Below are 57671 nucleotides of genomic sequence, written 5' to 3'. Positions count from 1 at the left end.
GAGCACGATTTCGGCGCCGTGCTGCGCCAACCCCTCGGCCAGCGCCAGGCCGATCCCCTGTCCCGAGCCGGTGACCAGCGCCCGCATGCCGGTCAAATCGAACAATGAACTGCCCAAATGCTCCTCCTGAGCAATGTTTCCTGAGCGGCCACGATTTGCAGCGCAGCGCCACCAGTCCCTATTGACATGGATGTTATCGATAACATAGTCAATGGAAAAATAAATCCGCACAGGAGATGATGCCGTGACCGACATTTTGATGACAGGTCCCTATCCGGATTGGGACATGGCAGATCTTGAGGCGAAATATCGCGTCCACAAACTTTGGCAGTCCGAGGACAAGGACGCGTTGCTCTCAAGCCACGCCGGCGCGATCCGCGCCATAGCTACGCGCGGCGAGCTTGGCGCAAGTGCTGCGCTGATGGGAAAGCTGCCGCAGCTCGAAATCGTTTCCTGCTACGGCGTGGGCACCGACGCCATCGACCTTGCCTATGCCAGGGCGAACGGCATTCGTGTCACCAATACACCTGATGTTCTAACCGAGGACGTAGCCGATATCGGCATCGGGCTGCTGCTCGCCGTGGCGCGAAAAATCCCGCAGGCCGACGCCTATGTACGCGATGGAAGCTGGCGCAAGGGCAATATGGGGCTGGTCACGCGTGTCTGTGGAAAAAGGCTGGGCATTGTCGGCATGGGCCGCGTCGGTGCGGCGGTGGCGAAGCGCGCCGCTGCATTCGACTGTACGATTTCCTATTTCGACAACCGCAAGCGCGACGATCTTCCTTATACTTTTGTCGGCGATCTGGTCGAACTGGCGCGCGACAGCGAATTTCTGATCGTAACGCTCGCCGGCGGCGAAAGCACAAAACACATGATTAATGCGTCGATCCTGGCAGCGCTCGGAGCAGACGGTATCGTCATAAATATTTCGCGCGGCAGCACGATCGACGAGACCGCGTTGCTCGCGGCCCTGGAATCCAGTGCCATCAAGGGTGCCGGGCTCGACGTGTTCTGGAACGAGCCAACCATCGACGAGCGCTTCCTGAAGCTTACCAACATCGTGCTGCAACCGCACCACGCCAGCGGCACGGTGGAGACCCGCAAGGCCATGGGTCAGCTCGTTCGCGATAATCTCGCGGCCCATTTCGGCGGACAGACCTTGCTGACACCGGTCGTCTGAGAAGGGATCACATCATGAAGTCGATCGTCATCCACGCGGCAAAAGACCTGCGGATCGAGGAGACCGATCCGGGCTCCCCTGGCGCCGGACAGGTCGAGATCGCGGTCGAGGCTGGCGGCATCTGCGGCTCGGACCTGCATTATTACAACCATGGCGGCTTCGGCGCGATCCGCCTTCGTGAACCCATGATTCTTGGCCACGAGGTTGCGGGCACGGTGCGGGCCCTCGGCGACGGCATCTCCACACTTGCGGTCGGCGATCGCGTGGCGATCTCGCCCAGCCGGCCCTGCAATGCCTGTCGCTACTGCCTGCAAGGCATGCAGAACCAGTGCCTCAACATGCGCTTCTATGGCAGCGCCATGCCGATGCCGCACATACAGGGGGCGTTCCGCCAGCGCCTGGTCGCCGAGGCGTGGCAGTGCCACAGAATAGCCGACCACATCTCCATCAACGAAGCCGCGTTTGCGGAGCCCTTCGCGGTGACGCTGCATGCCATGAACCGCGCCGGCTCGCTGCTCGGCAAGCGGGTTCTGGTCACCGGCTGCGGGCCGATCGGCGCGCTTTGCATCCTCGCCGCACGAGCCCACGGTGCGCGCGAAATCGTCGCCACCGATGTCATGGAGGGCGTGCTGGCGAAGGCCCTGGAGATCGGTGCCGACCGTACGATCAATGTCGCGATAAATAGCGAAAAGCTCGCCGCCTATAATGTCGACAAGGGTAGTTTCGACATAATGTTCGAGGCCTCTGGCAATGAGCGCGCGGTACGTGCAGGGCTCGATGTCCTGAAGCCGCGCGGAGTGCTCGTGCAGCTCGGTCTCGGCGGCGATCTGTCAATCCCGCAGAACCTCATCGTCGCGAAAGAGATCGAGATGCGGGGCACTTTCCGTTTCCACGAGGAGTTTGCGCTCGCCGTCGACCTGATCAATCGCCGCCGGGTGGATGTCAAACCGCTACTGACGGGCATCTATGCTCTCGACGAGGCGGTCGCGGCTTTCGACATCGCCGGTGACCGAAACAAATCCATGAAGGTTCAGATCGCGTTCTGAAGATCCTTCGGTTGCGCTGGAGGCGCATCGGCATATCGCATTAAATCACGTCGGCGCCAACCGCCGCCAAGGCGGCGTGTGCCACATCGAAATCCTGCTCGCCGGTTCCCGAACCGACGCCGATGCCGCCCGCAAGGCGTCCGCCGAAGCGGATCGGCAACCCCCCAGGCAAATTGGTCACGCCGCCCTGCGAAGCGATACCGGCTGAGTGCGCCGCTTCGAACGCCATGCCGCCAGTAGCGGCATTTATTGACGCTGCGGTGCGCGCCTTCGCCTGCGCCGTACGCATGCTGAGGAACCGCGCGCCATCCATGCGCAGGCTGGCGAGGACTTCGCCGCTCGCATCGACGACCATGAGACATTGCGGCACGCCCATCGTGACGGCGCGCTGCTCCGGCTGCAACGGCTTTCAAAGCACCGTCATGCGTGAGGGTGATGGTCTTGCGAAACATCGCTATTGGGCTGCATTCGCTGCGTTTGAATCGATGCAGGAACTCAGGTGCTTTCGCGCTCGACGACGCGATAGCCGGTGAGCACGATTTCTTCGCCGTGTCGTTTCTCGTCGCCTCGGATCACCTGGATCAATCTGCGGGCGGCCTGTTGCCCGATGCCGTAGCAGTCGACATTCACGGTGGTGATGCCGGGATGGCAAAAGGCGGCTACCTCGTAGTCGCCGAAGCCGGCAATGGCGATGTCCTGCGGGATCCGCATGCCCCGGCGCTTGCATTCCATCAGTGCGCCGAAGGCCGAAAGGTCCGAAACGCAGAGTACGGCTTGCGTGTCCGGCCAGCGCTCCAGCATGCTGACGACGGCCTGGCCTCCCTGCTCGATGGATATCGGCGGCACGCCAAAGGAAACGAGGCGCCCGGTTGGCAGGCCGAGCTCCTCAATGGCTCTGACAAAGCCTTCGCGCCGTTGGCTGCCGCGCGTGTCGCGCGAGGTCGTGCCACCGATGTAACCGAATTTATTGTAGCCTTTTCTGGCCAGCGTCTTGACGAGAAGCCCCATCGCCTCTTCGTTGGAGAATCCGACCACCTGATCGATGGGTTTCGCCGGCAACTCCCAGGTTTCGACTACAGGGATGCCCGCGTTTTTAAGAAGCCGGCGGGCGCGCTCCGTATGGGCGCCGCCGGTCAGAATGATGCCTTCGGGCCGCCGACGGAGCATCGCTTCGATCAGCTTTTCCTCCTTCTCGACCGTATAGTCGGTGTAGCCGAGCAGAAGCTGGAGTCCCGTGCTCTCCAGTTCATCCGTTATGCCGCGCGCCGTATCGGCGAAGTTGGAATTGTTGAGTGATGGAACCATCGCGGCAACAAATCCAGTCTTGCGCGAGGACAGGCTGCCGGCCGATTGGTCGAGCACGTAGCCGAGGTCGTTGACCGCGACCATGATCTTTTCCCGCGTCGCCTTGGAAACGAGGCTGCCCTCTTTCAGGGCGCGTGAAACCGTCATGGTGGACACACCTGCCCGCCGCGCCACGTCGACCATCGTCGGGGCGTGGCTCTCGCCCGGTCTCGATGAGGCTGCCTTGGCCATCAGCGCTCTCTACCGGCCGGCCGCGCCGGTCTGATCAAGGCGGAGCGCCAGACACTTGGGCACGAGGTTTATCTGGCGTCCGGCCGCGTTCATGCACCACCTCTTAGAATCGGATCGACTTCGATAATGTTATCGATATCACCGAGAGCTGGCAACAACCAGGTCGTCATGTCCGCCTTGGGTTCTGGCGCTACAGCCATCTTCGCCAAGCGATACGGATACGAGCTGCATCTTCACACCAACCCCACCCTGAAATCCTCCAGGACCTGAGCCAGCCCTCGCGCGCCGAGAAGGGTCACAACACGCTTCGCCTGAAGCTTCGGTACCGCGCGATCGTAAATGGCAAGATTGGTCGCCTCATTGAGGCGCGAGGGATAAATGATCCCGTCGGACTGAGATGGGTGCTCGTGAAACGCCAGTGACCACCGGCGTGCCAGGTTCTGGCGCTGTGCCCGAACGACATCGGTCGGAACACCCATCCTGACGGCATTGTCGGCTCTGAGATCGACCAGGCGTAGGTCTGTCGTGGTCGCGATCTCCGCATATCGCCGTCGGGTCAACTCCACCTCCTCTATTGGAAGATCGTCAAGGATTCCTTCGCGGCGGTCGCGGAGCACGGTCTCGAGGAAGCACACCTTCAGGGAGTCGCCGAGGTAAAGAACGCCAAACCGGTTGGCGTCAACACGGCGTCGAGGATCGCTGAACCGGCTCGGCGACTTCCCGTATCCCAACGGATCGGGATAGGGACTCCAGTAGATCCGGCCGAACGTCCGACCCCGCGGTACGGTCTCGATTTCGAGCTTTGCGCGCCCGAAATCGGGTGGAGGTGGAACGCCGGGCATTCAGTCGAAATCGCCCCTGGCCATGCCTTCCGCCGCGGCCAAAACCGAGGCGTCATCGCCTTGCTGAAGGGCTCGAAGGCCGGTCCGGCCATCGAGGGCGCCATGGCGCGACACCAGAAATCGATAGACGGCCCAGGCACTGTTGCCCAACATGGCATGCAGCGCCGGCAATGCGCCGAAGGGACGACCGTCCTTGTCGAGTTGCCAGACAGGAAAGCGGAAACCGCGTTTGGCGCCATCGATGCCGAGCACCTGCCCACTCTGCCGCCTGGCGTTGACGGTCACGCGCGACGTGCCGAGCAGTCTGGCAAAGGCTTCCGCGCTCAGCATCTCCTCGCCGGCGACAATTTCGGCGACACGCTTGTGGCCACGCGCGCGCGCTTCGGCAAGAGCCGCCTCGAGTTCGGCATCGGGCTTGCCTGTATCCTCGACGGGAAACACATCCGAAGCGATCGGTTGCTCTTCGACCGGCGTGATCGTCTGCGCATCGGCGGCCGGATCGACCTCTACCCGGAACGATACGCGATGGCCGATCTTGCGGCTGCGTGCGATCGCTTCCTGATAGCGTTCGAGCAATACCTTCTTGAAGTCTGCCTGTGCCGGCAGCTTTGTGGTGAAGCTCAGGGCGGCAACTCCCGCATGCGATGCGGTCCCGCTATGATTACTGCGTTTTGGAGCGGCCATGATGAGAACCTCCTGCTGTCATCAATATGGTTGCAGAGCGCAAGTTCGTCAAGTTCGATAATTTCGTAAATCATGGAAGCGGACTAAACAATCCCCCAGGCGCGAAACCTTCCCCTGCCCGTCATCTCGCGCAGGCCGAGCTCGCCGACAAGATTGAGCGCCCCCTGTTTTGTCACGTTCAGGCTGTCCTGGATAAGGCCTGTCGAGACAAGTGGCCGCGACAGCACCAGTTCGATCAAGTCGGGCAGTTTCGAGCTGGCGCGGCGGTCGCGGAGTTTTCGCTCCATCTGGCTTTTGGCCAGCACCAGCCGATCATGTTCCTTCAGGCCGAGCAGGGCGGCGTCGTGGATGGCATCGACAGAGGCCAGCAACCGGTCGGACCGATTGCGCGCCGGCGCCGCTCGCGTGGAATGTTTTTGGCGCCGAGAGGCAGGCCAAAGCGTACAACGCCACACGAGGACGGAAAAATGACCATCACAGTGAAGGTCGCCGAGGCCAAGACCCATCTCTCCGAACTGCTGGCGAAAGTCGAGGCCGGCGAGGAATTGATTATTTCGCGCGGCAACGATCCGATCGCAAAACTCTCCCGAATCCACAAGGGTAACCGGCTGGACGTCTTGATCGACGAGGTTCGCGCCGCGCGCGCCAAGGCGAAGCCAGTGACCACCGAAGAGATCCTGGCCTGGCGTCACGAAGGGCATCGCTACTGACGATCCTGGCCCTCGACGCCTCCTTGCCGCTGCCTGGCTTTTGCGCGAGCAGCACAGTGAGGCGGCCGAAACAACAATCGCGGGACTGAGAGGCCAATCTCCAGTCCCTTCCCTGTTCTTGGCCGGCGCCGGAATCCCTGCTCCTCAAATTCGTCGCTCACCACGTTTGGGATTTTTCGAAACGCGAGGCCGACCCGGCAGGGCATGCCGGCTGACGTAGCGACGTCGCTGGTAGCCCAAGGCCTGTTAAGGGTGACAAAAAAACCGCACGCGTCGTCCACCGTGCACCGGCGGCTGTCGAGCTGGTCAATCTTGACAAATGGCGAAACCTGTCGGGAATTCAATGCGCCGGGGCTGCAGAGCGCAATCAAACTGGCGGTGCGCGCCAAGCCCATCCGCGGCCGCAAGAGCAGGAAGGCTGTGACCGCCGATATTCTGGCCGCCCTCCTGAAGACATGCGCCGGCGACCGTCTCGTTGACGTCAGGGATCGCGCGATTCTCATCACCGCCTTCGCCTCCGGCGGCCGGCGTCGCAGCGAAATTTCTGCTCTTCGCGTCGAACAGCTGGTCGACGAAGACCCGGTTCCGGCCGATCCCAACGCTCCCGGCGGCGATAAATTGCCGTGCCTGTCGATACGGCTCGGCCGCACAGAGAAGACGCAAGCCGACAGCGACGCTTTCGTGCTGCTGGTCGGCCGGCCTGTGCTGGTCTTGAATGACTGGCTGGCGTGCGCCGGGATCAGGGACGGCGCCGTGTTTGGCGGCATCGACCACGGGGCAATCTCGAAGCGCGCGTCCTGACGCCGCAGGCCGTCAATCTGATCCTGAAGCGGCGCACCGCCGAGGCCGGGCTCCATCCGCAAGCCTTCTCCGCCCACAGCTTGCGCTCCGGCTATCTCACCGAAACCGCACGCCGCGGCATTCCGCTGCCCGAAGCCTTGCAGCAGTCGCAGCATCGCTCCGTGCAGCAGGCCTCAAACTATTACAATGACGCGGAACGCACGCTCGCGCGGGCGGCGCGGATAATCGCCTGAGTCGCAATTCGATCCGACCCTTGCGGCGTTAGCTCCAGGACAATTGCTTCCGAGGCAGCCGGCCTCCCGGATCGATCACCTTGACCTGGTGCGGGAGCACCTCGCCCCAGCTCCATAGCACGAGGTTCTGATCACATGTGCCGGCACCTGGCGCGAAGCTGGGCACGACAATGCCGAACTTGCCTTCAGCAACGAGGCGGTCATGGATGCTCCATGAGGGCGGCCGTTTGCCATGGGCGAGAAAATCCATCCAGGCACAAGCCATATCTTCGAACCGGATCCCGGCGTCGGCCTGGCCTTGCGCCGTCCTCAGATCGACAATGTCATCGCAATCGATCTCGTATGAGCAAAGCACGCAGGGATCAATGCGATGTGCAAAACCCTGATTGGCCTCCTTCACGGCCGTCATGATGTCGAGCGCCAGATAAAGCGTAGGCACACCTTTCGGGTTGAACCTGGCACCCCGAATAGCCGCTCCGTCGCCTGAGATAGGCTGGAAAGACCACCGCGGATCATGGGCGCGGTAGCAAATTCCGACAAACCTCAAGCAAAGCCACCAACGGCGACATGATCCAGGTAGTCGCGAACCGCGCTGGCCTTGCCTTCCTTAACCAGAGCTTCCGCCGTCCGCCCGCCGAATGCCGGTATCGGCTGGGCCCGGTACCAGGCCATCGCCTGCTCCTTGCCTCCAGCCCAGTCGATCACCCTGCTGATGATCTCAAGCATTTCACGAAGGCGACCTTGCGTCTTTGCAGCACGGCTACGCTCAACCCTATAGAGGGTTTCCCGCGCAAGACCCGCCGTTTCGGCAAGCTGACCTTTGGACATACCGAATCCATCCGCAACCTGGGCGACAGCGATCTTCCCAGCCCGATCCATATAGGACAGCACCAACGGTTCGTTCTGAACTGGAACTTTCAATGCTTGGGCCATTCCTGTCTCCATTGCCATATTCAGAAACACATTTCTTGTGCATAAGATATGGCACTGCGCGGCGGACTACAAGTCTCGATTGGCGGATGAGACGTCGTTGAGGCCTCACCAGACGCATTCACACGTTCGTGTTCTGGCACATTCCTTGTGTGCACAAAAACCCCAAAAAACGGCCCCGAAACCGGCCAAATGCGCGCATAACGTCCAGTTCTCCCGATCGGCCGCCCATTGGCGATCCCCGTGTCTCGACCGAGGATCGGGCGACCGACGCCCAAGTCGACGAGGTCAAGGCGGCTGGCCGCCGCCTCGTCCACCAGGAGCACCGGCGCCTCGCCCTGCCGGCCGGTGCTGGCGAAGCTGATGCGCGAGATAGCCGCATGTCGCACACACCGCTATGGCGATATAGCGCCCAGAATCTCCAGGGTCGCCGCCGGCGATAGCCTGCCAAGACGGTCACCCACGCTTGCCCTGGGCACCCGTAATGGAAACGATGGCGGGCGCTACCGTGACGAACAGGATATAATGCAAACCAGCAGCAAGCTGGTTGAGGAAAGCCCCACCGTCATGAAGCCAATGAACGAAGAGCACCTCGCGGTCCTACGCAGGCACATGGTCGAGATGATTGCAATCCATACCGACCTTGCAAGCGAAGAACTGGGCAAGGCGGCGCTCGATGAGCGGGTGATGGCAGCGATGCGGCGAGTGCCGCGGCATCTCTTCGTGCCAGCCTCGGTTGCACCTTATGCCTACCAGGACATGCCGCTGCCGATCGGCTTCGATAAAACCGTCTCGCAGCCATTCATCGTCGCTCTCATGACCGATCTCCTTGCTCCCCAACCGCACGAGGCGGTGCTCGAGATCGGCACTGGCCTGGGCTATCAAACCGCAATCCTCGCGCAACTCGCCGGGCAGGTTTGGAGCGTAGAAATCATCGAGGAATTCGTAAGCCGTGCGGAGGCACTCCTGCAAGAGCTAGGCTTATCCAATGTCGGCATTCGTGTCGGAGACGGGTCTCGCGGCTGGCCCGAGCACGCCCCATTCGACAAGATCCTGGTCACGGCGGCGGCTGAGCAGACACCGCCGGCTTTTCTGAAGCAACTCAAGCCGGGGGGACGGCTGGTTTTGCCTTTGGGATCTAAAGAAGCACAGTTTCTGACTGTCATCGCCAAGGATGCGGCAGGGCAGCTCGAGACCCGGAAACTCATCCCGGTTCGGTTCAGCCGGCTCGAAACCGTCTAGTGAGGTGCGACAACTGGCGCGACCGCGCTTTTCCGACCGTCAATCTACCTCATTCAAACAGACGAGGACAGTAGGCCATCCTGCCTCTACCGTAGGTGGTCGTTCTGTCGAACTCATACGGGAGCAATTATTGTAGGTTGTGCGGAAATTGAAGCAACATGCAAACACTGTTGCAGTTCATACACTCGCATCCCGTAGGGGGGACATTCTCGAAGGACGATTGGGGTAACAACGATTTTCTCGGTGTTACCGCAAGAATTTACAAACCCCATTCGGTGATATGCCGCCAGGATGATAACAACGATGGGATATTCATCGTAAAATCGGGTTGGGCCCTCCTTTACCGCGGACTACTGGACGGAGAACGGCAGATCATCGACACTCCTCTGCGGGGGGACATTGTCGGTTTCCGTTCCGTGGACGGACCTCGTTTAGCGTCCCTGGCGTCCATAACCGAACTAGCTGTTTATGAAATTTCCAGCAAGAAACTGGTAGAGGCCATCTTGTCGGAAGGCCGGCTCGGCAAGACTATCGCCTGCTCCCTGGCCCGCCTGAACGCCATCCTTGCCGAACATCTCATGAATGCCGGGCGGCGGAACGCGATGAGCCGCACCGCCCATTTCCTTCTCGAGTTGGAGGAGAGGCTCTCGATCGTTGGCCTGTCGGCCCATGGACGATATGAGTGTCCCCTTACCCAACACGAATTGGCCGACATCCTCGGAATGACCACCGTTCACCTCAATCGGACGTTGAGGGAACTCCGCAAGGCCGATCTTGTCGCTTTCAAGGCCGGCTATGTAGAGGTGATCAACCGCAAGAAGCTGGTCAAAACAGCCGGATTCGACAGCGAGTACCTCAGGTAAAGGTTATTCCCTCTAGCTCGGGTTCAACCGTCTCTAGCGGGGCTTTCGCGTCGCCCCCTGCGGCGCGGTGCTGGGCGCCAGCGCATAGGCCATCAGCAAAATTTCTGCTGGAAGACGACAGTGCGCCGTCGCTGGAGCAGTTCCAGACGATGTTTTCCGGGCTGATAGTGGGCTTACCTGGCCGCAGTCTATCTTGACGAGGGCAGCCGCAAAGGCCCGATTATCATGACCGACGGCACATGGCCTATCGCATGAGGAGAACGTGCTGCCGAAATGCGCGTAAGCTGCCCATAAACGGCGGCAACTACAGCCGGGTGTTCTCGGACCTAAAGCGCTTGGCTACGGATGCCACGAACTGCACCCTGGTCATGCCAATATCCACCTTCAGGAATTCTCGTCCAAAATCGCGAGGAACTACCGATCCTCCCTCGAATGGCTGCTGGACTTGGGGTTTGGCTGAGCGGTCCCATCCTGATAATGGCATCATCGCCTACCCGGTTAGTCAACCTCGCAGAGCTATCCCACTCCTTGGCATTCCTTGAGCGGTCGGGAACCATTTCAACGGTTGGCACATGGCCAAAGGGATTGAATCTGACCGGACCTGCGCGTCACGATCGAACTCGCGGGAGCTTCAAGGCGGAGTGACGCGGTCTCAACACATGCCCTCAGGCGACCGTCGACGCGAAATTTTCTAAAAATTAACTTATGTTAGAGAACGCTTATAAATAGACGATAGGCTGCACAAGCTGTTCTCGGCTAGGGGCGAAGAACTGCTGAAACTGCTGGGTGAGCCTCACGCTTTCACAAGGGCTGGGTGTTCAATCACAAGTGCATTCAAACACAGGGCAGCGTATTCAAGCTTTCAGATTGCAAAGAATGAGGGGTGTTTTGGCAGCCGCAACGCGGCTTGTGCGAAAAGATTGGGGATTGACGTGGATTCCACAGCAGGACGGCATAAACACACGGCCAATCGGTCAGGAGTCCTGTCCAGAGAAACGAAAAGCGTCCACGGCCATGCAGGCAAAGGAAGCCTCCTCGTCCTGGACGGAAGGGCCCTAGACCGCGAGTGTCTCGCTCTTGCCCTCGCGGACCACGAACTCGGCATGGAAATCGCGGCCATGGGTTCGATCGATGAATGGCGCGTGAAGAAGGGCTCGGTCCCTCCCCTTGCAGCCATACTCTTGAACCTTGGCGGCCGGAAGGTCACCGATCATGGGATCGCAGACGAGATTAGGCATATTTCGTCCGAATTCAAATCAGTCCCTGTAGTTATCCTGGCCGACACCGAAGATCTTGCACACATATTGAGCGCTCTCGAATGCGGCGCACGCGGCTACATTCCGACCTCGGTCGGAATCGATGTCTGTGTCGAGGCTATAAACCTTGCGGCAGCGGGAGGTATCTTCGTCACTGCGAGCAGTGTCCTTTGCATGCGCCACCTGATAGGTTCGGACAGCCGCGACACGCAGCCTTTGAAGGGCATGTTCACGCTTAGGCAGGCCGAGGTCGCCCAGGCGCTCCGGCGCGGAAAAGCGAACAAGATCATCGCCTACGAACTCAACCTGCGAGAAAGCACCGTGAAGGTCCACATCCGAAACATCATGAAGAAGCTGAAGGCGACCAACCGCACGGAAGTCGCCTACAAGGTCAACGATCTCATCGCGAGAAGGAACTCTTCCTGAAGCGTTCCCAAGCAATAAGACGGCCCGCCTCGGGTGAATCCCGCGGGCCGTCTTATTGACAGTCGCGGGATCTCCGTTGCAGTGAATGGCATCCGGGAAGCGCCCGAGATACAGCCGAGGTACAGGGGCCAGCCGCGGGTTGCCCCTAGCTTCCTGATACCATGCTGTAGGAGGATTTTGGCGGGGTGCTCCGAAGCCCCGGCTTCGTCGCGATGATCTTGTTCTCCAGTCCTTTGGAAAGCTGTTCCAAGGCCGCGGTGTCGTCGGCAGTGTGTCCGCCTCGGGCCTCCACCATAGGTGCCAACCGAGACCCAATAGGGAAGGCGTAAATCCTCAGCCGAGCATGTAGACCTTACAGCCGGAATGGAGGATCCGCATGGCCCCGGGTCCGGGGAGCATGCGGCCGCCGAAGCTCTCTGCGCTCGATCCCAACCGGCAGGGCGGCGTAGACATACCGTCCCCTGTTCCTGCAGGATGTTCAGGCGTGGAGTGCTCACGCCGCTCTCGTCGTCAGCTACACTGCGCCGAGACGGCTGGCATGAGGACGATAAGGGCCGCCGACGGTGCACTGCCGGTGATGAGCACGACCTCACTTCAGTTGCGGACCAATAATGCTGGCCAATAAGGTGACGGCGGGGCTAAGTCCCGCCCGGCGAGGGTAGGTATGGGACATGGGCCGAAAGACTTCGCTGGGACCTGCATGGGCACGCAAGCCAAGAAGCTTCCAGGCGACAGGAAACTTGCCTCGCGGACGATCGATTGAGAAGGGAATGCGCGACTTCCGCCAGGCGGGAAGCTGACCGCAAATCGGGTTAACTTTCTGCCGCTGAATCGGCCGATCCATCTGCACTGTCAGGGAAAGTGTGTCTGGCCACCCATCTTATGGCTTCTTCGATCGTATCGAAATTCTTGTGCTGCCCGCTCAGCAGCCCGAAGCCTGTCTCGAGGAACCATTTGCCCTTCGTGGAGTAGGCTTCCTCGTCGATCTGAGTAAGGACCGCAACCAGTTGATCCCGTTTCCACACCAAAACCCCGGACTCTCCGCCCTCGACCGTTCCGATCCGCGCTTTTTTGAACGAAAATCCAGGAGCTATTTTTCCCTTGCCCACTTTGATGCACCCTCAACTTCAAAATGGATAGTAGAAACGATCGGCTTGCACATGGCTAGTTCTGTACTATCTTTGCTTGTAGATGTCTTTTTTGCCGGACCACTGTAGAACAACTAGTTAAGCAGATCACACTGTGAGTTCAAGGCCCACTCCATTTTCGACGGTCGCCCCGTAAGTCTTTTGCGAGAGAATGTTCGCAAACTGCTAAGTATTTTTCCCTTCCGGAGCGTGAAAGCCTCGGCGAAATGCTCGGGTGCCCGGCATTCCATCCAGCGCAACCTCGCAAGCCCAGCGAGTGTCTGACGGTCGAACCAGTCCTTGGTGCGCCGCGTTCCGAAGTGCTTGTCGAGGAGCTCGATCTTGCGTTCCAGCACGTCGGCCGTGAGCGGCACGTAGGCATTGGGGTGGCACCAGATGATCGCGGAAGACGTTCCAGGTCAGTTGGTTGAACCTCCCGGGGGTCCTGATGGGCGTCGAACTTGGCCTGGGTTAACACCACGTCGCTATGAACCCGGCATCTGTCTGCGAAATCCGCGACTGCAATCACTAAAGGCCGGGTTGTGGTCCCGTTGGAGGGTCCACCTCAGCGCCCCATTGCGATCCGTCGCTGTCAAGACCCGGAGGCGGTCACACAGGATGAGTGTTCTTGAGAAGGTGGTACTCCTTTTGTCCTTCAAGTAGCTCTTGCGGATGGTGAGAAGGCTGAGTAGCCGTGTTTTCGGTCCCTGACGGACCTTTGCCAGGAGCGGAAGTGAGCATACCATGGTTCATCGCCCAAACTGCAGCCTGGGTACGGTTGCCGACCCGAATCTTTCGAAGGATGGCCTTCACGTGTACCTTCACCGTCGCTTCGGCGATGTTAATCTTGCGCGCGATTGTCTTGTTAGACTCCCCTCCGATCAGGCAACGTATAATACAATCTTCCCGAGCTGACAGCATTGATGGTTTTCGATCAGCGTTCTCCATTGTAACAGCCACATTTGTAAACTCATGTACTGCTATTTCATCATATTTCAAACCATGTCTTATGTCCTGAATAAACGTCGAAGTTTCCGCAGGTAGAACCGTCTGCCCTAGCATAACCAATTCGAGAGCTTTGATGAAGGTGTCGTGAGCGGCAACTTTTGTCAAATACGCGTCAGCTCCCGCACGAAGGGCTGAAACTATGTCGTTCGGTCGACAGTGATCGGCTAGCGCAACGACATGGCTGGTCGGATAAATCCCTTTAAATTCTGAAATTTGTGCGAATCCAGCATCTGCATCAATACCGTCGACATCCATGATGAGCAAGATGGACCGGTGCTTGGGCAGCGGCTTCTGCAGGAGGTCGTGAACACAAGCCGCAGAGAAAAGAATACGAAACTTTGCTGCATCCAGAATTAGAACAAGGCCCTCTCGGAGTAACTCGCTTTGGCTGACAAGCACTGTCATAAAAGACTTTGTGATCATCAAGGATTTCATTGTCATCGTAGCCTCCCCTGACGCGATTGAGGTACGCGCGTCTCGCAAGGCGCTCCTCGCATAGTTTCTTTTTTGACCGTGTTACCTTACGCCAGGAAAACCCTAGACAAGAACACCCTCTTTAGGCGTAGGGTAACTTCGTCGAGGGGTACCCCGGATTTTCAAGCCCGAGGCCTTAGTGAGGAGTGCGAGCCCTGGGTTTCAGCCGCTCCGGGCGGCAACCAGCACCATCGTGGCGCCGCATGCGCGGACCGCGAGAGTTGCCGGACTTGGTCTCCCGTGGGGCGTGGGTGGTGCCGCCGCTCTGGCGCGGGGGGCGCGGCGTGTCAGGCGGGAGAACCGCTGGCCCAGGCGACCCGCGCCGCGACCAGCCGCCATTTTGGGATGACGGCGCAGGCCGAGGAGAAGGCGATCTTGGCGCGGCGCGCGCTGATCCTGACCAGCGCCCGAGCTTCACCAGCTTGAGGAGCAATGTGCCACAGCTGGCGTGGCGACTGGGTGTGGGCCAGCGCGATGAGCCGCAGCGCGCACAACAGCTCGGATACCTTCCGGGCATCGAAATGGGCGATGGTCTGCCTTCGTTGCGTTGCACCTGCGGTGAGCAACAGAGGAGTTGCCTGGCGCGCCCCCTGGGGCGGCCCATATCGGGGCAGCGCTGCCGGGGAAGTCCTTTGGGTGAGATCCGGCGAGAGAAATGAGTGAGGCGGGCCAGTTCTGCTATTGCTACCGCGGTAGAATTGCCAAGATTGGCGGCTTCGTCGAGGTTCGCCTCTTCAAATCAGGCGGGTCAGCCGTCGATCAGGGGATCGACGTAGCAGAATGATCGGAGCCGGAGATCGTGATCGGCTCGTTTTCCAGAGCCAGGACGACGAAGTTGGAGACGGCCAGCCATTCTGCGAATGCATGTTGGGGCCGCAGGGGGTTCGAGACGCTGCGTCGGACCACTATTTCCGGCTCTTCGTTGCGTTCGATCGCCTTTGTCCCGTTTGCCATCAAAGGGGTTCTCCTTCAGCGCAGCAACAATCTGCTCATTGGACGAGTTCGCCGGAGGGGGCGTTTATCCGGAAGGAGTGCCAACAAAGGGGTAGTTGTGCCGCTAGCGGTGAAGGGTCACGATAAGGTAGAGCCTTCCCCGTCGACCGAATGCTCGCGACTTCGGGATGGGCTGGCTACCATTGAAATTGAAAGCCACGCGCCATGGCCATGGATGCAAAACACAATTCCGAGCCCGTCACTCCCTTGTCACAGGCGGCCCGCCGCAGCGGAATGAAGGCCGTCCTGCTTGTCTTGGGGATCTCCGGGGTCGCCGTCCTGGGAGCGGGAGCGGTCAGAAACTGGGAGCCCATCGAAGTTGTTTCCAGAGCCGTAATGGAGAAGGTCGAGGATGCCTCCGCAGCCGTGTTGCAGAAGGTCGAGGATACCTCCGGAGCCCTAATGGAGAAGGTCGAAGATGCCTCCGCAGCCGTGGTGCAGAAGGTGAAGGACGCCTCCGCAGCCGCGATGCAGAAGGTCAGGGACGCCTCCGGCGCCGCGATGCAGAAGGTCGAGGATGTCTCCGGAACCGTGGTGCCGAGGATCCAGGATGTCTCCGAAGCCGTGGTGCAGAGGGTCGAGAATGTCTCCGGAGCCGTGATGCAGAAGGTGTCTGCTGCTATCGATAGCTGGCAAGAACAGCCGGGCCACGCCACGGCCGAACCCTCCCGTGCGCTCGTGTCGGGACCGGATGCGTCGGCCGCGACGTTCGTCGAACGGAGCGCCGTCCCTGAGGTCCCCGCTAGCGCCGAGCCCCCCCAAACCCTCAGCACGGGATCGGATGCATCGGCCGCGGCGTTGATCGAGCGGAGCGTCGTCCCTGCCGTTCCCACCAGTGCCGAGCGCCCCAAAACCCTCAGCAAGGCGCCAGGCATGCCAACCGGAGCCCTGTTTGGCGTCGGTGACCGCCTCAAGGTCGCATTCTACGAGCGCGTCGACGTCGAGGAAGACAAGTGGGGGGGCGCATCTTCGGCCTTGCACGGCATCCTGCAGCGTCCGGAACTGAGCGGCGAATATATTGTCCAAGAGGACGGCACGATTTCCGTGCCCTTGCTTGGCTCCATTCCGGTCGCCAACCGGTCAACGCAACAGGTACAGGCCGACCTGGTGAAAACCTTCAATCAACTGGTGGGCCGCGAGGGACTGGTCAACATCCTGCCGCTGGAGCGCCCGCCCATTTACGTACTGGGGCCGGTCAAGAATCCAGGCTCGTTCAAATACGCGGCCGGCATGACGGTCCTGCACGCGATCGCGCTGGCCGGCGGACTCGACCGCGCCGAGAGCGAGCCGTGGCAGAAGATCGAAGCCGTGCGTGAGACCCAGAAGCGGAGCGGGGCGATCGATGCCTTGTTGAAATTGCTCGCGCGCGCGGCAGTGCTGAAGGCCGAGCGCGACGGTACAGCACCCACTATCCCGCGCCAGTTGCTTGAACTGGCCGGCGCCACCGAAGCGGCTAACCTCGTCAACGAGCAGAGCGAGCGGCGCAAGGCCGTCGCCACGGCGCACAAGGATCGCGAGCGCGCGAACCTGCGGGCGCTGGAGGCCGCCAGGCAGGATGTTGTCGCTTATGGGCGCACGGAGTCGCTCGACAAACTCGTCAAGCTGCGCCAGGAGCGCGTCAACAGCATGCGCACGCTCGTGGACCGCAAAGTTCTCAGCATGACGGTGATGGATCAGATCCAGAGTGAGTTGTCCGACGCGGAACAGCGTCGGCAGGACGCCCTTAACCAATACGCAAGCGCCAAGCAGCGCCTCGCTTCGCTGGAGTCTGAGGTGTTGCGGACCCGGGCCGACCTCAGGAACGATCTGGAGATCGAGATCGAGACCGCGGAGAGCCAGATCGCGGCCAATGTGCGCGAGTTGAACGCCAGCGAAGGCGTCCTGTACACATTGCCCGTGGCCCGCGTCCAGTTTGCCAAGGACGCGAACAGCGCAACCTATCAAATCGTGCGGCAATCGGCAGCGGGGCCGGTCAGCATTGAGTCCGTCGGGATGACCCTGTTGCAGCCAGGTGACCTCGTCAACATCATCGTGGGCGAAAGCGAGCCAAGAGAGCCGGCCGGTTCGCCGGTCCCGACCTCGTGGCCGACCGGTGAGAGCTTGCCGGCCGCGTCGAACCCCTACGATGTCGAGCCTTCCCGCGTGGTGAGGGAATAGAGGATCGGTCCGAAATTGATGCCCGGCAAGGAGATTGGTCTGCATGGCTGGTCTGCGTAGTGAACTCGTCGGGACGAAAGTGGGAAGCGAAACGACCACTCGCCGTCGCCGACAGCTTGAGCCGCTTCATAAGGAGCATGTCCGCCTCCGCTCAGGAGTTCGGATCACTGACAAAGGTGCAGTGAGATGACATCGAACGGGATACAGGTGCCTATCAAGCGGGATTGGTCAAAGATTTCGGAATTTTGTCACGACGCGCGCACGCCCGAGCGGATATTTGCGCACTATCAAATCGAGAAAGCTCTGGCTGCTCAGCTGCTGAATTCAGATCAAGACGCTCGGCTCAGCCTCTATGCTGAAGTATACGGCAAACTTTTCACTTCCCTTGAAGATCATCCCCAAAATAGAAATGAATACAGAGACGATCGTATAGTCAATCTTCAGACCACCCTTTTAAGAACGCTTATCCAGAAAGGCGCGCGTTTCGGCGAATTGGGGGCCGGTGATTGTAAGCTTAGCCTCAGCATGTGCAGTCATTGCTCGTCAGTAAATGCAATCGACGTAACTGACGCGTTACTGCCACCTGGGGAGAAGCCCGTCAATTTTCAATTTTTGTTAGGATCGATGGTATTCATCTACCTTTCGCAGATAATAGTCTCGATTTTATGTTCAGCGATCAGTTGATGGAGCACCTACACCCCGACGACGCAGTAAGGCAGCTTTCCGAGGTCTATCGTGTTCTTTCACCCGGCGGTGCTTACTATTGCATCACTCCAAACGCCGTCACGGGCCCTCACGACATTTCGGTATACTTTGACAACGTTGCATGTGGATTCCACCTGAAGGAATATAGCTATCGTGAGCTGTCACGCGCGTTTACGGGAATTGGCCTTCGAAAGCAGGCTGTGCTGTTCGGCAATGGGGCCGTTAATGTGCTCGTTCCTGCCAAAATTGGGATCATGCTCGAAATGATCATGCAAGGAGTTTGGCGGCGGCGATCGAGACCCACTACGAATTCGGTTCTTCGGCATCTGATGGGGATTCGCCTGCTCGGCTATAAATGAGCGCGCGAGCCGCTGCGGTTTGAGACAATGCCTCGGAAACGCCTTCGCTGGTCCCGGCCGCTTTAAAAGGCGCCGTGTGAAGCGGTCGCTCGTCCTCCTGCAGCCGGCACAGACTAGGCTCTCCGTGAGTAGTCAAGAATAGGGTCTTCACTTTTAGCGCCTCCCGACATGAAGTCTTCTCCAAACAGGAAAACCCCGGGTGCTCCATGGACGAACAGCAGCGTGCAGCGAGGATACTCCTGGCATTCCCGCCGCAATGCGCAAAGTATCAGGAAGATGGTTGTATATCAGGACCTCTTGGTGTCTCAGCCATCGGTGCGGAACCCTATCGCGTGGCTTCAGTAGAACAAGCCATGCGCCAGGATATGGTCATCGACGTTACCGTGGAGGACTTGCCGGACATCGCGACACTCGAGACCGCTTGGAATGAGCTCGAAGCGCGAGCAACGCACTCATTCTATCTGTCCTGGCTCTGGATCGGAACTTGGCTGCGGCATCTGCCGGGGGGCGCGCAACCACATGTTCTAGTCGCTCGGACGTCAAGCAGGATCGTTGGCTTGGCGATTATTTGCCGGCGGAGGGCGTGGAGTTTCGGGCGGCATGCGCGGGCGCGTTGGCTGCTCAATGAAACCGGAGATGTTCGATTCGATCGATTGTTCATCGAGTATAACGATATTCTTGCGGAGCGATCCCTGGCCGATGCCACTCGAGCGGCATGCGTCGAGGCCTTGGCGCATCACTTGCGCCGCTCTGACCAACTGGTGTTCTCCGGAATTGATTCCGACTTCGAATTGGCCGCTTGTCGCACCGCGGGCCGGGCCGGGCTCCTTACTGAGGTGAAAGCAGAAGATACGGCACGGTGGATCGATTTCGCCAAAGTCCGCCAGAAAGGCGCAAATTACCGCGCCACATTAGGCCGCAATACTCGCCAAGCGGTAAGCCGTGCCATGCGGTTATATGCGGAACGCGGCCCCGTTGCGTTCCGGACTGTCGAAGTGACATCGGAGGCGCTCGCCGCGTTTGATTTGCTGGCCGAGCTTCATCAGGCGCGATGGGGACGCAGGGGAGCCTTTGCCAACCCGAGCTTCCGTCGATTTCACGAGGAGCTCATTGCGCGCGGCGTTCCCACGGGGACCGTCCGCATTTCACAGACGTTGGCCGGGGACCAGACAGTCGGGGTCCTGTACAATTTCGTGTGTGACGGCCGTGTTCTCAACTATCAAAGCGGCTTTCTTTATGAGCGCGATGGCCGGCTCAAGCCAGGGCTTATCAGCCATGTGCTGGCTATTGAGGACAGCATCGGACGCGGCGAGTGCGGCTACGATTTTCTGGCAGGCTTCGCCGGGCACAAGTCCCACCTGGCCAATGCGGAGCATCCCATGAAGTGGATCGCAATAGGCAGAGACAGTCCAGAGCGCCGCATCGAGGCACAGCTGCGCGGTGCCAAGCGGGTGCTAGGGACCATTGCTGCTCACATGAAACAGGCCGCGGCTTGAAGCGTCGACTGAAAAAAGGAGCCGCCACTTTGTATCAAGTATTGGGCAGGCTCTTCCACAATCGATCGGCGGGTTCGGCCCTTCGGCAGGCGAGGACCAAGGGGAGGTTGGATTTGCTTACTTTATGCGATGTGACCGTTGTCGGTGCTGGCCACTTTGGACTATCGGCAGTGCCGGATAAGCACAGCGCGTATTCCGTTCAATTCGGGATCAGAGCACCAGTTCGCGCGGCGGGCTCCCTAATCTATGTTTCAGCGTGGCGGAATTGGTAGACGCACCGCACGGTTAATGCGACGCCGAAAGGCTTGTAGGTTCGACTCCTACCGCTGGAGCCATAGATTACAAGTAGCCGCGTAGCCACCATTTTAAGTGGTTGAATAAGCGCCTTTCGGCCGCCTTTCTTCCCGTGCAGGAGTACCCTTGGTCCACCAGATCCGCCGCCGGCAGGGCGAGGTTCACCGCAGCGGCCGCGGCGCTCGTCATCCGTCATCCAGCAGTTGGAGCTCCGCTGCAGCGAGATCGCCCGCGGGGCGATGATGGGCTTTGCCGGCGCCACGCAGGTTGCAATCCTCACCATCGACGTCCACGGTGTCATCCGGTTCGCCAACCATGCGGCCGGCGCGCTGTTTGGCTGGGATCTTACGGAGATATCGGGCACCGATCGTCATGATCGTCCCCGAGCGGCTGCGTAACGCCCACAATGCGGGACTGGCGCGCGTCGCCCGCTGGGCGGCGAATCCAAGCTCGCCGGAAAGACGGTCGAGATCGCCGCCCGCCTCGCCCAACTCTATCTGCGTGCCTCCACCGCCGAGCAGGACGCCAGCCGGGCCCGCTGTGGAAACCAAGCCGAAATCGGCGATGTTCGAACGGGACTGGCGATGCGGACCTATTGAGAACCGATCAATTACTCAGAAGAGGTAATCCGAATTGGATCTTTAACGACGGCGCTATCGCGTCGTCCCCAGAAACCAAGTCTTCCATAAGGCATAAAAGCCGCGCGGCCAGGCCGGGAGGCTTCCGTCGTCCAGCAGCAAAAGCGCATCGCCCAGGCGCCCACTCAGCCGCACAAGCGAAGCGCGGAGATTGCTTTGATCTGATGTAATTCCGCATCCAGGTAACTGCTTTTTGGCAAAAGCCGGCGCAGCAGCCTTGCTCGTCAGAGCAGGAGATCATTGGAGCGCCAGTTCATTGTCAATCCGGCAAGATAAAGTTGGCAGTTTCGCCTCCGGCAGACCCCTTTGGGAGCAGCAGCATGTCTGGGTCGTTTGATGTAGCCCATCTATACCTCGAAATAGCCACCAGGCGCTCCTTGTTTTCGCCCTTACGCGGTTGTTTCACTAGGGAAATCCGCAAGAATGGCGCTGCCGTTCATTAGAAAGAATTGCACTTGTGCGCATGAGCGCTCCCAGCGATCGGAATCCACGTATGACTTCTGACTGCTGCCCTGAGTTCGACTTTATCCAATTTTGTGGCGCGGGCGGGGACGAGGGCCATGACGCATTGGGCACGAGCTGGAATTTTCATGCTGTCTCGGGACATCGATCAATTCGACCCGTCAGATTCGGCGTCAGTCAGCCTCTTGCGGAGCCGGCACCGCCCCCTCCAAACTTGGATAAACTCGAGCTGAGACCCGGGATCATAATGCCGGTCCTCGAGAACGATGGTTTGGAGATCCTGGCATTCATGCTCGATGCGGAGCAGAACGTCATCCGCGAGATAGGCGTTTGCCTCAACGAAGAGGAACGTCGGCGCGCCGAGGGGTTGAGACTGGAGCGGGACCGCCGCCGCTATGTCGCTACCCGCGGGCAGCTGCGCCGGGTCCTCGCCTCCAAACTGGGAATCTCGCCGTCCGACATCGAACTAGAATATGGACGCCTAGGCAAACCCCACCTCTCGCACCGCATGCCTGCTCGCGATTTGCGCTTCAGTGTCTCGCGATCCGGAGATGTCGCGGTCGTCGCCCTCTCGACCAGGCAGGAGGTTGGGGTGGACATCGAGGCAGTTCTGGCTGTGCCCGAAGCGGACGAGATCGCAGCGCATTGCTTTTCTGCCTCCGAGTATCGGTCTTACACCGCCCTTGGTCCGAAAGACCGGCTGGAAGGCTTCCTCCGGCGCTGGACCCGGCTGGAGGCTATCTCTAAGGCCCTGGGGTGCGGCTTAGGGCAATCCCTTTCTTGGGATGAAAGGGAATGGGCTGTCCGTAGGTTCGTACCGAAACCTGGGTACATCGGGACCGTGGTAGTCCGGAATTGGGTGGTAGTCCGGAATTGAAGTGCCCGCGATGCCATAATTCACTTACGATGCACCGCGGATAAACGAGGAGCTCAACCAATTCCATTGGACTGCACGCAAGTTCATTCGAACCGGACTTGTTCCCCACACTTCGCGGTGGGTCGCGGTTGAGAACACGGGACAGCGCTTCACTGACATGTCCCGGGCGTATGGAGAAAGCGCGGCAGTTTCATCGATGAAACCGTCGTGCTGGAGAAACTGGGACGCGGGAACCACTTCGGCTCCGTCGTGAATCATGAAGAAAGTGATCGGAAGACCTATGTCGGCGGACGTGATGCAGTTCCCGGAGCTTCTCGCAGACCTCGCGGTCAAGGACATCAAGATCTGGGTAGAGGGCGACCGGCTGCGGTGCAACGCCCCAGCTGGCGCACTGACGGCGGAGTTTCGCGACCAGTTGCGGGACCGGAAGGGCGAGATCATCGCGTTTCTGAATATGGCCACGGCGGCGGCCCGGCAACAGCCTGCAATCATTCCCCTGCAGTCTGGCGGAACACGCACGCCCATTTACGCCGTACCCGGCCATATCGGGGCGCCGTTCTCATTCTCGGACCTGTCGAAGCACCTGGGCGGCGATCAACCGTTTTACGCACTCCAACCGTCTGGCTTCGATGGGCAGAGCGATCCGATGGACCGCGTCGAAGATATCGCCGAGTACTTCGCCCGCCAGATCGTCGAATATCAGCCCACCGGTCCGTACATCATCGCCGGTTACTGCTCCGGCGCTGCAACCGCTTTCGAACTGGCGAAAATGCTGGGTCAAAGCGGAGCGGAGGTCCCGTGCATAGCGCTCTTTGGCCCTCTTCACCCCACCACCTATAAGGAATTGCCGCGTCTGCTGTATTTCTATGCCAGGCGGAGCGCCGATTCGTGCCTGCGAGAGATGGCGAAGCTGCCGACATTCGGCGCCCGTCTCCGATATTTCGGCAGTCGCCTCCGGAATCTCGGCGAGCGCGTCCGCGCCGCCCTCGTGCCCCTCGTTCGCAAAAGCAAAGAGCCTGTCACGACAGATCCGGTGCTGGCGAGCAGAGCTCGACTCAAATCGACGGCGATCACGGCTTTGCGGCGGTACATTCCCACTCCGTATTCGGGTCGAGTATGCATATTTCTTCCGAACAAGGCCTGGCTGCGATCGGGTGCAGCACCGCACCGATGGCTTCGAGTGGTGCCGCATGCCGAATTTTATTTCGGGCCCGAGGACTGCAACGGTCCCCTTATGCTGGAGGAACCGGACGCGCCTGCCATTGCAGAGCTTTATCGCCGGGCAACCCAAAAAGCTGAATGATTGACGTGATTTGATTTTTTTGACTTCCGCAATGGGGAGCGTATCTCATGAATGAAGTCCTTCCTATCGCGGCGGAGGGCGTAATGCTTCCCCTGCTGAAAGATGCCGATCATCAGGCGCTGGTTGTCGAGTACAACGCCACGGCAGCGCCCTACCCGTCGGACAGGACAATCATCGATCTCTTCCGCGACCAGGCGACGCGTAGTCCTGACGCTGAAGCGATCCGCTTCGGCGATGCAACGCTGACGTACCAGCAGCTCAACGAACGCTCCGACCAGATGGCCATGCATCTGACATCGACCGGCGTGGGGCCGGGTCGGATTGCCGTTGTGTTCATGGAGCACTCCATTGAAGTCGTCGTCGCGATCTTAGGCGTCCTGAAGTCCGGCGCAGCCTATGTGCCGGTGGATGCGGCAACGCCGAAGGGGCGTCTGGCAACAATCCTGAAGGACATTGCCAACGGGACCGACGGGCGGGCGCCGGTGGCGATCACTCAGGCGCGCCTGCAATCCGTCATTTCCCCGAACTTTGCCGACATTTTCGTGCTCGACGCCGATTTCGGGTCGATTTTACATCAGCCGGACTCGGCCCGACCGTCCGCTGCCACTCCGGACGGCGCCGCCTATATCATCTTCACCTCCGGCTCGACCGGCACGCCCAAGGGCGTCGTGATCGAGCACCGGAATCTGGTGAACTACATTGGGTGGGCCGCTCGGGTATACAGTTGCGGCGAACGTCTCGCATGGCCCCTTTTCTCATCCCTCGCCTTCGATCTGACCGTCACGACGCTCTTCACACCACTCATCACCGGCGGCCGCATCGTGGTCTATCTTGGTGATCCCGGAGTCCAGAGCATGGTCGTGCTCAAGGTCATCGACGACAATGCCGTCGATATCATGAAGCTGACGCCGGCGCATCTCGCGATGATCCGCGACCGCAATCTTGAGACCACAAGGCTGCGCAAGTTCATCGTGGGTGGCGAGGACTTCAAGACCGAGTTGGCTCGCGATATCACGAAAGCCGTCCCCCATCCTATCGAGATCTACAACGAGTACGGACCAACCGAAGCCACTGTGGGCTGCATGATTCACCGTTTCGACATCGACCGGGATCAATCCGCATCGGTGCCGATCGGCGTTCCGGCGGCCAATGCGGGCATCTACGTGCTCAACAAGGCACATCAGCCCACTGCCCGCAGCATCATCGGTGAGATGTTCATTGCCGGCGACGGTCTCGCGAGAGGCTATTTCAATCGCCCTGACCTGACCGACGAGCGTTTCCTCACGGCCGTCGATCCGAGAGATGGGTTTTCGAAGCTGCGGCTGTACAGGACGGGCGATCTCGCCCGCTGGAACTCGGAAGGGCGCCTGGACTTTCTCGGCCGCGCCGATCACCAGGTGAAGGTTGGTGGCGCGCGTATCGAGCTGGGCGAGATCGAAGCCCGGCTTCTGCAGCACCCGCACGTTCAGGAATGCGCTGTCGCTGCCATCGCCACCTCGGTGGCGAAACCAGAGACACAAGTGCGTTATTGCGAACGGTGCGGTGTTGCGTCCGGCCTGCCCGGCACGACGTTCGATGCGGCAGGCGTCTGCAATCTGTGCCGGGCCTTCGACACCTACGTCGACAAGGCGCAGACCTATTTCAAGACATCGGATGACCTCCAGGTTCTCATCGCGGAGATGCAGGCTAACCGGAAGGGACCTTACGACTGTATCGTGCTGTTGAGCGGCGGCAAAGACAGCAGTTTTATGCTGTGCAAGCTCGTCGCCATGGGGGTGAAGCCGCTTACCTTCACCCTTGACAACGGTTTCATTTCGGAAGGAGCCAAGGCCAATATCAGGCGGCTCGTGAACTCCCTCGGCGTGGATCACCACTGGGGAAGCACGCCGCATATGAACGAGATCTTCGTCGACAGCCTGAAACGGTTCGCGAACGTCTGCAACGGCTGCTTCAAGACGATCTACACCCTGGCCACGAACGTCGCCCGCGAACTAGGGATCGGGTACATCGTGACTGGGTTGTCCCGCGGCCAGTTCTTTGAGACGCGCCTGACCGAGGAGGTCTTCAAGCGGGACGACTACGATCCGGCCCGTCTGGACGCGCTCATCGCCGAGGCGCGCAAGGAGTATCACCGCCGCGAGGATGCTGTGTCGCGCTATCTCGACGTGGATGCCTTCCGGAACGACTCAGTATTCGAGGAAGTGAAGTTCATCGACTTCTACCGCTACTGGAGCGTCCCTCTTGAGGACATGCTCGATTTCCTGAAGACGCAGGCGGGATGGGATCGGCCTGCGGATACAGGACGCTCCACGAACTGTCTCATCAACGATGTCGGCATCTACGTTCATAAGAAGCAGCGGGGACATCACAACTACGCCCTTCCCTACAGCTGGGATGTGCGTCTCGGCCAGAAGACGCGCGATGAAGCCATTGACGAACTCAACGACGAGCTGGACCTATCCCGCATCAAGGAGATCATGGCCCAAATCGGCTATGTCGAACCGCCAGCGGCCGAAGACGGCATCGCACGACTTGTGGCCTACTATGTCTCGTCCAAACCCCTGACCGTGGCGGACCTGCGCACCCACCTCGCCGAAGAACTCTTGGAGTCCATGATTCCGACGCAGTATGTTCGCCTCGAACGGATGCCACTCACGTCCAACGGCAAGATCGACCGCTCTGCGCTTCCCGAGCCGACGGCGGAAAACATCCAGCCTGCACAAGACTTCGTCGCCCCCTCGACGGCGACCGAGAAGACGCTGGCCGCGCTGTGGTGCGATCTCCTCAAGGTCGAGTCGATCGGCCGTGACGACAACTTCTTCGGCCTGGGTGGGCACTCGCTGCTGGTGATGCGGGCGGTGTCGCGCATGCGGCAGAGCTTCGGCGTCGACGTGCAGCTTCGCAACCTTTTCGAGCGCCCGACAGTGGCCGGACTGGCGGAAGTGATCGACGGAATGCTCTGGGTGGCCGATTCCGGAGCCCCTTCAGTCTCGGAAGGACCGAGAGAGGAAATCGAACTCTAGCTTTCCGCAAGGCCTCCGAATGGCCTTTGGGTACCAATCTGGACGGAAGCTTTTGCGTTGGACTGCAGAGCAGAGCGGATGAAGATGATGGACAAAGCTTGGGTACCGGCGCGAGGATCGGGGCTGCCTTGGGCGGCGGGGGAATATGAGCTCTTACGCGACCAGGTGCGCCGGTTCGTCGAGGAGGAGATCAAGCCGCGTGCGGATCGCTGGGAGGAGGACGGGTTCATTCCCCGTCCGATCCTGCGCCGCATGGGTGAACTCGGCTTCTTCGGCATCCGCTACCCGGCCGAGTACGGTGGTTCCGAGATGGACGCGGTCGCATCGACGATCTTCGCCGAGGAGCTCGGGCGCTCGACTTATGGCGGCGTCGCAAGCGCGACGCTGGTCCATACCGACATGGCTTCCGTGCATGTCTTTCACGACGGGACCAAAGCCCAGCGGGCCCGCTGGATGCCGGGCATTATCAGCGGCGAGGTGATCACCGCGGTCGCCATCACGGAGCCGGATGCAGGCTCGGACGTGAAGGCCATCCGCACGCGCGCCCGCCGAGAGGGCGACTCTTACGTCCTCGACGGCACGAAGCTCTACATCACGAACGGCGTCCACGCGGATCTCTACTGCGTCGGCGCCAAGACCGATCCCTCGGCAGGAAGCCACGGGATCACGATGTTCCTCGTCGAGAAGGGCACGCCAGGCTTCAGCGTCGCCCGCGAGCTGGACAAGCACGGCTGGCGCTGCTCCGATACGGCGGAGCTCGTCTTCGACGGTTGCCGTATCCCCGCCGAGAACGTGCTCGGCGCGGAGGGACAGGGCTTCTACTCCATCATGCGCAACTTCCAGAACGAGCGCCTTGTCCTCGCGGGCATGGCGATAGGGGCGGCCGAGGCGGCGATCGATATGACCCTCGCCTGGGTGAAAGCTCGCCGCGCATTCGGGGGCGTCTTATGGGACATGCAGGCGATCCGTGAACGTCTCGCGATGCTCTCTGCGAAGGTGGAGGCAGGCCGCCAGTTTCTCTATGCCACCGCTTGGCGCATGGCGGCGGACGAAGATTGCCTGCGCGAGGTCTCGATGGTGAAGGCCATCTGCGGCGAACTCGTCAACGAGGTTGCGTATACGTGCGTGCAGTTCCACGGCGCTATGGGCCTCATGCGCGAGAGCCCGATCGAGCGCATAGCGCGTGACGCCCGCGTCCTATCCATCGGCGGCGGCGCGACGGAGGTGATGCTGGAGGTGGTCGCGTCGATGTCGTGAGCCTGATGCGCAGCATCCCACCGCGCCAACCGTCCGGCTCTCCAGTTCGTTTCAACTCGAATACAATTCGTCATGGCTCGGCGGAGTGGAGCACCGGTCTCCGAAGCTGGCCAGTTAAGTGTGGCCGACGGGGCGGGTCGCTACGACCAGGGTTGAAACGCCGAATTTCCGCAAAGCCGTTTTTTCGATCCGTGGCATGAGCCGCCGGTAGGTCGGTATCACGCTAGCCGGCAGCCATTGATAACGCTCCAACACCGGCAGCACATAGTCGACCTTCTGTATCTCGAAACCCGCCGCAGCCACAATATTCCGCAATTCATGCGGCCAGTAGTTCCGTGCCGCCATAACGCGAGCCGACCACGAACTCGGCAGCCAAGGAAGCAGTGGGATAGGGAAACCGAAATTGCGGCCCAGAAACCGCATCCCATGGCCCTCGAATGGAAACCAGCGATTTGGACTCATCACGACCAGATGACCGCCGGGCCGCAGGACTCGCCAAATTTCGCGCAGCGTGGCCGCCTCATTGGCGACGTGCTCAAGAACCTCATTCAACAATGTCGCATCAACGGACGCATCCGGTAATGGGAAGTCGTCGGTGCAGCAGTGGTATTCGATCGCATCTGGCCGCCGATTAAGCTTCTCATCATTCACCAGCTTGCGAGCGATGGCCTCGTCGATCCTCGATCGTTCAGGATCGACACCAATGACTTTCTGGGCACCCCAGGCGACCAGGGCCTCGGTGTAGCCGCCCTCGGCACAGCCGCAGTCGAGCCAGACTCCCTGTAGCAGTCCCAGGTCTCTCAACTTGCCGAGCCTGTAAGCAACATTGCTTCCGATCGCGGTCGAGTCGCCGGGATGGGGGTAGCGTGGCGCAGTACGCGCGCGCGATAAAGAATTCTCGCTTGTCGCGATGACCCGCAGGCCATCCAATTGCGGTCGATAACGTTGCGCCATGAGCGGTGTCTCCTCAAGTCTCAGATGGTTACGCAACCGGCGGCCCTTCGTGCACAGGACTGCCGGCGGAATTCAGGTTCATCGCGAAGGCCAAAGTCAGGGCCGCGCACACGCCCTCGATGCTAACGGCGAGCGTCCAGCCCAGGACCAGGCCTTGAAGTCCGCCAAGCTTCGCCCCCGCGATCACGAGGCACAGCTCCAGCAACCCGCCCAGCGCGAACCAGCGAGATGCCTTGCGCATCCTGTCGCCCAGCCGCGCCAGCGTGCAGGCATGAAATTTGAGCGTTGATCCCAACAGGCTGAAGCCGAGGAAGCGCAGGCTCGAACCGGCGATCTCAGGATAGGCCGGATTGAAGACCGCAAGGATCTCCTGCGAATAGGTGAAGACGAAGACGGCGCAGACCAGCGAGAAGAGCAATGACGCCGTCAGCGACATAAGGATGTCGCGTCTCGATTGTTTCGGGCTTGTTCTGACCACGGGGAACAGGATCGTGGCCATGGCTGCGGGAATCAACGAGGCCAAGGAGACCAGCATCCACAACGGCATGAAGGCGGCATTGGTGGTCGGCGACAGGAGAACCAGCACAAGGTAGGGCATGATGGTGCCCGGGGCCTGCAAAGCCACATCGAGCGCGTAGTGGTCGAACACCTTGCGTCGGAGCGCATGGAGCAGCTGGAAATCGGGGATCCCAAAGAGGCGACGCGCGCCGCCCCGGGTCAAGAGATCGACGCCGATACAGGCCGCCAGCAAGCCGGCCACCCAGGTCAGAAGAAGCGCGGCATTGGAGGCGTAGCCGGCGGCCGCGGCGAGCAGCATCAGCTTGAACGTGGAGAACAGCACTTGCCGGATCATCTTGCCGGTGCTGCGCAGGTTGCCCATGAACGCCGTATCGGCCACGATCCCGAGAACGGTCAGGCCGCAGCCGAGGACGAAGGTAGCGCCGACGAACAAGCCGTCGATCGGCCCGGTCGGGCTGTTGAGGTACGCCTCCCCGAAGACAAACAACAAGGCCAGGCCGACCGCCAGCGCCACCCCGACGCACGCTGCAGCGGCCACGAGGCCGCGCTCCTTGCCGGGATGCCGGACGATTTCACCCATCAGCAACGTCCCCAGCCCGGCGTCCCCCAGCAGGCCGATGAGCGCCATCACGGACAGGAGGGCGGAGACGTTGCCGATCACCTCAGGCGGAAACAGCCGGGCCGCGAGCCACCAATAGACAAACCCGAGACCGGCCGTTGCAGTCGTTCCGATCGCCAGAGCGCCGGAATTCATGACGAACGCGGCGCTCTTTCGAAGCTCCCGGCGCAGGCGAATAATGGCCGTCCCGGCGGGGTCTACCGGCATGACGGCTCTCCCGAACCTTGGTTTGCCGGCACCGCAGGCCTGCTGGCGGCTGGGCGCAGGACGTCCCGGTAGACCTGCTCGATCCGGGTCACGACCGCTCCGGCCTTGAGGCATCCAACCCTGGCGAGGCTTGTCGTCTCCAGGCGGGCCAGCAAGGCGCGGTCATCCAGAAGTGTCTGCATTGCGTGGGCGAGGGCGTGCGCGTCGCCGGGCGGCACGAGAAGCCCTGTTTCCCCATGATCGACGATATCCGGCATGCCGCCGACATCGGTTGCGATGACTGCCTTGCCGGAAGCCATGGCTTCCATGATGACCGTCGCGCAGGCTTCAGGTCCCACCGATGGTAGCACGCCGAACAGTGAGCGCCGCCATGCATGCATGATGGCGGAATGCGGCCACGTACCGAAGACGCGGACGTTCGGCGGAAACTCGGTTGGTGTATCGGCGGCCCGGCGCCCGATCAGGACCAGCTGCGGCGCCCGCTCCAGGCCGGCATAGGCTTGCAGGAGAACGTCAATGCCCTTGAGGCGCGCCATGTCGCCGACGAACAGGATGAATCCATGCCCAGGTAGCTCCCGCAGGCAGGGATCTTCCGGGCCAAGTACCTCGACATTGTCGGGCACGAAGTTGGGAATGACCTCGTAGGGGGCGCGGCCTTGGGTGAGGCCGGTGTGGCTGGCCACCGCGTGGCTCACCGCGATGAAGCGGTCCACAGCGCGCCGAGCGCCGAAGCTCGAAGCCCAGTTGCCCAAGGTGGTCGCGGCTGCCTTCACGGCTCCGTAATGCCCGGTGGCGCAAGGTAAGCACTTGGCCGGTGCTGGGCCACTGCAGAGATGGGTCCCCAAGTGCATGAAGTTCTTCTTGGCGCAGACAAGGCCGTAGTCGTGCAGAGTGACCACGAGGCGTGCCCCACTGAGAACTTTGACCGGCAGGAAGGACGCGTAGATCCAGTTGTGGGCGTGGACGATGTCCGGCCTCTCCTGAGCGACCAGCCGCTTCAGGGCTAGCACCAGTTCGGGATCCGGGAAAGGTGGTGCGTGGCGGCGCTCGGGATCGGTGTGGAGGCCTGACAGACGCTGGAGCGTGCCGCGCAAGCGGTGCACGCGAACCGCGCCGTCCAGCTCGGTTGCGGGCGATCCGGGATGCATCAAGGTCCCGACGCTGACATGATGGCCCCGCTCCACCAACGCCGCGCCGAGATTGCGGACGTGCCGCTCCTCTCCCCCGATCACCGGAGGATAGAACTGCGATAGCAGCAGGATGCGCATGGTACAGCCTCGTTTTAGATCCGCGGCACAAGCGTCGAAACGCTGCGATAGAGCCGGTTGTCTTCCGGTCGATAAAGGCGCGCCTCGGCCGTCTGGCGAGTTGCCAAGACGGGCACCGGGATTTCCCGCGCCCAAGTGTCGCCCGGCGCGATGGTGAGCGATCGGAAAACGGCGAACGGCTGCCCATCGAGGGTGATTTCCAGGTCGAATCGCTGAGGTCGAGTCTCGGCGCTCCTGATGCCGACGGTGATCCGGCCGGACTCGCCACCGGCCGACGGCAACAACCAGAACGCAGTGTATTTGAATTCCCGGTAGGCCGCTTCGTCTCGGACGGCCAACGCATAGGCTCCGGTCGCTACAAGCAGCGCTAGCATGAGCGCAGCCCCCTGCCAGAGCCGGACCCGCGCCGGAGCCGGCCAGGCTGGCAGATCGGGAGTGTCGCGGCGGCCGGCGGCCACCAGTGCCGCGGCGGCCGTCACCGCCCAGAACCACACCGCCCAGCCGAGCGGCGTAAGGAAGCCTGCGGCGTTCAGGGCAAAGCCCCCGGCGATGCTGGCGGCCAGGCTTGCTCCGACCGCGTAGACGAAGTGTTCCAACGCGGAGGTTGTCCTGACGCCAATGGCCCGCAGCACCGTGTGGCCCGAGACGAGGAACACCATGGGCGCGCCCAGGGCAGTACGGAGGAGCAAGCTGTCGCTGACCGCAACGGCCGCCACCGCGGCCCCCGCCCACAGGCACGCGGCCAGAAGGTCCCACTTGCTACAAAATCTCATGCAATCCCCTCACATCATAGATGACGATCCAGCCGTTGTCGTAGATGCGGGTGACGCCCTTGACGTCATTGAACTTGAGCAGCGCTGCGCCCGAGAGCGGCGCTCCCTGCCGCGCTTCCCACGGCTGGAAGTAAAAGCCGAGCACCGGCGGAGCCGTAGTCAGGCGCAGGTCAATCAGCAGGAAATCGATGTTGCTTCGCGCCAAGGCCCAAAACTCGTCGGGCCCCAATGTCTCGGCCTCGAAAATTCGCGCGGGATCGACGCCTTCGACGATGGTGACCCTAACGTCCTGCCGGCCGTAGCCCGCAAGCAGAAGGCGGTTGATGCGGTCGGTGGTGAAGCGGTTGCCAGCACCGAGCCATTCCTTGGCCCAGCGTGCCGTTTCGATCCCCATCGGCTCGATGGATTCGTGATCCGCGGCCACCCTGTAGCGCCCATGGATCGGATTAATCGAAGAGCTCGTGACGCCGCCCAGGACGATGATCACCAGAGCAACGGCCGGTGCGATGCGGCGCCACCCGCGTGGCGTGCGGCCCTGCCAGAAGTGGACGATGCTCACCGCGACGACCAGCCCGACGGCGATGAACACGAACGTTCCCATGCGGTTGCCGACTTCCCATCCGGCGACGGTCAGTCGGAAGGCCACCGAGACTGGGAGCCCGAAGGCCAGCAAGCTGAGGAGCACGAGGCGGCTATCGCGCCAGCGGCGTTTAAGAATGTCCTGGATCGGACGCCAACCGGACCGCGCACCACTCGGCGCTGCCATGGCCAGCGACCGAAAGAATCCCGTTGCCAGTCCGAGGGCCACCAGCAGGAGCGCCAGCAAGGTGGTCAGCCGCATGTAGAGCGCCTTGTCCGGCGCTCCGAGGTGCTCCGACCGCGGGGTGGGCGCGCCCAGGATGTTCCGGAGCAATGTGTCGAGACCGGACTCGATCACCGGGCCGAGATAGCCTGTGAGAGGGATGCCACGGGCCTGCACCCACAGGGACGGCAGGGCTATGGCGAGGATCGCCGCGAGGCCCACGGCAGTGCTGGTCTTGATCCGCAGGGGATCGTGCCGGCGCAACGTCTCGAGCGTCGCCAGCGCTCCGAAATAGATGGCGGCGAAGGCGGCAGAGAGGTGATGCGTGACCGCGAGGCTTGCCAACAGCAAGGCAATCAGCCCGAACGACTTCAGCCTCGGTCGCCCGACGAGATCCTTGGACGCTGCTTCGACCGCGAAGGTCAGCACGCATAGCACGATACCGAGGCTCTCGTAGGAGAACATCGAATCGAACAGGAAGAAGGTTGAGCAGCCCATATAGGCCAGACAGGCGATGGCCGAGATACGCGGCGACCCAGCGATGCTTTCGAGGAACAGAAACAGGGCACCGATGAACGTGCCCTTGAGGATGGCCAACAAGAGCGTCCCCGCCACAAACAAGGGCAGTCCCGTCAGATCGACGATCGCCGTCGTCAGGATTTCCAGGGCGGGATAGGTTGGCCCGATCGGGAAAAGCGGGTTGGACAGGAACAGCCGGCGGGCCGTGATGAGATCCTGGGCCGCGATCCAGTGCAAGACCTCGTCGTAACCGCTGAAGCTCGTCGGGGAATAGACGTTCTTGCAATAGAACAGGGCTTCGGCAAGCAGCAACAGGAGGAACAGGCGCTCACCCCGGGCTGTTGTCGGCCAGGCGATGCGAAGGCTGGTCGGAGCGACCAGGAGAACGACACCGGACCAGAAGAGCGGCGGCGCCACGTCATAGCCGCGGCGCCCGGCCGCGTGACCGGCCACGACCAGGAGTAGAGCCGCGGCGATCGTCAGGCATAGAACCGCAATCCATCCGGAATTGGCGCGTTGCGACGGGGCATCGGCGCTGCCGTCGCGAAGGTCGGGACCGACAACGGCCGAGACGAATCGTATCCCGGCCTGAAGCGGGTTGATCCTGGTTCCCGCGCTGAAATGAGCCGGCATCATCAGCATCATGCCCTCGTCGCAGGAGGCCACGATGTCACGCCGCCGGGGCCCAAGCGGAGCATGGATCGGCTGCCGAGAACATCATAATAAACGTGGTTCAGCGCATGCGCGCAGGCATCCCAGTCCGGCAGGGCCAAATCCGGGACCTCCCGATGCGCCTCCAGTTCCTGGGCCATGGCGGCGGCCAGCTCTCCAGGACCGGCGTTGGGCGGAATCGCCCGGCACAGGCCATTGGCGGCCAGCTCCCGCAGACCGGACGTGTCGCTGACGAGGACCGGACGGCGCAGCGACAGGGCTTCCATCACAGCGATCGGATGGGCTTCGTATTCGCTGAACAGCACGAATAGCGCGGCGCTCGCCAGCAGGTCTGCCATTTTCTGCCGCTCGGATCCGGGGATGCCCGCAATGGTGACCCGCTTCTCGAGGCCGAGCGTCGCGACGAGGCGCCGCAATTCTCCCTCGTAAGGGCCTGTTCCAACGATGTGCAGTCGCACGTCCGGTACCCGGCGGATCAGTTCGGGCAAGGCCGCGATCGCCCGGTGATGGCCCTTGTAGCGCTCCAGCCTGCCGCCCGAGACGATCAGATGCGGATCGACCTTGATGCCGGGGCTCGGAGCCGGCATCGCAGCGCCGTTCGGGATGACGACAAACCGTTCGCGCGGCACGCGCATTCTGGCGCTGAAGAAGCTGGCCTCGAATTCGGAGACGCCGATCAGCCGCGCGGCGCGGGCCACCAGCGGTCGAAGCAGCGCGTGCTGTGTGCCGCGCACGGCATTGCGCAGCCGGGAGGAATGCCCGCCGCTGTGGAAGGTCAGGATGAACGGCAGGTCCCCGCGAAGGGTCGCGAGCAGCCCGATCGGCGCCACGAAGCTGTTGTAACCTTGGAAATGGATCAGATCCCATGCCCCGCGCCGGATCGCGGTGTAAATGCCGGGCGCAACATAGAGGTCCAGCTCCCTCGGCCAGGCCGGCACGCGCTGCACGCGCATACCGCGCACCTCCTCCTCAGCCGGCAACTCCCCCGAGGGATCGGTAGTGAGCACGTCGACGGCGTGGCCACGCGCCACCAAGCGGGGACCGACTTCCTGGATGTGAGTTTCGATGCCACCTATGAGGGGGTAGCAGCGAGCGGCAACCATCAGGATTCGCATCAGGTCTGTCCACCGACAACACAGGCTGTCGCGCTCCGCCTGCGCTGTTGGTGCACCCTCTCGCGCAGGATGGTTTTCAGGACGCGCCAGCCGTCCGGCATGGCGCGCAGATGGCTCACGCCGCTGATGCGCGGAGCCTCGAAACTCGCCACCTCGACGATATTGAGGTGGTTCTTCAAGGCCCGCACGTTGATGAGGGTCTCGATCTCGAACCCATCGCAATCGCAGTCCAGCGTGGCGACGTGCTTGGTCCAGAAGGCTATGTATCCGTAGCATAGATCGGAGAACCAACCGCCATAGAGCAGCCGCACGAACAGGGTCAGCCCCTTATTGCCGAACATCCGGAACAGCGACATGTCGTCGGTGCCGGCGCCCTGGATAAAGCGTGAACCCTTAACGAGATCCGCGCCGGCCATCAGCGCACTGACAAAGACGATCGCCTCCTCCGGCACCATGGAGCCGTCAGCGTCCAGCATGACGATGATTTCGCCTGTGGCGGCCAGGAATCCCGCTTGCAGTGCAGCGCCCTTGCCCCGCCGGGGCTCCATCACGACCTTCACGTCCTCTCGCAGGCGGCGCGCGACCGCGACCGTATCGTCAGTCGAACGACCATCTACGATAATGATCTCATGCGCCCAGTTGGGGATGCGCGGCAGAAGCCACGGGAGGTTCTCGGCTTCATTGAGCGTCGGGACGACGAAGCTGACTCGGGGCAGAGTCAGTGATCCCCGCAGCGCGACATTTAACGGGTCAGGCGGCGATGTGGCACCGACGGGGGCGAGAATGCCGGAGAGACGGGCGTTCATGGCAGCGCTTTGAGGTCGTACGATGGGACCCATCCGGGGAGCATATTGTGCTTCCATGACCCCATGAGCTCCCCGAAAATCCGGTGCTCCACATAGCGCGCACGCAAATGCGCGGCCAGCGACAAGCCGCGGCGGCCAGCTCCAATGACCGCCACATCCACGGATGTGCTTGATCCAACCATATGCGGACTCCCGGCCGTTATGAAATGAAGATGAAATGAAAGAGGATTGGCAAGCTTGTCGCCCCCTAATATTGGGTTGTGATGCGACGATTACTGATGCAGATCTGAAATGGAAGGACGATAGATGGTTATGAAAAGCAAATAGATGATTAGCTCTTTTGGGGTATCCCTACAGGTTATTTCCAGCCATACGACCAGCGCGGATAGTACGGCAGCGGCACCGATCACCTTCAGCAGCTGTGTTGGCAGCGTTGCCAAACCCGTTTTAGACCTCTGGGTCCACCTTCAACCCCAGCGAGGACATTCATCGACCCGCGGCTGGGACTAGCTCACAGCGACACTTTCTATTGAGCGAACCGTGCAGAAGGCAGCGAAGCTCGCCGGCGCGAAGAAATGAACGTCCAGCGCAACGCTGACTTGCCACTGGCCAGAAGCTGCGAAGTGCAGGTGGGCTCGCTCCTTCACTCGGCCGTGATTTCCGAGCTTATTTTGTGCCCGAGAAGGGTCGAGCGCGCCCGGCCCTTCGCAGGCGGGGCACCTTGCGCTCGACCGCCTGGCTACGGGTAACTAACCCGGGCAAAGCCGGCCAAGAGAGCGACCGCCCACGCGGTCCCGAGACCCCGCGCGGTCCCGAGACCGGCGCGTTGGGTATCAGCACACGATACGAGGTCGTGACCTCTCGCAAACCCCGGATATGCCCGAACAGGTCGATCACCTCCAGGCCAGACCGGCGATTGTAGGTGTGACACCCCAACGCTCCGGACCAAATGCGACCGACCGGGGTCTGGGCAAACTCCGACGCGCCGAGCGCATCAATCTGGCAGAACGTCACCGCGCCGCCATAACCGCGCGCGCAGTCTTGGACCGGGCGTAGCGTGCGTCCGCCATGTCGGATGACGGCGCCTGCGGGACGGCTGAGCCTTGCATCGAGCAGGACGGGGTTGGCGGCATGGGGCGTCCAGGACCCAGTCAGGCTCTCGGCACGGTAGAGGCTGAGAAGATCCCAGGATGTGGACCTCCAAAGCCTTGGGCTGACGAAAAACCAAAAGCCGCCCTCATGGCAGAGCGGCGTGGTATCGTAGCCCTCAATGCCTTCCATGAGACAGGCCTCCCGCGTCCACCGGTAAGGGAATTCCACTGCCCTGTAGAGGCTGACATTCTTGGCCGCCCCCGATTCGGGGATCATCCAGATCTGCCCATCCTGCTCGAACACGAACGGGTACGAGAGGTGATGCGGTTCCTCTACGACGATCCGGGATGCGCCGGCTGTCCCGTCCCGGTTCACTGCCACGACCGCAATGCACCCCCGGTTCTTCGAGTAGAGGTACTGTTCGACAAAGATGAAATTCTGCCCCTGGTGCCGGAACGGGAACGGGTCGGCAAGGTAGCTGTCGGCATTTCCGGTGAGCACCCGGAAGGCTGCTTCGCCTTTGTCGAGCAGGCTCGCCGATTCATCGAAGCGCCAGCCAATCCCCCACATCCTGCCGCCCCTCGCCAGGACGTCCAAAAGCCCGATCGCCTTCGATGCAACCGTGCCGCTCGCCCTTGCAAGCGCCGAAAGCGCGCCAAACGAGGGCACTGCCGTCCGCGGACCGCGGATACCGGACGCAGTTGAACCGCTTTCCTCGCACAGGGCTTTGAGGATCAGCGGCACAGCGCAGGAAAGGGCGCTGTCGAGCCTCGCTGCCAATAATTCACGGTCTGCACTGGCCGGACGCGCCGTCCACGGCCGCAACGGGCGCGCCGTGTCATGCAGGTCGACGAGAAGATCCTGATGATTCACCCAGGCCGCCACAACTCCGATCTCGCCGGGTGCGCCGTTGAAGACCGGGGTGAGCACGCGCCGCCCCGCCGGGAGCGATTCTGCGCCGCTCAAATCGATCACCACATCCACTTGGTCGGCCGGAGGCGGCGGCAGGCACCGCAGCGCCGCCTGGACGGGGTCGATGGCGCCGTTCCCGCGAAAGCCACAGACCAGTTGTTCGAGTTCCAGCAGCAGACGGCAGATTATCGGCAGCGGGCAGCGACCGGCCGCCAAAGCGCAGAAGACTTCGTTGCCGGGCACTTCAGCGAGCGCTTCTGCCAGCCAGAGGTGCCACCGCAGCAGCCGGGACGAATCGAGACTCAGGCAAATGCGCATTGTTGTTCTCACGGCCGATTTCAAAAAGCCAGCTTACAGCTTCCACGAGAACCACCTCAGGCGATCCGCCTACCCTGGATTCCGCCGCAGGCACGCGAGCCAAGGGCGGCAGATAGAAAGCCGCAGCGCGACAGGATGGTTTCCACCCACCATGGTTGCGGGGACTCGCCATGTCGGGAGCCGAACACTTGATTGGGAGATGCCTGAGCACGGGTCCATACTCGAGCGACTGGAAACGGCTAAGCACCACTATGCCCGAACGACGCCGTGGCTGTGTGAGGTCAGAGGAGGTAATCCTTAGGGGCCATTGCACCCTGTGGCCGGCGAGAGCCAAATGCCAGGATGATCATCGACTGGCAACGAGTGAAAATGGGCTGCGGAACGCCGGACTGCGGGTGCTGGTGTCCGCGTTGCTGTCCGTTCCGGCAGTCGCGAGCGCCGCGGACGATCCGTCGGCAACATCCCTCATCAAGACTTCCGGAACGAACTTTGCGTTGGACGGCAGGCCGTTCTTCGTGACCGGCGTAAACAACCACTATCTGACCTACCGGTTGCAGGCTGAGGTCACCCGCGTGCTCGACGACGCGGTGGCGATGGGCGCCAATGTGGTCCGCACCTTCTCCAGCCGGTGATCGGGTCGCTCGACGGAAGCAAGCCTACGATGGCGCAAACCTCGGCCCTGGTTGGTAACTTTTTATGCTGAAAACCGGCTTCCGGGTAGGCCGAATCCCGCGTGGAAGCCTGCGTTTCAAAAACCAAGACCATCGCACGTCTATCAAAGAGTTTGGACAGACATTGGCAGCTCAAGTCGGGAGAATTCCTAGATGCGTATTCTGATGCTTGCGCAATCCTATATGTCGATTGGCGTTGGCCAGCGGGGCCACGTCCGCAACCTAACTATCGGTCTCGCCCGCCGCGGTCATGACGTTGCCGTTGCCACAATCGGTCAGCCTGGATCCAAAACCGGGCAGCCCGAGGATGGCGTCAGCAGCGAATGCCGGCAGCCGCCCCCTACCATCTCAGTGATTATCTGTGCCTACTCCGAGGACAGATGGGAGCTGTTGCTTCAGTCGGTGGCCTCGGTTCAGGAGCAGACCTTGCAACCCCGCGAGATCATCGTATCTGTCGACCAGCCCCTGTTCCACCGTTGTGCCGCGCACTGGGCTGACTTCGCAGCATCCGCCCCTCCGATACGGGTGATCCAGAACAAGTATGACGGGCACCTGGGGGCGGCCCGAAACACGGCAGCCGAGACAGCCACTGGAGAGATCCTGGCGTTCCTGGACGACGATGCGGCGGCCGACAGGGACTGGCTCGAGATTCTCATCGAACCCTACCGGGATAAGCGCATCGGCGCCGTCGGCGGGCGCCCCATACCGGTTTTCGAGACGAGCCGCCCGGCCTGGTTTCCTGTGCAGTTCGACTGGGTGTTCGGATGCGCTTATGACGGCCTTCCGACCAGCCGAGGTCCTTTGGCTCACCTCATAGGAGCCAACATGTCGGTGCGGCGGACCCTCCTCGAGCAGGTGGGAGGGTTCCACTCCGACCGTCACGACGACATGGACATGTGTCACCGCGTGGCGCACCTCAGGGGCAGTGAGGCAGTCATCTACGAACCAGCGGCGACCGTTCGCCACTTCGTGCCCGCCTCACGGCCGACCTGGAGGTACTTCTGGCGCCGCTGCCTGTTCGTCAACAAGGGGAAGGTCGAGGCCTTTGCCCAGATGGGCGACGCGGCCACACTGGGTGCAGAGGCCCGCTTCGCCTGGTACGCGCTGACCAAGGGCCTACCGCGGGAGATTTTGCAGGCGGCCAAGGGTGACGCCCACGGGCTGGCCCGGTCCGCGGCGATAGTCGCTGGCGTGGGGCTGGCCGCGGTAGGCCACGTCGCCGGCCGGATCGAGCTGGTGCGGCGCTTGCGCCGGCGGCGCCAACAGGCAACCAAGCAGATACTGGACACAGCCGCGCAAGGCGATGGGCGCGGCAAGTAGATGCCGTCTTCGATAATCATTGGTTCGGGTCCGGCTGCAGCCGCCGCCGTGTTGGCGCTGTCCGATAAACCGGACGAGAAGGTAACCGTGTTCGATCCGGGCACCGTGCTTGACGCGGAGACGCAAGAGGTAATCTCCAGGATGTCCAAGCTGCGTGTCGACAACTGGGATGAGGAGGACGTCCGCGGGGTCAGCCTGCAACCCAAGCGGATCCGGTCCGATTCGCTGCCTGAAAAGAGAAGCTACGGATCCGATTTCCCGTTTGTCAACAAGGGCCAGCTCGACGGCGTCCACTCCGAGGGTAGAGTCAACTCAGCTGTCATATCAAGCGCCTACGGGGGGTTCAGCAACGTCTGGGGAGCCCAGATCATGCCCTTCAGCGCCGCCTCGTTCAAGGGATGGCCGTTCGACTTCTCGGATATGGAAGAGCACTATCGGACGATCCTGGGTCACATTCCTTTCGCTGGAGAGTCCGACGATCTCGAGGAGTGGTTCCCGCTCATCGGATCCCCGGACCCGCTTCCGCCGCTGGCGCCGCGGACGCAGATGGTCCTGGCCAACTACGACCGGCACCGCGATCGAGTGCGCTCCACGGGAATAACGATAGGCCGCGCCCGCCTCGCCTTCTCAGCGCCCGAATGCCAGCCCTGCGGGCTGTGCATGACTGGGTGCCCGCGGTCGCTAGTCTATTCGGCCTCGCACAGCTTCGATCGCTTCAGGCGCAGCGGGAGGATCGCCTACCACAGCGGGCTGCTGGCGGTGCGAGTTGACCAGGAGGGCGACACGGCCGTCGTGCAGGCCCGGGAGCTGTCCAGCGGCCGGATCCAGCGATTCACCGCCGACCGGGTCTTCGTGGGCTGCGGAGCAGTCGGGACCACCCGGCTGATCCTGGGCTCGCTCGGATCGGACCAGCCGGTATATCTTTCGGAATCGGCTCAATTCGTTCTTCCAATGATGTCCATGAAGCCGACCCCCGACCCACGTACAAGGCGCGAGTTCACACTCAACCAGTTCAACATGGTCATCGTCCGGGACGACGAAGGCTTCGATGTCTCACAGATTCACTTCTATCCGTTCAACCAGGCATACTACGATGCGCTTCCCGGCTTCCTCCAACACCGCGCCGCCGCCTTCGTGACGGATCGGCTCCTGAGCCGGTTGACGGTAGGCCTGGGCTACTTGCCGTCCTGGGCATCACCCAAGGTCCGGGTCACCGCCCAGGTGTCCGCAGCTCCTGATGAGCTACCCAAGATCACCCTCACTTCAGAGGGCTTCGGCGAGGCCAGGGTCAGGGGCAAAGACGTGCCTCCGATGCTGCCTGACGTAATAAAGCGGATCCGCAGGGCGGCACCTTACCTTGACTTGTGGCCAGTCACGCCGCGGATGCTGTGGTCGGGCGGGGCTAAGAGCTACCACTTTGGCGGCAGCTTTCCCCACGCCAGTGAGCCGGATACCGGGAGTGCGACGACAGACCGCCTCGGGCGGCTGGCGCGCTGGGACCGTATCCATCTCATCGACGGGTCGGTTTTCCCAAATGTTCCAGCTACTACCTTTACCCTGACTGTGATGGCCAATTCTCATCGCATCGCCTGCGAAGCGATGCAGCTGACGGGTTGAGCGTTCTATGCGTGTCGGTATCACCGGAGCCAACGGATATGTCGGGACCATCCTGCGTGCCGCCTTCGCCGAAGAAGGGCATGAGGTCATCGCGTTCGCCCGTTCGAACCGGGTGACCTCCGACTCTGCCGCCGCAATGGTTGGCGTCGCCGAGTGGCGCCCATACGAGATCAAGCGCCCGCCGTCGGGGGCCGCATTGAGCGACCTAGATGTGCTCATCCACGGTGCATGGGACCTGGCTCTCGTCAGCGCCGGCGATGTGTGGGGTGTCAATGTGTCCGGCTCGCAGCACCTCCTGCGTAATGCCGCCGACGCAGGGGTTCGCCGGGTCATTTTTATCTCCTCGATGTCCGCCTGTAAGGGAACCCGACAGTTGTACGGTCAGGCGAAGCTGGCCTGCGAGCGCACCACCAGCAGTCTGGGAGGTGTCTCCACCCGCCTCGGACTGGTGTACGGCCCCGGTTGGGGCGGGATGGCAGGCGCGCTCCGCAAGCTCACCAACCTGCCAGTCACACCTCTCATCGGAGCGCGCTCCCATCAGTTCACCGTGCATGAGGCGGACATGGCAGCCGCCATGGTGCGTATTGCCGAGTCGGACATGCCCCTGCCGGAACCGGTAGGGCTGGCCAACCCCGAACCGGTACCGTTCCGACGGCTCATGAAAGAGATCGCCGCATCACAAGGCAGAACACTGCGCGCCGTCGCCGTGCCCTGGCAGCTTGTCAGTGGCGTCCTCAAGGCAGCTGAGGCCCTGCATGTCCCCCTACCCTTCCGATCCGACTCCATCCTTGGGCTCGTGCACCCGGCGGCAGAGGTTCCCGGTGTAGAGCGGCTCAAGCAACTCGGAATCGAGTTTCGGAGCTTCTCGCTGGAGCCCTAAACAGTATGGGAGATCCCACGGCCTTGCCGTGTGACACTAGCAGTTGGACGTTTCCGGGCGTCGACGACTTTCGCCTTCGTGAGCCTCCACGCTTGAGCCGCTTGAGAGGCTCAAGTCTGAAGGCCCCCGGCTTTGCCGGGTGGATGGCTACTCTAGCACATTGCGTGGATATTCTCAGTCGAAGACCGGCGCGATGCGCCAAGAGACATTACCCGCAAACAGCGAAATTGTGCGGTCGGCGCGGTAGCGAAGGCGTCTGGATGCGCGAGGCCGGCGAGATCGCTGAGGAAGCTGAGGCGGCCGGCCCTCGCGACGCCGTCAGCGCGTCGAGCCAACGACCTTCATGCAGCCTCGCTCGGCACGCGGCCTATCGGAGGTAGCTCATAGGAAAGCATTATCGCGTCTACGTTCTGAACGAACACGGCCAATTTATGGGCGGGGTCAACCTCGCCTGCACGGACGACGATGCAGCGAAAGAGTACGCCAACCGGTTAGCAGTATGGCCATGAGGTGGAGCTTTGGCGACTGGTTGCGCAGTTTGTGCCAAGGCCGCCGTGGAAGTCGCGATGAAATTCTCGGACGACCTGATGCGCGAGTCCTCCGTCGCTCAGAAGTACGACGAAGCTTCGCAGCGGGGAGCCGGTTTTCCGAAAGAGACTAACGAACGGCGTTCAGTTCAAGTCGCTGTGCGAAGCGCTGGCTCGCAGACCTGTCAGGAAGAAACAGCACATCGGCAGATTTGGTGCCGGTTGTTCTGGCCTCAATCTCGGATTGGCTTGCCTTTCGGCGCCCGGTCCGGGTCAGCCAGTATGCCTCGTATCCGTTATCCGACAAGAGGCGCAGGACTACCAAAACCGACGCCCCGAACTTGTTCAATCCCTGGTCGGAAAGTTCGACGAACAGGGCCGGGCGGGCGAACCTCAGGATCTCGATCATGCCCTGAAGCGTCAGCAGTTCGGCACCCTGCACATCGATTTTCACGAGCGCCGGGCGCCGGGGTCCCTTGTCCGCGAGCAGTCCGTCGAGCGTCACGGCGGTGACCGGCACGCCGGTACCGTTCTGGGAAAGCTTGTGGTCGGCCGGATAAAGCGGGTTGATTTCGAGAAAGGTCGTGCCGGGCTCGGCGGCGGCGACCACCCTCAGCGCCTCGACGCGGCCAAGGAGACCCGCGCGCTCGAGCGCGCAAATCAGGCCGCTGTAATTCTGATCCTCCGGCTCGATGGCGATCACCTTTCCGCCATCACCGACCCATTCAGCAAAGCGGAGCGAGAAGAAGCCGACATTGGCGCCGACGTCGATGACCAGCGATCCGTCTGGCACGAATTCCCTGAGCTGACCGATTGGGCCTGCTTCAAAATACCTTTTGTACAGGGGATAAAGCGCAAGATAGGCGCGGTGGAAAAGCGGAAGACTCTGCAGGCCGAGCTTGGCGGTCAGCACGTATAGCCTGATAGCCGAATCTCTTAGGAAAACTTTGAGCATTCAGGAACCATCCATGACACCGATGCAGGATTGTTGACAGTGACTTGTCGAGGGGCCCCGCTCGGAGGGCCGCATCGCAACGATCTTCGTTCGGCTATGCAGACTTTATCACTCGATCAAGGCCTGATCGCGGGAATAAGGAGCTACCTCCCGAGGATCGGCGTCGACACACCGCCCCAAGACCACCTGGCTGGATAATGCCGCCACCGCCACGAGCCGGGAGGTTTCCAAATTACGAACATCAGGAGCACTTCCTCGCATCACCGGCTGGCGTGGCTCAGCTCGGAAAAACCATTGTTTGGTCCCGGCGAACAGCTTCGCTGAGTACGCTCCCGAGCCCAGCCCGGTGACCCAAAAAAACGTGGTCTGGTTCGCCCTGAGGCATGTGGACGGCATTCAACGGCGGCCGACGGACGAAGTCCAAACCCTTGCCCGGACCGCACTATGTTTATGGCTTCCTCACGCCGGCGCCGAACGAGCCGATCCATCCCAAGGTCATGCCGTAATCACACCGCGGATGAGGAGCACGACGTTTGGATGTGCGTGCGACATGGGATGAGGCGACGGCGTTGCTGCGGCCGGATGATGGGCTGAAGATTGTAATGCGCGGCGAGGACAAGAGGGTCAGGCAGCAGCCTTAGACCGACTGAGACTTCTATAACCCGGTGCCCTATGGTCGCATCGAGGCCCACCTGCCGCGCCGCAATAAAGTCGGGGTAACCAGTCCTCGTCGTTTCACTATAAGCTTGGCTGTGCCATCGGTAAGCGGCGGCGACCATTGCAATCGCATCTTGGTCAAGCCCCTCGTTACGAGGAGGGCAATATGAAAAGTATATCGAAGTACATTTGTTTCACAGCGCTCATGATCGTCACGTGCTGCACGAGTGGTGGAGGTGGTGGATCGTCGCTGCTACCGCCGGCTGGGTACACTACCAGTCAGCTGATATTCGAGGACACCTTCACGGGGCACTCGCTCGACTCCACGAAGTGGACACCGGCGATCGCGGACCAGAACGGTATCTGGCAGCAGAGCGTGCCGTCGCCGTACTCCGCGGTGAACGCTGGCGGATTCAACGCCGAGTACTTCGACCCGGCTCAGATCAGCACTGGCCCATCAGGCTTGAAGATCGTTGCGACGAGAAGCAACCGGTTCGCCGGGTACACGTGGAAGTCGGGCGCCATCTGCACGCACGGCAAGTTCACGTTTGCCGGTGGCTACGCCCAGATACGCATGAAGCAGCCGGACGTCAGCACTGGCGGATGGCCAGGCTTCTGGCATCTCGAGGGCGGGGCCGAGATCGACACGCAGGAGGGCGGGTTCCTCAACGGCTCCGTGTCGAGCAACGGAGTGCTGGCAAACGCCTTGTTGGCTGCCACCAACGAGCAGCGGTTCTTCGATGCTGGTGTGGACCTGTCGGTCGACTACCACGTCTGGGGCATGGAGTACATACCGGGCGTGTCAATCAAGTTCTATTTCGATGGTGTGCTCAAGCGAACCGTCACTACGAACGTGCCGACCGATGCCATGACCCTGCTCATTAATCTGAGTATCGCCAACAGCAGCGCGTCTGGCTGGCACACGGCCTACGACAGTTCGACCCCGGCAACGCTCGAACTGGAGGTGACCGACGTTCAGGTCTACCACCTGAGCATGACCGACAGCATCGAGGGGTGACGATACGAAAGTGAGCGCTGCGTACTGCTCGTAGAACGGAGCAGGAACTAAGCGGCGAGTAGCGAGACTGGCCGGCGCAGCGGCCGCAAGCCGTCGGTGGGCGTCGGATCGGCGCCCCAGACGTAGTCCCCCGTCAGACCGACATGCTCTCACCCTAGCGGCGCGACGTGCTTCACGAACTCGGCCTCAACGGTGCGCTTCCCGCAGGTGAGCATGCCGATAGCGAGCACATTGACTTTCATGAACCTCAGGAGGTCGATGTCATCCTTGTCCCATTCGATCACCTGCGATCGATCATGGCAGCGGTTCGATCGGCACGGTTCGTCGACCCGCACGGCGGCGGTTATCCACGCGGAGGCAAATGAGATTGATGCGGCGCGCCCGACGCCTTCAGCTGAAGCGCCTCGCAAGTTGGGCGGTGAGCTTGTGCGAGGGTCTCCGCGGCGCCGATCGGTTCCGCGAAGGCGCGACGGACTTCGATCAGTTCCTGCGGGGCGGATCGACTCGATTGGCTTGCCGACATGGCCGGTCGCGAGGCCGACGAGCCAACCGGCTCACTGGACAGTGGTACCAGCGATGAGAACCTATCACTGTTCGGGGGCCTTCATCGCGACGGTCACACCATCATCCGGTTCCGCATGCCACCGAATTCGCCGATCGCGCGGGCCGACAGATCACGCTGCACGAATCCTCAACGACGATGTGGCATCGGGCAAGAATTCGCTTCTGAACGCCATGAGGTTGCTCCCATGAGTCTTCTGGAGAGCCTGCGAATCGCCACGCACGCGCTTCGCGGGATCAGGCTGCGGAGCGCCTTGACCGTTCTTGGGATCGCCGTTGGCGTCGCCGCACAGGCGAGCGCGGTGCAATTCAGTCCGGATCAGCAAAATGGGGCTACCCCTGAGGAACGATCGCGGATCGGAGAAAACCATGCGATGAATTCAGAATGACGCGTGAGACGCATGACCTTAACGACGAGCGCAGAGCTTAACGCCAAGCCCGGTCGAACTCCCGGCTCTCCAGCGGTCAAGGCTTGTAAATGGAAGTTGTCATTGCAATCCCGAAGACTTAAGGCGCCAAAGCTTACGCACGAATAGGGCAAATCCGATTGGGTGAACCGCACGCTATTCTTGTATCGGGAGTTGCGGGCTTCGTAGGAAGCAAGCTCGCAAGGCTCTTTGTTGATCGTGGATATCCGGTCTTCGGCTTTGATGACCTGTCACGAGGTTCTCGGCAAAACCTAAGTGGCCTCCTCACGCATGAGAGGTTCATTTTTGAGAAGGTGGATCTCTCAGACGCCGGTGCAGTGAGAAGCCGCTTTATGAATTGTCACAGTCGCATTCCGATTTCCGAAGTTTGGCACATGGCTGCCAATTCGGACATTGCTGCGGGAATCGCCGATGCCTCTGTTGATCTACGCGACACCTTTCTATCGACGTTCAACGTGTTGAACGCGATGAAGGAGGCGGGGGTTCCGTTCCTTGCTTTCGCTTCCAGTTCAGCAGTATACGGCGATTTGGGAGAGGCTCCGATTAGAGAGGATGTCGGGCCGCTGCTGCCCGTTTCCAATTACGGTGCTATGAAGCTCGCATCGGAGGCGCTAATCAGCGCTGCCGTCGAGAACTGGCTAGCTCGGGCTTTGCTCTTTCGCTTTCCGAACGTGATCGGCGTCCCAGCAACACACGGTGTCATTCTAGATTTCGTGAGAAAGCTTCGGATCACGCCAAACAAGCTGAATGTTTTGGGATCGGGGCGACAGCAGAAAGCATATCTTCACGTCAATGATCTGATTGATGCAATTGTATACTTGCGTGCGAACGCATCCGAGCGGCTTGGCTATTACAATATCGGCCCCGGGGACAACGGGGTAACCGTTAGCTTCATAGCGGAGACGACTGTCGGGGCTGTCGCACCGGGCGCGGGGATCGAATATGGAGTTGAAGACCGCGGTTGGACGGGGGATGTTCCCCGATTTTCCTATGACATAGCAAAAATCAGTGCACTCGGTTGGCGGCCCCAGCTTGGTTCGGCTGATGCTGTTCGAAAAGCCGTCGTAGAAATCGTGCGACAGGAAGGACACCTGTGATGCAGGCGGTTGTACTTGCGGGCGGTCGAGGGACGCGGCTCAGGAGCCGGACAAGTGACTTGCCTAAGTCGCTGGTCAACGTTGGCGGCAGGCCACTTCTTGAGCATCAAATCGTCCTCGCCAAGCAACACGGTATCGAGAGGATCTTGATTCTGGTGAACCACGCTGCCGAGCAAATCGTGGAGTTTTGCAATCAGCGCGAGAATTGGGGGATTGACGTTCTTTGCGTAAATGACGGTGCGCCTCGCGGGACTGCTGGAGCAGTTCTGTCCGTTTTGGATCTGCTCGACGACGACTTCCTTACGATCTATGGCGACACGATGCTCGACATCGATCTCACCCGCTTCAAGTGCTTCCATGAAAAACACAAGGCAGCAGCCGCAACAGTTTTCACCCATCCGAATGATCACCCGCATGATTCCGATCTGATAGACACGTCAGAAGACGGTATGGTTACCGCGTTCTATCCATATCCACACGATCCCGGTTGCTATTACCCCAACAAGGTCAGCGCGGCTCTTTACTATATTCGAAGACAAGCTTTATTCCGGTGGCGCGCCACAGTAACTCCGCTCGACTTTGGCAAAGACCTTTTTCCTGAAATGCTTCGGGCCGGTATGAAAATTAGAAGCTACAACAGCCCTGAGTACATAAAAGACGCCGGGACCCCGGCGCGACTTGACAAGGTTTGCGCCGACTTTGAATCGGGCTGCATAGCCCGAGCTTCCCTCACTTCTCCGCAGAAAGCAGTATTTTTGGACAGGGATGGGTGCATCAATGTTGACTATGGACACATCGATCGTCCCGAACGCTTCGAACTGATTGACGGAGCTGCGGCCGCGATCGCTTGTTTCAACCGAGCCGAATACCGGACAATTGTCGTCACTAACCAACCCGTTGTGGCCCGAGGCAATTGCTCTGCACGAGACTTGCGGATGATCCATAACAAGATGGAGACTGAGCTTGGCCGCTGTGGAGCTTTTGTTGATGCCATCTATTTCTGCCCGCACCATCCAGATCGCGGCTTTATCGGTGAGGTGGAAGAGCTGAAGATCCGCTGTGAATGCCGCAAGCCTTCTATTGGGTTGATTAATGAGGCCGTCGAGGCATTCAATATCGATCGCAGCCAATCCTGGGTCATCGGCGATTCATCTACGGATGTCGCTCTTGCAAAGCGGTCTGGCATCAGATCGATCCTCGTCGAGACGGGCGCGGGCGGGTTGGATAGCAAGTATCATGTCACGCCTGACTATACTGTCTCAGACTTGTTGGAGGCAGCTAAGTTCATTCTCGCCGTTCATCCACCCTTGATAAATTCAGCATCTGATCTGATCTCCCATGTGAAGCCAGGTGATGTTTGTTTCGTAGGGGGCCTCTCCCGGAGCGGAAAGAGTTTTCTTTCCAGCGCTATCGCGGAGGTTCTTCGCGGGCGCGGCTTTGAGACGGAAATCGTTGCTCTTGATCGCTGGATACGGTCCGTCGCGGATCGCGAACCAACCGTGATGGGTCGCACCAATGTGGACGAGATCAGGCAGGTTCTAAGCCGCTTAGTGGGAGTTCGCTCTCGCGAGACGCACGAACTGCCCTTTTACGAAAAGCTCAGCCGCATATCGCATCCAAGATCGGAAAGGATAACCGTTTCTCCGGAAACCGTCCTGGTCGTGGAAGGAACCGTCGCTCTTTGGCTGTCCGATCTGGTTTTGGGCGGTCGTGCACACACATTTTTCGTTGATATTGATGAGGAGGTGCGGATGTCCAGAGTAGCGCGAGAATACTTGCGGCGAGGTATGGATTGGGGGACTGCAGCCAGTATTTACAGTTCGCGCCAAGAGGACGAGACACCGATCGTGTTGGCATCGCGGGCGCAAGCTGAACATTGCGTCCAATTGCGGGCGATTGAGCTGACAGAGGCAGTTCAATGATCATTAGTCAGACGCCGTTTCGAGTCAGCTTTGTGGGAGGTGGTAGCGATCTTCCTGCCTTCTATCGGCAGGAAGGTGGCGCCGTCCTAAGCGTTGCTATCGACAAGTACGTCTACGTGAATGTGAACCGCAAGTTCGATAGTGGCACTCGAATCGCTTATTCGAAAACGGAAGAAGTAGACAGTGTTGAGCACATCCAGCATCCGATTGTAAGGGCGACGATGGGATATCTTGGGATCCCTGGAGGAGTTGAGATAACAACTATTGCCGATATTCCTTCGAAGGGAACAGGACTTGGATCCTCAAGCACTTTTACCGTTGGCCTTCTGCATGCACTAAACGCGTTTCGTGGGCAGTATGTCTCCAAAGCAAGGCTCGGCGCTGATAGTTGTCGCATTGAGATCGAACTTTGTGGCGCTCCCATTGGAAAGCAAGATCAATACGCCGCCGCTTTTGGGGGGTTGAATCTTATCGAGTTTCACCCTGATGAAAGCGTCTCGGTGTCACCAATCATATGCCCAGGTGATTTTATCGCTTCAATTGAGAAACAAGTTCTCATGTTTTACACCGGCATTACGCGTAGTGCTTCAGACATTCTCGTCCGACAGTCAGAGGGCATCGCAAGAGCACCGGACAAGCGGAAAGCGCTCAGGCGGATGGTCGAGCTCACGTATCACCTTCGTGATGAACTGCATCGATGCAACCTCGACGCCTTCGGCGAAATCCTCCATGAGAACTGGCTCTTAAAAAAGAGCCTCTCTGAAGAAATCACGAACGATGTAATCGATGGCTGGTACCGAACTGCGTTGCGAGCAGGTGCCACGGGCGGCAAGTTACTTGGAGCAGGTGCAGGAGGTTTTCTCATGTTCTTCGCGCCTCTCGATCGCCACGACGCAATCAAAGTAGCCCTCGGGGAGCTAAAGCATATCCCTGCGAAGTTCGACTTCGTCGGGAGTCGCATCGTTCATTATCAACCGACATCGGAGGCCACCCAATGAATGACTTCAGCGGCAGCGCTCAAGTATATTTCGAGAAGCTAGAGACCGTTCTGGCTTCATTAGATCACCAGAGCTTTGATAACGCAGTAGCCTTGGTCGCGCAGGCACAGGAAGACGGCAAGCAAATAATCACCCTTGGAAATGGTGGCAGTTCACTGACAGCGCTACACTTTATCACGGACTGGAACAAGAGCATCTATCTCTCTACGAAGCGCCCGTTTCGTGGTCGGACGCTGATCGACAATGTGGGCCTTACATTTGCCTACGCCAACGATGTTTCTTTCGAGGATGTATTCGTCGAGCAGCTGAAGAACATCCTGAACGATGGCGACTTGGTCATTGCCATTTCGGGCAGCGGGAACTCGGAAAACGTTTTGCGCGCTGTTCGATACGCTAATGATCATAGCGCAGTCACGTTGGGTCTTTGTGGATATAGTGGAGGAGCGCTCAAGCAGATCGTCCAACACGTGGTTTGGGCGAATGTGAATGACATGCAACTAGCGGAAGATATACATTCTATGTTCGGGCATGTCGTTATGCAGCGTCTTTGTTTTGGAGGTACACAACAGTGGAGCGATTGGCGACAACGGCTCAGCGCTGCTGGAGGCCTCAATTCAAATCGAGCTGGCGCCGAGACGGCTTGGCAACCCTGATCGAGAACAAGCCATGCCGCAGTTGGACGAACGCGGCCAATTTATAGGCGGGGTCAACCTTGCCTGTACATACGACGATACGGCGAAAGAGCAGGCCAGGCGGTTCGCAGACGGCCGCAAGGTGGAGCTTCGGCGCCTGGTTGCGCCGTTCAAATTTGACAATCCGCGGGACCGGCCCGCGGCTACGAAGCGCCCTCGCGCCCGAGGGCGACGTTTCAGCCATTTCAAAGAGCCACTTAAGGACCATACTTCCCTTGGGTCTTCGCGCTGTTCAGATCTTGAAAAATTCGATCCTGATGCAGGCGCGCTGGCGTGGCGATCAAACGGCCTGTCCGGTGCTGTAGGGGCTGCGCTCGATGACGGTGCCAGCCTTCCACCTCGATCCGCGCAAACGGCACGGTCGAACATCCGGGCCTGCAGTTCCACCCACAAGCACGTCAGCTATTCTAGTCCGCCACGCAGCAACGGCAGATATTCCGGCTGCCCCTCTCGATCACCTCATGGACACGGGCGGTGCGCTCGAGCCACGGATGCCCAAACCAGCGCAACATTTCAGCCGAAGGACACGGTTTTGGTAGGGCGTCCGGAAGGCTGTTTCGGTGCGGCCGTTCGACACACTGCCTACATTAGAAGGTGTTAATAAGTTATCGTCTAGCCTCATTCTCGCCGCAAATGGCAGGTTGGGTTACGTACATCGTCCTCGAATGATCAATTCACGCAGGTACAATGCCGTGTGTGAATAAGTTAGAGAACGAAAATACCTGCGTTTTACTTAGGGACGCGGGTCGAATTAAAACAAAAAAACGCAATGAGCTAATGGTATACGGTACTTACACTATACGACAAGCTCGACGGTACGTCTGCCGGAAGAGTTGCCCTCACTTCAATCCGGCTGCGGCTGGAACCGTTGAACACCTTGCGGGGCGTCGGCAGCGACAGCGTATATGGTTCAAGGAGGAGGCCCTGATGGGCATTCCCGTTGACAAAACTCACCTTCGAGGGCGGGCTCAACGTTAAGCTCGCTCGACAATATGTCTGGGGCGAGGACTTCCAAATCTCCGCTACTTTGCAATCCGTTCGCGTTGCCTAGCTGCGGGCATGCTCATGTCGCGTGCCTCGGCCATGCGCGGCAGTAGAAATCCCTTTTTTCAACCTCAAAGAGGATCACCGAATGGCACTTTCCACACCTGCAGGCTTTGCCTCTAGCGACTTGGTCTACGAGGAGGACTTCTCCGGTACGGCGCTCGACAGCAACTGGCACACCTACATCACCAGCAATGCCGCTAATGGCTGGCCGTGGAACGACAATGGATCGGGCGGAAGTGGGATGGGCAACCAGTTTAACGCCGAATACTTTATGCCGAGCCAAGATACGGTGAGCAACGGGCTGTTGAATCTCACGGCAATCCAACAGCCCGTCAACGGCGTGGTTCAGGGGACGGCACAAACATTCCCGATCACGTCCGGCGCCGTCAGCAGCTATGGCAACTTCGAATTCAACGGCGGCTACCTTCAGATCAGCATGCAGGCGTCGAGCGGCGACGGCGCGTGGCCAGGCCTCTGGATGATGCCCGGCCAAGGCGCGGGCAGCAGCGGCGACAATTTTGAGATCGATATACAGGAGGGTGGCTTTACCGGCTCGGGGCCCACAGACCATAATTTCGCCTGGCACCTCCACGGGCCGTCAGGGGCGACCGGTGGCGTCGTCGACAGCGGCGTCGACCTCACGGCGGGTTTCCACACGTACGGCATCAACTGGGTGCCCGGTGAATCGATCACCTGGTATCTGGACGGGAAGCAGATGGCGCAAGTGACCAGCGCACAGGCAGTGATCCCGGATGAACCGATGGAATTGATGATGAGCAATTCGGTCGCGAATTCGAACGCGACCGGATGGCGTACGGCTCTCGACAGCTCGACCCCATCGTCAATGCAGATGCAGATCGACGAGGTGCAGCTCTATCAAAAGATAGGTAGCGGCGACACTGTCACGGGGGCGAACGTCGCTCCCCCAATCACTGGCTCGACCGCGACCGAGACTGGGTCTGGAACCGGGACTGTCGCTCCTTCCGGCGACACCAGCGATGGCACCTTGTACGGCACCAGCGGCGCCGATGTATTGCATGGAACCACTGGCCACACGATGATCGGCTATGGCGGCAACGACACTTACTATGTCGATAATGCCAACGAGAAGGTGGTTGAGGCAGTGGGCGGCGGCAACGACAGTGTGATCGCCTCGGTGAGCTATGCGCTTTCGGCCGGCTCGGAGATCGAGCATCTCGCCACCAACAACCCGTCCGGCACGAAGACGATGACCCTCACCGGCAACGAGTTCGCCCAGACCATTGAGGGCAATGCCGGCAACAATGTCATCAACGGTGGGCTCGGCGCCGACGTCTTGACCGGTTACGGAGGCCACGATGTCTTCTCGTTCAATACTGCTCTTGGAGCCGGCAATGTCGATAAGATCACGGACTTCAAGCGCTCCCAGGACACGTTCCATCTCAGCGATACCGTTTTTGCCGGGCTTCAGCCGGGAGGGCTTCCATCCAAAGCTTTCTTTGTTGGTGCAGCCGCGCATGACAGTTCCGATCATATCATCTACAACAGTGAAACTGGGGCGCTCTCTTTCGACAGTGACGGGGCCGGCGGCGAATCGCAAATACAGTTCGCCACTCTTTCCCCACATCTCTCGCTCGCCGCAGCCTCATTCTATGTGACCTGAAGGAACGCGGGGCTGCCGTGACCAAACAAGGACTGGATAAACAGCACCTCAAAGCCACGATCCCGAACCGAAGTCAGCGTAGCAAAAGGCGGGAGCCTGGTTTTCGGAGAAGATCTGCTCAAGCGAAAGAGATGGGTTCCATCCCGATGCCATCGGGATGGAACAGGCTCTAGTTGTGAGCTTCTGTAGGTTGTCCATTCGGACCGAATCGAGGAGACTGGAGTACCAAGCTTCGGGTCCGAATGAACATCCCAGACTGGCAGGCGCAGCATCATCAGCTACTTTCTCTCGCCAATGATGCAATACAAGCAGGAGACACTGCGAGAGCGGTAAGCAGCCGGTTTGCAGCCGACGAAAGTTCGCCCTCCGGTTTCAACTCGAGAGCGCCGCAATCTTGTCGAGGCGCAGCCAAAGCATGCGATACGTCAAAGGCGGGAGCGGTCGGCTCGAAGCTGCATGACCAAAGCCGGGTGTGGAAGGTCGAACTGCAACAACTCGCTCGCGAGACAGGCCTCGCGCTCCACATGGCGTCACCATCCGACGGGCACATCGATGTGGAGCAACATCGAACACCCTTGTTCTGCCGCATCACGGACGGCGCCCTCCTCGATCGCGCGACCCGGGTCGAGCTGATCGCAGTAACGACAACCAAACGGGCTGAAGTTGGGCGCGCGGTCGATTCCGCGAGCGACGAAAAAAGGGAACAAGTGAACGATGTCGAGATGGAGGCGCTCGCCATCTAAGGCGACGCGTTCATCCGATGGGACTACATCATCCGCCCGAGATCAGTGGCAAATCGGAGCAGTTGACGGGTCCTAGCCAGCTCCCTCCCCTGCGCAATAAAGACCAATGCTTGCAGGTGACGCCGATTTGGGAAACTATTGACCTGCTAGGCCTCTCACGCGGTTGATGTGGTTCAGGCTGCCGCAGCTCAATTCGTGGCGATCTCTAAAACCGACCTCGTTGTGCTGGGAAATACAAGTGCTGACGTCGCGGCGCTCATTCCTGAAGCTCTTTGGCGCCGTGTCGCTCGCGACATTCGGTCTGGCGAGTTATGCGCTCGCGATTGAACCTCGGTTTCGACTGCGTGTCACTCGCTACAAGGTCCTACCGCCGCGCTGGCCGACCACAGCCAAGCCCCTGCGCATCGTCGTGATCGCTGACATCCACGCCTGCGAGCCTTGGATGCCGGTTTCCAGGATCGACGAGATCGTCGGTGTTTCGAATAGCCTGCAGCCCGACATCATCCTTCTCCTTGGCGACTATGTGATGGGCGTGCTTCCGCGTTATGCCACCGGGATCGTGCCCGACACTGTTTGGGGCAATTCACTTTCGAAACTTTCCGCGCCACTCGGCTGCCACGCCATTCTCGGCAACCACGACTGGTGGCACGGTGTCGATAGCGTCCGCGCAGCTCTCGTCGACAATGGCATTCCGGTCCTCGAGAACACTGCCACGCTTATCCGTCAGCAGGATGGCCCAGCATTCTGGCTCGCGGGTCTTGGCGACCAGTGGGCCGTGCAGTTGTCTGGCGGCGTGTATAAGGGCGTCAACGATCTGCCTGGAACACTGGCCGCAATACCGGACGACGGCAATCCGATATTGCTCCTTGCCCATGAACCGGACATCTTCATTACTGTCCCTGACCGTGTCAGCCTGACGTTATGCGGCCATACGCATGGCGGACAGGTGCGCTTGCCATTCATCGGCCCACCCATCATCAACTCAGCCTACGGACAGCGCTTCGCCTACGGGCATGTCGTCGAGGGTGGGCGGCACATTATCGTATCCGGGGGTTTGGGCGTATCGTGGCTGCCGGTGCGTTTCGGCGTGTCGCCGGAGATCATAGTCGTCGATATCGGCTCGAAAAACTCTCGTCCTGTCGACGAATGACATCTGCTGTCCCAGAGAGACCTGCGTGCGCGGACCGTTCCGCGCGAGGGTATTTATGGTCGTGTACATGCGGTCGGGGTTTCGCCGTGTTCCCATCGCCTTCCAAGACGAACGCAGCACAGTCCATCATCCTTTCTCCGGACGGGCGGAGTTCGGCGGATAGCTCTCGACCGGAATGTTTTAATGAGCTGAGCCAGGCGTCCAAAACACCTTTCTTCGACATTCTCGGGGAAGGGAAAACCTGAATGCGGTCAGCGGCAGCTTGCAGCCCATCCTTGTCGTTGGCGCCCGAGCAAAACGCATCTTGGAGCCTGCAAATGGGCATGCTTGCACGAGACCTCCTTTCGGCCATCGGCGGGCATACTCCTTTTGGATGAGGCGGCGCGAACCAGCGTTTTAGGACTACTCCAATTCCTGAAGGGGCCCGCGCCCGGCGGCGTGCTAGGACTGTTGCGCGCAATAGCGGATCAAAACCGTGACCCTCGACATACTCGGCCAAGCCAGGCCGAACACATTCGTCTTTGAAAGCAGTGCTCTCATCAAAGCCACTGGCTTCGGGAATACGACACGCGCTGGTGGTTCGGCCATCCAGACCGGGAGAAAAAGCCCGAACTCAACCTGATGGGCATGCAGGCGATCGGCATGGCGTTTCGCACCTTGATCGGCCGAATAGGTATAGTTCCCGACACCATCACTGGTCACTACTTGCACAGCTGCCATCTAGTCTTACTGAGTCAGAAGCCTATGATATTGTCATCAATGCTGAGGTTCCGGACCAAGCCGATGGGATGGACTTAGCACTGCCGATCCGGGCAAGCGGCTGGATAAACGACCTCGTTGTCCTCGAAGAACTCGACATGAATGCGGCGCTCGCAGCTGCCAAAAAGGCTGCCGGCGTTTACAAGCCCGCCGGCTGATTGGACAACTGGCTGTACATTGAAGGCAGCACGGTTCCGGTTGAACGCGCCGTGCTGCCAAGTCTCAAGGAAAGACACGCTGCGGTTTCGGAAAGCCGAAGCAGGCGCGGCATTGGTTCTGCTTGATACCGCGCCGACAGCGAACGCGACCGGCTCAGGAGGTCAGAAACGGAGGTCATGCCGAGTATCGCGGTAGGGACGCCCATTACTGGGCGCCCCCCGCTCAGATCCGAGCGAGCCCGATTTGAGCACTCGGCTCCTACCTTGGGTGGCTGACGGCGAAGCGCGCATTGGGCCACGGGTGAAGGATGCGTGGTTTGGGGAGCCAGTC

At 60.5% G+C, this 57671-nt stretch carries 50 protein-coding genes, 1 tRNA gene and 3 pseudogenes (1 of these 54 running past the window's edge); 30 read left to right on the top strand and 24 right to left on the bottom strand.

All coding sequences use genetic code 11. From position 1 onward, the window contains the following. Positions 1-87, bottom strand: the 5' portion of a protein-coding gene (locus NKJ55_RS15165) for an SDR family oxidoreductase (protein WP_352450688.1). The gene continues 651 nt to the left of window position 1, outside the view; 87 of the gene's 738 nt are visible here — the first part of the coding sequence; its start codon is at positions 85-87; its stop codon lies beyond the left edge, outside the window. 172 nt (positions 88-259) lie between these two features. On the opposite strand from NKJ55_RS15165, the gene NKJ55_RS15160 reads away from it, so the two are divergent. Both NKJ55_RS15160 and NKJ55_RS15155 read left to right on the top strand, forming a co-directional pair. Further along, complete coding sequence (locus NKJ55_RS15160) at positions 260-1180, top strand: 2-hydroxyacid dehydrogenase (RefSeq protein ID WP_352450687.1); 921 nt, start codon at positions 260-262, stop codon at positions 1178-1180. Positions 1181-1194: 14 nt separating this feature from the next. Further along, on the top strand, positions 1195-2226 hold the full coding sequence (locus NKJ55_RS15155; protein WP_352450608.1) for an L-idonate 5-dehydrogenase: 1032 nt from the start codon (positions 1195-1197) through the stop codon (positions 2224-2226). Between the two features lie 40 nt (positions 2227-2266). Here the strand turns inward: NKJ55_RS15155 and NKJ55_RS15150 are convergent, their stop codons facing one another. From NKJ55_RS15150 to NKJ55_RS15130, 5 genes and pseudogenes are all read right to left on the bottom strand, one after another. Further along, complete coding sequence (locus NKJ55_RS15150; RefSeq protein WP_352450606.1) at positions 2267-2629, bottom strand: GlcG/HbpS family heme-binding protein; 363 nt, start codon at positions 2627-2629, stop codon at positions 2267-2269. 92 nt (positions 2630-2721) lie between these two features. After that, positions 2722-3762 (bottom strand): LacI family DNA-binding transcriptional regulator, encoded by a 1041-nt coding sequence (locus NKJ55_RS15145; protein WP_352450605.1) that lies wholly within the window; start codon positions 3760-3762, stop codon positions 2722-2724. Positions 3763-3995: 233 nt separating this feature from the next. Further along, positions 3996-4604 (bottom strand): RES family NAD+ phosphorylase, encoded by a 609-nt coding sequence (locus NKJ55_RS15140; RefSeq protein ID WP_352450604.1) that lies wholly within the window; start codon positions 4602-4604, stop codon positions 3996-3998. Beyond that, a complete protein-coding gene (locus NKJ55_RS15135; protein ID WP_352450603.1) occupies positions 4605-5288 on the bottom strand; it encodes an XRE family transcriptional regulator in 684 nt (227 codons plus the stop codon). 83 nt (positions 5289-5371) lie between these two features. Beyond that, positions 5372-5715: pseudogene (locus tag NKJ55_RS15130) on the bottom strand (helix-turn-helix domain-containing protein); the annotation flags it as partial. Positions 5716-5755: 40 nt separating this feature from the next. Here NKJ55_RS15130 and NKJ55_RS15125 point away from each other — a divergent pair. After that, complete coding sequence (locus NKJ55_RS15125) at positions 5756-5998, top strand: type II toxin-antitoxin system Phd/YefM family antitoxin (protein ID WP_352450602.1); 243 nt, start codon at positions 5756-5758, stop codon at positions 5996-5998. A gap of 110 nt (positions 5999-6108) precedes the next feature. Further along, positions 6109-7032: pseudogene (locus tag NKJ55_RS15120) on the top strand (tyrosine-type recombinase/integrase); the annotation flags it as partial. A gap of 28 nt (positions 7033-7060) precedes the next feature. On the opposite strand, the gene NKJ55_RS15115 reads toward NKJ55_RS15120, so the two are convergent. Then, positions 7061-7579, bottom strand: a complete 519-nt coding sequence (locus NKJ55_RS15115; protein ID WP_352450601.1) for an RES family NAD+ phosphorylase — start codon at positions 7577-7579, stop codon at positions 7061-7063. Beyond that, positions 7576-7965 carry an antitoxin Xre/MbcA/ParS toxin-binding domain-containing protein gene (locus NKJ55_RS15110; RefSeq protein WP_352450600.1) on the bottom strand — a complete coding sequence of 130 codons (390 nt, stop codon included), beginning with the start codon at positions 7963-7965 and terminating at the stop codon, positions 7576-7578. The genes NKJ55_RS15115 and NKJ55_RS15110 overlap by 4 nt, the downstream gene beginning before the upstream one ends. A gap of 564 nt (positions 7966-8529) precedes the next feature. Between NKJ55_RS15110 and NKJ55_RS15100 the strand changes: the two genes are divergently transcribed. From NKJ55_RS15100 to NKJ55_RS15090, 3 genes are all read left to right on the top strand, one after another. Further along, positions 8530-9204: a protein-L-isoaspartate(D-aspartate) O-methyltransferase gene (locus tag NKJ55_RS15100; RefSeq protein ID WP_352450686.1), complete on the top strand. Its 675-nt coding sequence runs from the start codon at positions 8530-8532 to the stop codon at positions 9202-9204. Positions 9205-9362: 158 nt separating this feature from the next. Continuing rightward, complete coding sequence (locus NKJ55_RS15095; RefSeq protein ID WP_352450599.1) at positions 9363-10067, top strand: Crp/Fnr family transcriptional regulator; 705 nt, start codon at positions 9363-9365, stop codon at positions 10065-10067. A 983-nt stretch (positions 10068-11050) separates the two neighbouring features. After that, complete coding sequence (locus tag NKJ55_RS15090) at positions 11051-11749, top strand: LuxR C-terminal-related transcriptional regulator (RefSeq protein ID WP_352450685.1); 699 nt, start codon at positions 11051-11053, stop codon at positions 11747-11749. A gap of 812 nt (positions 11750-12561) precedes the next feature. Here NKJ55_RS15090 and NKJ55_RS15085 read toward each other — a convergent pair. From NKJ55_RS15085 to NKJ55_RS15065, 5 genes and pseudogenes are all read right to left on the bottom strand, one after another. Beyond that, the gene (locus NKJ55_RS15085) at positions 12562-12858 is read right to left on the bottom strand and encodes a hypothetical protein (RefSeq protein ID WP_352450598.1); all 297 of its coding nucleotides are present in this window, start codon (positions 12856-12858) and stop codon (positions 12562-12564) included. 218 nt (positions 12859-13076) lie between these two features. Further along, positions 13077-13384 (bottom strand): annotated as a pseudogene (locus NKJ55_RS15080) (PIG-L deacetylase family protein); the annotation flags it as partial. A 101-nt stretch (positions 13385-13485) separates the two neighbouring features. Then, positions 13486-14325 (bottom strand): LuxR C-terminal-related transcriptional regulator, encoded by an 840-nt coding sequence (locus tag NKJ55_RS15075; protein ID WP_352450597.1) that lies wholly within the window; start codon positions 14323-14325, stop codon positions 13486-13488. Between the two features lie 320 nt (positions 14326-14645). Further along, on the bottom strand, positions 14646-14924 hold the full coding sequence (locus NKJ55_RS15070) for a hypothetical protein (protein WP_352450596.1): 279 nt from the start codon (positions 14922-14924) through the stop codon (positions 14646-14648). Positions 14925-15117: 193 nt separating this feature from the next. Then, a complete protein-coding gene (locus NKJ55_RS15065) occupies positions 15118-15312 on the bottom strand; it encodes a hypothetical protein (RefSeq protein WP_352450595.1) in 195 nt (64 codons plus the stop codon). A 204-nt stretch (positions 15313-15516) separates the two neighbouring features. Between NKJ55_RS15065 and NKJ55_RS15060 the strand changes: the two genes are divergently transcribed. The 5 genes from NKJ55_RS15060 to NKJ55_RS15040 all read left to right on the top strand — a co-directional run bounded on the left by NKJ55_RS15060 (position 15517) and on the right by NKJ55_RS15040 (position 20403). After that, positions 15517-17508 (top strand): polysaccharide biosynthesis/export family protein, encoded by a 1992-nt coding sequence (locus tag NKJ55_RS15060; RefSeq protein ID WP_352450594.1) that lies wholly within the window; start codon positions 15517-15519, stop codon positions 17506-17508. A 186-nt stretch (positions 17509-17694) separates the two neighbouring features. Further along, on the top strand, positions 17695-18192 hold the full coding sequence (locus NKJ55_RS15055) for a hypothetical protein (protein ID WP_352450593.1): 498 nt from the start codon (positions 17695-17697) through the stop codon (positions 18190-18192). Then, complete coding sequence (locus NKJ55_RS15050) at positions 18174-18572, top strand: class I SAM-dependent methyltransferase (RefSeq protein WP_352450592.1); 399 nt, start codon at positions 18174-18176, stop codon at positions 18570-18572. The genes NKJ55_RS15055 and NKJ55_RS15050 overlap by 19 nt, the downstream gene beginning before the upstream one ends. A gap of 206 nt (positions 18573-18778) precedes the next feature. Next, complete coding sequence (locus NKJ55_RS15045) at positions 18779-20068, top strand: GNAT family N-acetyltransferase (RefSeq protein WP_352450591.1); 1290 nt, start codon at positions 18779-18781, stop codon at positions 20066-20068. Positions 20069-20318: 250 nt separating this feature from the next. Continuing rightward, a tRNA-Asn gene (locus NKJ55_RS15040) sits at positions 20319-20403 on the top strand. A gap of 144 nt (positions 20404-20547) precedes the next feature. Here the strand turns inward: NKJ55_RS15040 and NKJ55_RS15035 are convergent. Then, positions 20548-20853: a hypothetical protein gene (locus tag NKJ55_RS15035; RefSeq protein ID WP_352450590.1), complete on the bottom strand. Its 306-nt coding sequence runs from the start codon at positions 20851-20853 to the stop codon at positions 20548-20550. Positions 20854-21709: 856 nt separating this feature from the next. On the opposite strand from NKJ55_RS15035, the gene NKJ55_RS15030 reads away from it, so the two are divergent. The 4 genes from NKJ55_RS15030 (at position 21710) to NKJ55_RS15015 (ending at position 27922) form a co-directional block, all read left to right on the top strand. Further along, a complete protein-coding gene (locus NKJ55_RS15030) occupies positions 21710-22339 on the top strand; it encodes a 4'-phosphopantetheinyl transferase family protein (RefSeq protein ID WP_352450589.1) in 630 nt (209 codons plus the stop codon). A 256-nt stretch (positions 22340-22595) separates the two neighbouring features. Further along, positions 22596-23642 carry a TubC N-terminal docking domain-related protein gene (locus NKJ55_RS15025; protein WP_352450588.1) on the top strand — a complete coding sequence of 349 codons (1047 nt, stop codon included), beginning with the start codon at positions 22596-22598 and terminating at the stop codon, positions 23640-23642. Between the two features lie 47 nt (positions 23643-23689). Further along, positions 23690-26665, top strand: a complete 2976-nt coding sequence (locus NKJ55_RS15020) for an amino acid adenylation domain-containing protein (RefSeq protein ID WP_352450587.1) — start codon at positions 23690-23692, stop codon at positions 26663-26665. 78 nt (positions 26666-26743) lie between these two features. Beyond that, on the top strand, positions 26744-27922 hold the full coding sequence (locus NKJ55_RS15015; protein ID WP_352450586.1) for an acyl-CoA dehydrogenase family protein: 1179 nt from the start codon (positions 26744-26746) through the stop codon (positions 27920-27922). A 114-nt stretch (positions 27923-28036) separates the two neighbouring features. Here NKJ55_RS15015 and NKJ55_RS15010 read toward each other — a convergent pair whose 3' ends face one another. The 8 genes from NKJ55_RS15010 to NKJ55_RS14975 form a co-directional block, all read right to left on the bottom strand. Beyond that, positions 28037-28876, bottom strand: coding sequence for a class I SAM-dependent methyltransferase (locus NKJ55_RS15010; RefSeq protein WP_352450585.1), 840 nt, complete (start codon positions 28874-28876; stop codon positions 28037-28039). A 28-nt stretch (positions 28877-28904) separates the two neighbouring features. Beyond that, positions 28905-30221: a lipopolysaccharide biosynthesis protein gene (locus NKJ55_RS15005; RefSeq protein ID WP_352450584.1), complete on the bottom strand. Its 1317-nt coding sequence runs from the start codon at positions 30219-30221 to the stop codon at positions 28905-28907. Further along, complete coding sequence (locus NKJ55_RS15000; RefSeq protein WP_352450583.1) at positions 30212-31489, bottom strand: glycosyltransferase family 4 protein; 1278 nt, start codon at positions 31487-31489, stop codon at positions 30212-30214. The genes NKJ55_RS15005 and NKJ55_RS15000 overlap by 10 nt, the downstream gene beginning before the upstream one ends. A 14-nt stretch (positions 31490-31503) precedes the next feature. Then, on the bottom strand, positions 31504-32148 hold the full coding sequence (locus NKJ55_RS14995; protein ID WP_352450582.1) for a hypothetical protein: 645 nt from the start codon (positions 32146-32148) through the stop codon (positions 31504-31506). A 100-nt stretch (positions 32149-32248) separates the two neighbouring features. Next, the gene (locus NKJ55_RS14990) at positions 32249-33895 is read right to left on the bottom strand and encodes a putative glycosyltransferase family protein (protein ID WP_352450581.1); all 1647 of its coding nucleotides are present in this window, start codon (positions 33893-33895) and stop codon (positions 32249-32251) included. A gap of 329 nt (positions 33896-34224) precedes the next feature. Then, positions 34225-35370: a glycosyltransferase family 4 protein gene (locus NKJ55_RS14985; protein ID WP_352450580.1), complete on the bottom strand. Its 1146-nt coding sequence runs from the start codon at positions 35368-35370 to the stop codon at positions 34225-34227. Further along, on the bottom strand, positions 35370-36176 hold the full coding sequence (locus tag NKJ55_RS14980) for a glycosyltransferase family 2 protein (protein ID WP_352450579.1): 807 nt from the start codon (positions 36174-36176) through the stop codon (positions 35370-35372). Before NKJ55_RS14980 ends, NKJ55_RS14985 begins: the two co-directional genes overlap by 1 nt. Positions 36177-36842: 666 nt before the next feature. After that, positions 36843-38498 (bottom strand): glucosamine inositolphosphorylceramide transferase family protein, encoded by a 1656-nt coding sequence (locus NKJ55_RS14975; protein ID WP_352450578.1) that lies wholly within the window; start codon positions 38496-38498, stop codon positions 36843-36845. A gap of 395 nt (positions 38499-38893) precedes the next feature. Here NKJ55_RS14975 and NKJ55_RS14970 point away from each other — a divergent pair, with 395 nt between their 5' ends. The 4 genes from NKJ55_RS14970 to NKJ55_RS14955 all read left to right on the top strand — a co-directional run bounded on the left by NKJ55_RS14970 (position 38894) and on the right by NKJ55_RS14955 (position 42986). Continuing rightward, positions 38894-39130 carry a hypothetical protein gene (locus tag NKJ55_RS14970; protein WP_352450577.1) on the top strand — a complete coding sequence of 79 codons (237 nt, stop codon included), beginning with the start codon at positions 38894-38896 and terminating at the stop codon, positions 39128-39130. Between the two features lie 192 nt (positions 39131-39322). After that, positions 39323-40489, top strand: a complete 1167-nt coding sequence (locus NKJ55_RS14965; protein ID WP_352450576.1) for a glycosyltransferase family 2 protein — start codon at positions 39323-39325, stop codon at positions 40487-40489. Beyond that, positions 40490-42106, top strand: a complete 1617-nt coding sequence (locus NKJ55_RS14960; RefSeq protein WP_352450575.1) for a Rossmann-fold NAD(P)-binding domain-containing protein — start codon at positions 40490-40492, stop codon at positions 42104-42106. A 7-nt stretch (positions 42107-42113) separates the two neighbouring features. Beyond that, positions 42114-42986 carry an NAD-dependent epimerase/dehydratase family protein gene (locus tag NKJ55_RS14955; protein ID WP_352450574.1) on the top strand — a complete coding sequence of 291 codons (873 nt, stop codon included), beginning with the start codon at positions 42114-42116 and terminating at the stop codon, positions 42984-42986. A 657-nt stretch (positions 42987-43643) separates the two neighbouring features. Here the strand turns inward: NKJ55_RS14955 and NKJ55_RS14950 are convergent. Then, complete coding sequence (locus NKJ55_RS14950; RefSeq protein WP_352450573.1) at positions 43644-44426, bottom strand: FkbM family methyltransferase; 783 nt, start codon at positions 44424-44426, stop codon at positions 43644-43646. Positions 44427-45291: 865 nt separating this feature from the next. Between NKJ55_RS14950 and NKJ55_RS14945 the strand changes: the two genes are divergently transcribed. Continuing rightward, positions 45292-46143, top strand: a complete 852-nt coding sequence (locus NKJ55_RS14945) for a glycoside hydrolase family 16 protein (protein WP_352450572.1) — start codon at positions 45292-45294, stop codon at positions 46141-46143. Between the two features lie 149 nt (positions 46144-46292). Here NKJ55_RS14945 and NKJ55_RS14940 read toward each other — a convergent pair whose 3' ends face one another. Next, positions 46293-46478 (bottom strand): hypothetical protein, encoded by a 186-nt coding sequence (locus NKJ55_RS14940; RefSeq protein WP_352450696.1) that lies wholly within the window; start codon positions 46476-46478, stop codon positions 46293-46295. 186 nt (positions 46479-46664) lie between these two features. Between NKJ55_RS14940 and NKJ55_RS14935 the strand changes: the two genes are divergently transcribed. The 9 genes from NKJ55_RS14935 (at position 46665) to NKJ55_RS14895 (ending at position 57340) form a co-directional block, all read left to right on the top strand. After that, positions 46665-47093 carry a hypothetical protein gene (locus NKJ55_RS14935; RefSeq protein WP_352450571.1) on the top strand — a complete coding sequence of 143 codons (429 nt, stop codon included), beginning with the start codon at positions 46665-46667 and terminating at the stop codon, positions 47091-47093. 158 nt (positions 47094-47251) lie between these two features. After that, positions 47252-48229 carry an NAD-dependent epimerase/dehydratase family protein gene (locus NKJ55_RS14930; protein ID WP_352450570.1) on the top strand — a complete coding sequence of 326 codons (978 nt, stop codon included), beginning with the start codon at positions 47252-47254 and terminating at the stop codon, positions 48227-48229. After that, on the top strand, positions 48229-50151 hold the full coding sequence (locus NKJ55_RS14925) for an HAD-IIIA family hydrolase (RefSeq protein WP_352450569.1): 1923 nt from the start codon (positions 48229-48231) through the stop codon (positions 50149-50151). The genes NKJ55_RS14930 and NKJ55_RS14925 overlap by 1 nt, the downstream gene beginning before the upstream one ends. Then, positions 50148-51149, top strand: a complete 1002-nt coding sequence (locus NKJ55_RS14920; protein WP_352450568.1) for a GHMP family kinase ATP-binding protein — start codon at positions 50148-50150, stop codon at positions 51147-51149. Before NKJ55_RS14925 ends, NKJ55_RS14920 begins: the two co-directional genes overlap by 4 nt. Further along, complete coding sequence (locus NKJ55_RS14915) at positions 51146-51802, top strand: SIS domain-containing protein (protein ID WP_352450567.1); 657 nt, start codon at positions 51146-51148, stop codon at positions 51800-51802. The genes NKJ55_RS14920 and NKJ55_RS14915 overlap by 4 nt, the downstream gene beginning before the upstream one ends. Positions 51803-52973: 1171 nt before the next feature. After that, the gene (locus NKJ55_RS14910; protein ID WP_352450566.1) at positions 52974-54530 is read left to right on the top strand and encodes a family 16 glycosylhydrolase; all 1557 of its coding nucleotides are present in this window, start codon (positions 52974-52976) and stop codon (positions 54528-54530) included. A gap of 242 nt (positions 54531-54772) precedes the next feature. Next, a complete protein-coding gene (locus tag NKJ55_RS14905) occupies positions 54773-55273 on the top strand; it encodes a hypothetical protein (RefSeq protein WP_352450565.1) in 501 nt (166 codons plus the stop codon). 280 nt (positions 55274-55553) lie between these two features. Beyond that, entirely contained in the window at positions 55554-56423 is an 870-nt protein-coding gene (locus NKJ55_RS14900; RefSeq protein WP_352450564.1) for a metallophosphoesterase, read from the top strand. Positions 56424-57211: 788 nt separating this feature from the next. Further along, entirely contained in the window at positions 57212-57340 is a 129-nt protein-coding gene (locus NKJ55_RS14895) for a hypothetical protein (RefSeq protein ID WP_352450563.1), read from the top strand. Positions 57341-57671 lie beyond the last annotated feature (331 nt).

The organism is Mesorhizobium sp. M0106 (genome assembly GCF_040322715.1).
In the GTDB taxonomy this organism is placed as follows: Bacteria; Pseudomonadota; Alphaproteobacteria; order Rhizobiales; family Rhizobiaceae; genus Mesorhizobium.
Note: the sequence above shows the minus strand (reverse complement) of the source record. Positions and strands in the feature narration are given on the sequence as shown.

What these genes read in the sequence shown, in the direction of transcription:
- NKJ55_RS15160 (WP_352450687.1), top strand. Translation starts at nt 260, where the DNA reads ATGACAGGTCCCTATCCGGATTGGGACATGGCAGATCTTGAGGCGAAA.
- NKJ55_RS15155 (WP_352450608.1), top strand. Translation starts at nt 1,195, where the DNA reads ATGAAGTCGATCGTCATCCACGCGGCAAAAGACCTGCGGATCGAGGAG.
- NKJ55_RS15145 (WP_352450605.1), bottom strand. Translation starts at nt 3,762, where the DNA reads ATGGCCAAGGCAGCCTCATCGAGACCGGGCGAGAGCCACGCCCCGACG.
- NKJ55_RS15140 (WP_352450604.1), bottom strand. Translation starts at nt 4,604, where the DNA reads ATGCCCGGCGTTCCACCTCCACCCGATTTCGGGCGCGCAAAGCTCGAA.
- NKJ55_RS15135 (WP_352450603.1), bottom strand. Translation starts at nt 5,288, where the DNA reads ATGGCCGCTCCAAAACGCAGTAATCATAGCGGGACCGCATCGCATGCG.
- NKJ55_RS15125 (WP_352450602.1), top strand. Translation starts at nt 5,756, where the DNA reads ATGACCATCACAGTGAAGGTCGCCGAGGCCAAGACCCATCTCTCCGAA.
- NKJ55_RS15110 (WP_352450600.1), bottom strand. Translation starts at nt 7,965, where the DNA reads ATGGCCCAAGCATTGAAAGTTCCAGTTCAGAACGAACCGTTGGTGCTG.
- NKJ55_RS15100 (WP_352450686.1), top strand. Translation starts at nt 8,530, where the DNA reads ATGAAGCCAATGAACGAAGAGCACCTCGCGGTCCTACGCAGGCACATG.
- NKJ55_RS15095 (WP_352450599.1), top strand. Translation starts at nt 9,363, where the DNA reads ATGCAAACACTGTTGCAGTTCATACACTCGCATCCCGTAGGGGGGACA.
- NKJ55_RS15075 (WP_352450597.1), bottom strand. Translation starts at nt 14,325, where the DNA reads ATGACAATGAAATCCTTGATGATCACAAAGTCTTTTATGACAGTGCTT.
- NKJ55_RS15065 (WP_352450595.1), bottom strand. Translation starts at nt 15,312, where the DNA reads ATGGCAAACGGGACAAAGGCGATCGAACGCAACGAAGAGCCGGAAATA.
- NKJ55_RS15060 (WP_352450594.1), top strand. Translation starts at nt 15,517, where the DNA reads ATGGCCATGGATGCAAAACACAATTCCGAGCCCGTCACTCCCTTGTCA.
- NKJ55_RS15055 (WP_352450593.1), top strand. Translation starts at nt 17,695, where the DNA reads ATGACATCGAACGGGATACAGGTGCCTATCAAGCGGGATTGGTCAAAG.
- NKJ55_RS15050 (WP_352450592.1), top strand. Translation starts at nt 18,174, where the DNA reads ATGTTCAGCGATCAGTTGATGGAGCACCTACACCCCGACGACGCAGTA.
- NKJ55_RS15045 (WP_352450591.1), top strand. Translation starts at nt 18,779, where the DNA reads ATGGACGAACAGCAGCGTGCAGCGAGGATACTCCTGGCATTCCCGCCG.
- NKJ55_RS15030 (WP_352450589.1), top strand. Translation starts at nt 21,710, where the DNA reads ATGCCGGTCCTCGAGAACGATGGTTTGGAGATCCTGGCATTCATGCTC.
- NKJ55_RS15025 (WP_352450588.1), top strand. Translation starts at nt 22,596, where the DNA reads ATGAAGAAAGTGATCGGAAGACCTATGTCGGCGGACGTGATGCAGTTC.
- NKJ55_RS15020 (WP_352450587.1), top strand. Translation starts at nt 23,690, where the DNA reads ATGAATGAAGTCCTTCCTATCGCGGCGGAGGGCGTAATGCTTCCCCTG.
- NKJ55_RS15015 (WP_352450586.1), top strand. Translation starts at nt 26,744, where the DNA reads ATGAAGATGATGGACAAAGCTTGGGTACCGGCGCGAGGATCGGGGCTG.
- NKJ55_RS15010 (WP_352450585.1), bottom strand. Translation starts at nt 28,876, where the DNA reads ATGGCGCAACGTTATCGACCGCAATTGGATGGCCTGCGGGTCATCGCG.
- NKJ55_RS15005 (WP_352450584.1), bottom strand. Translation starts at nt 30,221, where the DNA reads ATGCCGGTAGACCCCGCCGGGACGGCCATTATTCGCCTGCGCCGGGAG.
- NKJ55_RS15000 (WP_352450583.1), bottom strand. Translation starts at nt 31,489, where the DNA reads ATGCGCATCCTGCTGCTATCGCAGTTCTATCCTCCGGTGATCGGGGGA.
- NKJ55_RS14995 (WP_352450582.1), bottom strand. Translation starts at nt 32,148, where the DNA reads ATGGTGTTCCTCGTCTCGGGCCACACGGTGCTGCGGGCCATTGGCGTC.
- NKJ55_RS14985 (WP_352450580.1), bottom strand. Translation starts at nt 35,370, where the DNA reads ATGCGAATCCTGATGGTTGCCGCTCGCTGCTACCCCCTCATAGGTGGC.
- NKJ55_RS14980 (WP_352450579.1), bottom strand. Translation starts at nt 36,176, where the DNA reads ATGAACGCCCGTCTCTCCGGCATTCTCGCCCCCGTCGGTGCCACATCG.
- NKJ55_RS14975 (WP_352450578.1), bottom strand. Translation starts at nt 38,498, where the DNA reads ATGCGCATTTGCCTGAGTCTCGATTCGTCCCGGCTGCTGCGGTGGCAC.
- NKJ55_RS14965 (WP_352450576.1), top strand. Translation starts at nt 39,323, where the DNA reads ATGCGTATTCTGATGCTTGCGCAATCCTATATGTCGATTGGCGTTGGC.
- NKJ55_RS14960 (WP_352450575.1), top strand. Translation starts at nt 40,490, where the DNA reads ATGCCGTCTTCGATAATCATTGGTTCGGGTCCGGCTGCAGCCGCCGCC.
- NKJ55_RS14955 (WP_352450574.1), top strand. Translation starts at nt 42,114, where the DNA reads ATGCGTGTCGGTATCACCGGAGCCAACGGATATGTCGGGACCATCCTG.
- NKJ55_RS14945 (WP_352450572.1), top strand. Translation starts at nt 45,292, where the DNA reads ATGAAAAGTATATCGAAGTACATTTGTTTCACAGCGCTCATGATCGTC.
- NKJ55_RS14935 (WP_352450571.1), top strand. Translation starts at nt 46,665, where the DNA reads ATGGCCGGTCGCGAGGCCGACGAGCCAACCGGCTCACTGGACAGTGGT.
- NKJ55_RS14925 (WP_352450569.1), top strand. Translation starts at nt 48,229, where the DNA reads ATGCAGGCGGTTGTACTTGCGGGCGGTCGAGGGACGCGGCTCAGGAGC.
- NKJ55_RS14920 (WP_352450568.1), top strand. Translation starts at nt 50,148, where the DNA reads ATGATCATTAGTCAGACGCCGTTTCGAGTCAGCTTTGTGGGAGGTGGT.
- NKJ55_RS14915 (WP_352450567.1), top strand. Translation starts at nt 51,146, where the DNA reads ATGAATGACTTCAGCGGCAGCGCTCAAGTATATTTCGAGAAGCTAGAG.
- NKJ55_RS14910 (WP_352450566.1), top strand. Translation starts at nt 52,974, where the DNA reads ATGGCACTTTCCACACCTGCAGGCTTTGCCTCTAGCGACTTGGTCTAC.
- NKJ55_RS14905 (WP_352450565.1), top strand. Translation starts at nt 54,773, where the DNA reads ATGAACATCCCAGACTGGCAGGCGCAGCATCATCAGCTACTTTCTCTC.
- NKJ55_RS14895 (WP_352450563.1), top strand. Translation starts at nt 57,212, where the DNA reads ATGGACTTAGCACTGCCGATCCGGGCAAGCGGCTGGATAAACGACCTC.